The organism is Streptomyces sp. NPDC026301 (assembly GCF_055567935.1).
In genome coordinates, this window is sequence record NZ_JBVHPN010000010.1 from 287,363 (window position 1) to 343,124 (window position 55,762).

The window sequence follows — 55,762 nt, forward strand, 5'->3', positions numbered from 1 at the left end:
TGCTCGGCCCGCTGATCAACCTCAACCGGGCGAAGCGGCTGCCGCGCATCAAGCGCTAGGGGGTCGACTCTCGCTCCGTGAGCGCGACTTGACGACTCCTTCTTGTGTCCGCCGCGGCTGCCGCGCAGAATGTGACGGACCATCAGTGTGGTGGCCGGAGTGAGCACGGGGGCTTGCCATGGCGACAGTGGACGTATCCAGGATCGATCGCCGCGTGCGGCGCGAGGTGGAGCGGAGGGGCCTCTTCCTCGTCCCGCTCGCTCCGGAACCCGGCATGCCGGACCACTTCCTCTTCGTCTGTACCGACCCGGACCCGAACGACTGCGGCTTCACCAGGGTGGGGCAGGTGTCCACGACGGGCGGCAACCACGTCGTGTACGCGATGGACGGCCGGCAACGCCGGCCGGCGGTGTCGCTCTCCCAGATCCGCGGCTACTTCCCCACCTGGGAGGACGGGATCATGACCGTCCTCGACGCGTTCGACCGGTGGCAGTGAAGCGCCTGCCGGCGGTCAGTCCAGCCGGGTGAGGTCGGGCCGGAGCCGGTGCCAGGTCGGGTGGCGCAGCCGGCCCGCCGCCGTCCAGCCGGAGTAGCCGACCTCGGCGACCAGCCGCGGCTCCAGCCAGCGCGCGCCCGGCACCTCGACCGGCCCGGCGAACGGCGAGGTGTCGCGCGCGAGGACCTCGAAGTACCGGGCCAGCTCCCGCCGTTCGCGGTCCGAGAGGCCGGAGCCGACCGAGCCCGCGTACCGCAGCCGCCCGCCCGCCTCCTCGATCCCCGCGAGTACCGAACCGGGCAGCCCGGCGATTCCACCGCGCCCCTCCCACCAGCCGCCGATGACGACATCGAGGGTGCGCACGTGTTTGGTCTTGCGCCAGTCGGCGGACCGGACGCCCGGGGTGTAGACGGAGCCGAGCCGCTTGGCGATCACGCCTTCCAGGCCGTTGCGCAGCGTCGTCTCCCACACCTCGGCCCCCTTCCCCACGACGTGCCCCGGGGTCGACCATTCCGGTGCCGCCAGCTCCAGGCCCGCCAGCGCCTCCCTGCGCTCCTCGTACGGGGCCTCCAGCAGCGGCCGCCCGTCCAGGTACAGCACGTCGAAGAGGACCAGGTGGACGGGGTGGTCGGTCAGCAGCCGGGCGGTGCGGCGCGCGTCCGCGACGTTCATACGGCGCTGGAGCCGCCCGAAGTCGGGGCGCCCCTCCGCGTCCAGCACGACGACCTCGCCGTCCAGGACGGCGGACCGGCCGCGCAGCGCGTCGCCGAGGGCCGTGAGCTCGGGGTAGGTCCGGGTGGCGTCGTTGCCCGCGCGGGTGACGAGCCGCACGGACCCGTCGCCCGGTACGTTCGCGAGGCAGCGCACCCCGTCCCACTTCACCTCGTACGCCCAGGCCGGGTCCGGGCCGTCGGCGGGCAGCGGGCCGGGCGTGGCGAGCATGGGCCGCAGGGCGGCCATCGGAGGTATGGCCATACCTCCGATGATCAGCGGTCGGGCCGGCCGGCGCGACCGCTGCTGACGCGAATGCCGGGCCCACCGCCGTGGGAGATCGCGCCGGTGGCCGGGCTCAGCTGCGCTGTGGCTGAGCGCGCAGTTCCCCGCGCCCCTTACGGGGCGCTGCGCGAACCCCCACGGCGATCAGCCGGCCGCCACCCGCAACGCCTCCGCGAGGAGCCCCGCGCCCTCCTCGGCCTCCGCGACGGTCAGCGAGAGCGGGGGCGCGATGCGCAGGGCCGCGCCGTTCAGGCCGCCCTTGCCGATGAGGAGCCCGCGCTCCCGGGCGGCCTCGGTGACGGCCGCGGCGGCCCGCGGCGACGGCTCGTCCGTGCCCGGCTCGACCAGCTCGATGCCGATCATCAGGCCCCGCCCGCGCACCTCGCGCACGATGTCCAGGCCCGCGGCCACCGCCCGCAGCCGCTCGATGAGCAGGCCGCCGACGCGCCGGGCGTTGCCCTGGAGGTCGTGTTCGAGGAGGTAGGTGAGGTTGGCCAGGCCGGCGGCCATGGTGACCGGGCTGCCGCCGAAGGTGGAGATGGAGTTGGCGGAGAGGCAGTTCATCACCTCGGCGCGGGCGACCACGCCGCCGATGGACATGCCGTTGCCGATGCCCTTGGCGAAGGTCAGCATGTCGGGCGGGCCGCTCGCGGCGTGCGCCTGCCAGCCCCAGAAGTGCTCACCCGTACGGCCCCAGCCGGTCTGCACCTCGTCGCTGATCCACAGGATGCCGCGCTCGGCCAGTACCTCTCGGAACGCCGCGTACAGGCCGTCGGGCGGGGCCGTGAAGCCGCCGACACCCTGGATGGGCTCGGCGATCAGCGCGGCCACGCCGCCCGCGGTCTGCTGGAGCATGTCCTTCAGGTCCGCGACGCACGCCTCGATGTACTGGGCGTCCGTGAGGTGCGCGTACGGGCCGCGGCTGCGCACCCCGCCGTGCACCCACAGCGTCTGCAGCGGCGAGAGGCTGGTCGGCGACCAGCTCTGGTTACCGGTGATGCCGACGGCCGAGAAGGACCGGCCGTGGTAGCTGTTGCGCATCGCCAGGATCTGGTTCGAGCGGCGGTACGTGGTCGCCAGCAGCAGGGCCGCGTCGTTGGCCTCCGTACCGGAGGTGGTGAAGAAGACCCGCGCGTCGGGGATGCCGGAGAGCGCCACGATCCGCTCCGCCAGGTCCACCATCGGGCGGGAGAGGTAGAGGGTCGAGGTGTGGATGATGCGTCCGGCCTGCTCGGCGACCGCCTTGGTGACCTCGGGCAGCGCGTGCGCGGTCATCGTGGTGAGGATGCCGCCGAAGAAGTCGAGGTAGCGGTTGCCCTCGGAGTCCCAGACGTGCCGGCCCTCGCCGTGCGTCAGCTCGATGGGGCGGTCGTAGAGCAGGCTCAGCCACTCGGGCAGTACGGAGCGGTGCCGGGCGTGCAGGTGGGCGGCGTCGTCGACGTAGTGGGTCACGGCTGCACCAGCCCCTCGTACGCGTCGGGGCGGCGGTCGCGGTAGAACGCCCACTGCTGCCGGACCTCGTCGATCAGCCCGAAGTCCAGGTCGCGGACGACCAGTTCCTCCTTGCTGTCGCTGGCCACGTCGCCGACGAACTGCCCGCGCGGATCGACGAAGTAGCTGGTGCCGTAGAAGTCGTTGTCGCCGTACTCCTCGACGCCCACGCGGTTGATCGCGGCGACGAAGTACTCGTTGGCGACCGCGGCGGCCGGCTGCTCCAGCTGCCAGAGGTGGGAGGACAGGCCGCGGGAGGTGGCGGAGGGGTTGAAGACGACCTGGGCGCCGTTCAGGCCGAGCTGGCGCCAGCCCTCGGGGAAGTGCCGGTCGTAACAGATGTAGACGCCGACCTTGCCGACCGCGGTGTCGAACACCGGCCAGCCTTTGTTGCCCGGTTTGAAGTAGTACTTCTCCCAGAAGCCCTTGAGCTGCGGGATGTGGTGCTTGCGGTACGTGCCGAGGACCGTGCCGTCGGCGTCGATGACGACCGCGGAGTTGTAGTAGAAGCCGGACTGCTCGACCTCGAAGACCGGGACGACGATCACCATGCCGGTCTCGCGGGCCAGGTCCTGCATCCGGCGGACGGTCGGGCCGTCGGGCACCGGCTCGGCCCAGCGGTAGTGCTCCGGCTCCTGGACCTGGCAGAAGTACGGGGCGTTGAAGACCTCCTGGAAGCCGATCACCTTCGCGCCCTGGGCGGCCGCCGCACGGGCGTGCTCCTCATGCTTGGCGATCATCGACTCGGTGTCGCCCGTCCAGGTCGCCTGCACCAGTGCGGCACGTACAACATCGGCCATGAGCTGCTCCTTTGCCAGGGCGTCAGACAACCGGTTCGCGAGTGCTCTACGCGTGTGGAGGTGACCGTAGGCCGCGTTCCGCACGCTGGCAAGACCATCTCTGCCGCGCCGCGCGGCGGATTCCGTGCCCTGCGGGAACTGCTGTACGAGCCGCTGTGAGCCGTGGTGCGGACGGGTCAGCCGGCGCCGGTGAGGCGGTCGGGCACGCCGGCCGTCCGCAGCGCGTGGACGAGGTCGCGGCAGCGGTGCTCCGACACTTCGGCCGCGGCCTCCAGCAGCATCGGCAGCAGGACCTCCGGGAGGCTCGTGGCCCCCGCGAGGCCGGCCGCCTCCGCCGCGGTTCTCGCCCGGACCATCGCGGCCAGCAGCTCCCGCGCCTCGGCCGTACGGCCCGCCTCCCGCAACGCCAGTGCGGCGACCCCCACCTCCGCGACCGGCCGGGACACGCCCTGCCGCAGCAGGCTCGCGCAGTCCTGGCCGCGACCCGCCGCGGCCAGCGCGCCCGCCGCGGCGGCGAGCGGACCGGGCGGCAGTCCGGCCACCTCCCACAGCAGGATGGGCACATCGGCGTCGAGGCCGTTCCACTCCAGTTCCTCGGCGATGTACGGCAGTTCCTGGGCGGGACGGCGCGCCGCGGCGCACAGGACGGCGTGCGCCTCACCGCCGCGCCCGGCGGCCCGCAGCTCCGCGAGATGGGTCACGGCGGTGGCCACGGCCTGCCGCGCATGGGGCGGGAGGGATGCCGAAGGCACCTGAGCGGTACCAGACCCGCGCGCCTCCCCGGCCCGCTCCTTGGCGGATTTCCGCCCCCGGCCACCGTCCCCGGCGTCGGCGGACTCCGCCACGGCCGCCTTCTCCGCCGGGTCCGCCGCCGGCTCGTGCGGCGCGAGGTGACCCACCACGAGCGGCGGCCCCTCCGCCCACTCATTGCCCTCGATGCGGGCCCGGAGCTCCTGCACGCGGGCCCGCGCACGGGCCAGGCCGTCGGCGGCCCAGGCGAGTCCGCAGGTCAGCGCGTCCGTCTCGGTACCGGGCGCCGCGTGCTCGAGGCCGGTGCGCAGGTCACGCTCGCGGCGGGTCGCGTCGCGGAGTTCGCCGAGCGTCGCGTCGAGGCGGTCGCGGAGCTCCGCCGGGCCGCGCAGCGCGTCGTACGCGGCGACCGCCGCGGCGTGCAGCTGCCGGGCACACGCCCCCGCCTCCCCCGCCGCCTGCGCGCCGCGCCGCCCGGCCAGGTCGTCGAGCAGCGACTGGACCACGTCCCAGGGCGGCACCTCGCGCCCCTCCAGAAAGGCCCGCAGCCCCGCCGGGTCGCGCTGCAGGAAGACGCCGTACCAGCCCTCGGTCGCGTCCAGCGCCTCCGTCAGCGTGCGCAGGAAGTACGCGAACTCCCCTAAAGCATCTCGCAGTTGCGTCTCTGCCATGCCGTTCTCTCCCCCCAGGGTCACCGTGCGCTGCCGCACCGGTCCCTCGGTTGCACATCAGCCATGCGCCGCCCCGTCTGTCACGGAACGACTACAGGGAGTTTTCCACCACTGCCGGGGCGAGGGTTCCGCGATCGCGGAACAACGGCGCGATCGGCATGAACGGCAGGCAAACTTGCAAGTTTGCCTGCCGAGTTTTTAGGCTGGCGACATGCCGACGAAAGGGACAGCTCCCGAGCAGCTCGTCACGGACCTCAGCGCGGCCGTCGGACTGCTGATGCGCCGGCTGCGCGCCGAGTCGCCGAACGGGGGCCTCACGCCCACCCAGCGCGCGGTCTGCGCCCGGCTGGACCGCGACGGGCCCGCCACCACCGCGGCGCTGGCCCGGGCCGAGCTGGTGCGCCCGCAGTCGATGCGGGTGACGCTGGCCGCCCTGGAGGAGCGCGGCGTCGTCGCCCGCAGCCCGCACCCCACCGACGGCCGGCAGGCCGTCCTCGCGCTCACCGACGAGGGCCGGCGCGTACTGGCCGACGTCCGGCGGGCCAAGCAGAACTGGCTCACCGCGGCCATCGCCGAGCACACCACCCCCGAGGAACAGCGCGTACTGGCCGAGGCCGCCGCGCTGCTGAAACGACTGACGGAGAACTGAACGATGACCGCCACCACGCTCGACCCCGAAGACCGCGCTGGTCCTGATCGACCTGCAGAAGGGCATCGCCGCGCTGCCCACAGCACACCCCGCCGCCGAGGTCATCGACCGGGGCGCACGGCTGGCCGCCGCGTTCCGCGACCGCGGCCTGCCCGTCGTGCTGGTGAACGTCACCGGCGGCGCGCCCGGCCGCACGGAGGGCCCCGCCCGCGCCGGCAACCCGCCGGCCGACTGGGCCGAGCTGGTACCCGAGCTGGACCGGCAGCCGTCGGACCTGCTCGTCACGAAGCAGACCTGGGGCGCCTTCCACGGCACGGCGCTGGACATGGAGCTGCGCCGCCTCGGCGTCACGCAGATCGTGCTCGCCGGCATCGCGACCAGCATCGGCGTGGAGTCCACGGCGCGCAGCGCGTACGAGCACGGCTACCACGTGACGGTCGCGACCGACGCCGTGACGGACATGGACGCGGACGCGCACCGCAACAGCGTGGAGAAGATCTTCCCGCGGCTGGGCGAGACCGACACCACCGACGCGATCCTCAAGCTGCTGGGCTGAGCACCCGGGGCCTGGCGCCCCGGCCCTCAGTCACAGGCCCTCAGCCATAGGCCCTCAGCCATAGGCCCTCAGTCACAGGCCCTCAGGAGCGGCCACTTCTCGTGCCACCGCAGGTCGTCCTCCAGCTGGGAGGCGAGCGAGACGAGCCGGGGCTCGCCGCCCTCGGGGCCCAGCAGCTGGGCGCCGAGCGGCAGTCCGCCCGAGCTGAAGCCCGCGGGCACGCTGACGCCCGGCCAGCCGAGCACGTTCCACGGCCAGGCGTACGGGCAGGCCGCGATCATCGCCCGGTCGGTGCGCCAGCCGTTCATCGCGGCGAGCGTGCCGATCCGGGGCGGCGGCGTGGCCGTGGTCGGGGTCAGCACGACGTCGTACCGGCCGAACACCGCGCCCACCCGCTGCTGCTGCCGCGCCTCGGCGGCCCGCGCGAGCCGCAGCGCGCGCCCGCTCAGCAGCCGGCCCAGCCGCGCCGCTTCCCGGGTCCTGCGGTCCAGCAGGGAGCGGTCCGGCACCCGCTGGGTCCACTCCCGTACGCCCGTGGTCGCGCGCGGCACGAAGGACAGGCCGATGAGCCCGTAGTCCGGCTCGGCCTCCTCGACGAGGTGGCCGAGGCGGGCGAGGGTGCGGGCGATGTCCGCGACGGCGGCGCGCACTTCGGGATGGAGCGGGCGCGGCGTACCGGTCCAGGCGGCCTTCCAGGAGAGCGCGATGCGCAGCCGTCCCGGGTCCCGGCCGACCGCGGCGCCGACCGCGACCGGCGGCGGGCGGTGCAGGTCGTGCCGGTGGCTGCCGCTGGAGACGTCCAGCAGCAGCGCCGCGTCCTCGACCGTGCGGGCCAGCGGGCCTATGCCGGTGATGCCCTGGAACGCCTCCGGCTCCGGCCAGGTGGAGATCCGGCCGCGCTGCGGCTTGATGCCGACCAGGTGGGTCCAGGCCGCGGGGATGCGGACCGAGCCCGCGCCGTCCGTGCCGAGCGCGGCCGGCACCAGCCCGGCGGCGACCGCGGCGGCCGAGCCGCCGGATGAGCCGCCGGGGGTGTGCGCCGGGCTCCACGGGTTGCGGGTGTCGCCGAAGGCCGGGCCCTCGGTGAACGGCCACTGGCCCAGCTCGCAGGCGTTGGTCTTGCCGACGACGATCGCGCCGGCCGCGCGCAGCCGCCGTACCACCTCGGAGTCGGCGGCCTTGGGCGGGAACGTGCCCGCGCAGCCGAACGCGGTGGGCTCGCCCGCCACATCGGTGTCGTCCTTGACCGCGACCGGCACGCCGAGCAGCGGCAGCCGCTCCCCCGCCGCGAGCCTGCGGTCGGCCGCCTCGGCCTCGGCGAGCGCCGCCTCGGCCCGCACCAGCCGGAAGGCGTTGACGGTGCCCCTGGTCGCTTCGATGCGCTCCAGCGACCGCCCGACCAGTTCGGCCGATGTGGTGTCGCCGTCGCGCAATGCTCTGGCCTGTTCGGCCAGTCCCTCGAACCTGTCCCCCACTGCCTCACGCCGCCTCTCGCACTGACGTTCCGTTCCGACGGAGATGCGCAGCGTAACCACGTGTGCGAGTCGGCTTCAACCGTCTCCGGCCGTGACGAGGCGCCGGAGACGGTTGTTCCGTATACGGTCAGCGGTTGTTCGTGTGGCCTTCGGGGTGGACGACCATGGCCGAGCCGCCGCCGCGGCGGACCTTCTCGGCAGCCGCGAGCCAGCGCCCGTCGGACAGCCGCTGGACGCCGGTGGCCGCGCCGATCTCGGGGTTTTCCTTGAACGAGTGGCCGAGCGCCTCCAGTTCCGCCCGCAGCTTGCTGTCGTACAGCCCCGGTTCGAGCTCCGTCTGCGCGGCGTTGCGCTGGCTGGCGCGCGGCGCGGCGATGGCGTCGACGAGCGGCAGGCCGCGGTCGAGGTGGCCGAGAAGCGTCTGCAGAACTGTCGTGATGATGGTGGCTCCGCCGGGCGAGCCGACGGCCAGGACCGGCTTGCCGTGGTCGAGGACGACGGTCGGCGAGATGGAGGAGCGGGGGCGCTTGGCGGGGCCGGGGAGGTTCGGGTCGGGGACGCCGGGCGCCGCCGGGGCGAAGGAGAAGTCGGTCAGCTCGTTGTTGAGGAGGAAGCCGCGGCCGGGCACGGTGATGCCGCTGCCGCCGGTCTGCTCGATGGTGAGCGTGTAGGCGACGACGTTGCCCCACTTGTCGGCGGCGGTGAGGTGGGTGGTGTTCTCGCCCTCGTAGGTCGTGGGCGCGGCCTTGTCACCGTCCTCGCAGGGCTTCGGGTGGCGCGGATCGCCGGGCGCGAGCGGGCTCTTGAGCACCGCGTCGCCCTTGATCAGGCAGGCCCGCGAGTCGGCGAACTTCTGCGAGGTGAGTTCCTTGGTGGGCACCTGCTGCGCGGCCGGGTCGCCGACCCAGCGGCCGCGGTCGGCGAACGCGATCCGGCTCGCCTCGATGTAGCGGTGCAGATACTGCTTCTCGCTCAGCTTGGATACGTCGTAGTTCTCCAGGATGTTGAGCGCTTCGGCCACGCTCGTGCCGCCGGAGGAGGACGGCGCCATGCCGTACACGTCCAGGCCGCGGTACTTCGTCTTCGTCGGCGCCTGGACCTTCGTCCCGTACGCGTCCAGGTCGGCGGCGGTCAGGTCGCCGGGCCGCACCTTGCGGGTGGCGCCCTCCCGCACGGGCGGCTGCTCGACGGTGCGGACGATGTCCTCGCCCAGCCGTCCGCCGTACAGCGCGTCCACACCCTTCTTCGCCAACTCGTCGTAGGTGCGCGCCAGATCGGGGTTGTGCAGCGTGGAGCCGACGGCCGGGGGCTGCCCGCCGGGCAGGAACAGCTTCGCGGTGGCGGGGAAGTCGCGGAACCGGTCGGCGTTGTCGGCGGTCTGCTTCCGGAAGGTCTCGTCGACGGTGAAGCCGTCGCGGGCGATGCGGGTGGCGGGCGCGAGGACCTGGCCGAGCGAGCGGCTGCCCCACTTGTCCAGCGCGGTGTCCCAGGTGGCGGGCGTGCCGGGGGTGCCGACGCCCAGGCCGCTGGTGACGGCCTCGTTGAACGGGATCGGCTTGCCGTTCTCCAGGAAGAGGTCCTTGTCGGCGGTCAGCGGCGCGGTCTCGCGGCCGTCGATCGTCTGCACGGAGCGCTTCTTGGCGTTGTAGTAGACGAAGTAGCCGCCGCCCCCGATGCCGGAGGAGTACGGCTCGGTGACGCCCAGGGCCGCCGCGGTGGCGACCGCCGCGTCCACGGCGTTGCCGCCCTTCTTCAGCACCTCGATGCCGGCCGCCGAGGCGTCGGGGTCGACGCTGGAGACCGCGCCGCCGGAGCCCACGGCGACCGGGGACTTGGGCGGGGCTTCGGTCGCGGGGGCCGCCGTGGGCCGGGCACTGGCCGGTACGGAGGCCAGCGAGCCGGCCAGTGCGGCCGTCACGGCCAGCACCGACAGGCGTCGGACATGCGTCATCTGTGCCTTCCCTCCATCGGGTTCGAGCCAGGAGCCGGAGCCTACCTGCGGCTCTTCGGGGGCGACAGGGCACCGAAGGGCCGCTGCCACGAGATCTTTACCCATGCGTAACCTACCGACGGGTTACCACCGGTAACGAACTCGCCCTACTCTCCAGTCACTTCGGTACCGGTGCCACCGGTCACTCCCCTCTCCACTCCCCCACCGCGACCTGGAGCAGTAGATGACGCCCTCCCGTACGACACTGCGCGCCGCGATCGGCACCGTCTCCGCGGCCGTCCTCGCCACCACCCTCACGGCCACGGCCCCCGCCGCCCAGGCGGCCCCGGCCGCCGCCACCGCCCCCGCGTCCGTGAAGTTCGTCGACATCGAGGGCGACGGCGGCATCACCCTCAAGGCGAACGTCTTCACGCCCGGCGACGCCGACGGCAGCAAGAAGTACCCGGTGATCGTGCTGCCCACCAGCTGGGGCATGCCGCAGATCGAATACATGGCGCAGGCGAAGAAGCTGGCGGACTCCGGGTACGTCGTCGTCGGGTACAACTCGCGCGGCTTCTGGCAGTCCGGCGGGAACATCGAGACGGCGGGCCCGCAGGACGTCGCCGACGCCCGCAAGGTCGTCGACTGGGCGCTCGCGCACACCCCCGCGGACCCGGCGAAGGTCGGCATGGGCGGGGTCAGTTACGGCGCCGGGATCAGCCTGCTGGCCTCGGCGTTCGATCCGCGCATCAAGGCGGTCGCGGCGCTCAGCGGCTGGGCCGACCTGATCGACTCGATCTACAGCGGGCGCACCCAGCACGCCCAGGCCGCCGGGCTGCTGGCCGGCGCGGGCGAGATCACCGGACGCCCCAGCGCCGAACTCCGGACCATCATGAAGGACTTCCTCGGCTCCAACCTGGCCAAGGAGGACGAGATGATCGCGTGGGGGAAGAAGCGCTCCCCCGCGACCTACCTCGAAAGGATCAACGCCAACGGCGCGGCGATCATGATGGGCAACGCCTGGGGCGACTCGATCTTCCCGCCGAACCAGTACGCCGACTTCTTCGACAAGCTCAAGGGCCCCAAGCGGCTGGAGTTCCGGCCCGGCGACCACGCCACCGCCGAGGCCACCGGCCTGCTCGGGCTGCCCAACGACACCTGGACCGACACCAAGCGCTGGTTCGACCACTACCTCAAGGGCGCCGACAACGGCGTCGACCGGGAGTCCCCTGTCCAGCTCAAGTCCCGCTCCACCGGCGCGTACGAGGGGTACGCGAGCTGGAAGGACGTGCCCTCCGGCCAGCGGCGCATCCCGCTGAACGGCACGCACGGCATCGCCACGAACCGCGACTCCGGCGCGAACGGCGGCACGATCTTCCTCTCCAGCATGCTGGACCAGTTCTTCAAGGTCCCGCCGATGGCGTCGATACCGCTGCTGCCCCGCTCGGCCGCCGCCGTCTGGCAGTCCGCGCCGTACGAGAACCAGCAGCGGGTGCGCGGCACGGCCAAGGTGCACACCACGATGACCAGCACCGCCGAGAGCGGCACCGCGATCGCCTACCTCTACGACGTGGGCCCGCTCGGCACCGGCAAGCTCGTCACGCACGCGCCGTTCACCTTCCACGACAAGCAGCCGGGCAAGCCGTTCGGCGTGGACCTGGACCTGTTCTCCACGGCGTACGACGTGCCGGCCGGGCACCGGCTCGCGGTGGTCGTGGACTCCGTCGACCCGCTCTACATCGAGCACAACCCGGACGGCGCGCAGCTCACCTTCTCCTCGCCGGCCGACGACCCGTCGTGGGTGTCGGTACCGGTACGGGACTGACGCGGCGTCACCAGTACGCATCGCCTGGCACGTCACAGCTGTGGCGTGCCCGGCAGCAGCGTGCCCGGCTCGGCGGCGCCCACTTTCCCCTCGACCTTCGGGTTGCGGCGCTGCCGCCGGCCGATCCAGTGGGCGAACCAGGACAGCAGCATGCACATCCCGATGTAGATCGGCGAGATGACCAGGACGACGGGGATGAACGGCAGGTCGTAGTCGAGGTTGGAGGCGATCAGCCGGCCCGCGTGCAGGAACTCCTCGTAGGTGATGAGGAAGCCGAGCGAGGTGTCCTTCAGCGCGACGACCAGCTGGCTGATGATCGTGGGCAGCATCGCGCGGACCGCCTGCGGGACCAGTACGTGCGTCATGACCTGCGTCTTGCGCATCCCCAGCGCGTACGCCGCCTCGTGCTGGCCGCGCTCGACGGCGTGCACGCCGGTGCGGAAGACCTCGGCGAGCACCGAGCCGTTGTAGAGCGTGAGGCCGACGACCAGCGCGGTCAGCGGCTCGGCCCGCAGCGCCACGTAGATGAAGAAGATCATCACCAGTACGGGCATGGCGCGGAAGAACTCCACCAGCAGGGTGGCCAGCCAGCGGACCGGCCGGTGCCAGGAGAGCCGCCCGGCGGCCAGTACCGCGCCCAGGGCCAGGGAGAGCACCGCCGCGATCGCGAACGCCTTGAGGGTGTTGCCCAGCCCCCTCAGCAGCAGCTCCTGGATGCCCTGGTACTCGAAGGGCGTCCACTTGCGCGCGCTGAACTGCCCGGTGTCGATGAGGAGATACACCGCCCAGGCGAGGACGGCGAGGATGACGAGCGTCGCCACGACACCGTAGAGGCGGTGCCGGCCGCGGGTCCTCGGGCCCGGTACGTCGTAGAGGGCGGTACCGGTCATCGGGCGACTCCCCAGCGCTTCTCCAGCACGTTGAACAGCGCGCTGATGGTCAGGGTCACGATCAGGTAGCCGACGGCGATCCAGAGGAAGGACCAGATGATGCTGTAGCCCAGCTCGTTGAGCGTCTTGTACGTGCCGAGCAGCTCGACGACGCTGAAGGAGCCGGCGATCGCGGAGTTCTTGGCCAGCGCGATCAGCGTGGAGCCGACGGGCGGGATGACCGTACGGAACGCCTGCGGCAGCACCACCGTGCCCAGCGTCTGCCCGAAGGTCATGCCCAGGCTCCGGGCCGCCTCGCCCTGGCCCACGGGCACGGTGTTGATGCCCGAGCGCACCGCCTCGCAGATGAACGCCGAGGTGTAGCAGCCGAGCGCGAGGATCGCGAAGACGTCGAAGGGCAGTACCAGGCCGAAGCGCGGCAGGCCGAGCAGGACCGCGAAGAAGAGCAGGGTGAGCGGGGTGTTGCGGAGCACCGTCACCCACACCGTGCCGAAGGTGCGCAGCGAGCCGACCGGCGCGACCCGGAAGCCGGCCATGATCACGCCGAGCACGAGGGCGAGCAACGAGGCGAAGACGGTGAGCTCGACGGTGCCGAGCAGGCCCTTGCCGTAGAGGGACCAGTTGTGGGTCAGTACGTCCATGGGTGTCGGTGGCTCCCTCAGCTCGCCGTGTAGCGGTCGATCCTGGGCGGCTTCGGTGCGGGCACTCCGGACAGCCCGAGGGTGGCGTCGTAGGCCCGCTTCCAGGTGCCGTTCTTCTCGTCGGCGGCGAGCGCGTCGTCCAGCGCGAAGCGCAGCGCGGGGTCCTTGAGGGGCACGCCGACCCCGTACGGCTCCTTCGAGAACGGCTTGCCGACCAGCTTCATCTCGTCGGGCGCCTTGGCGGCGTAGCCGAGCAGGATCGCGTCGTCGGTGGTGACCGCGTCGACCTGGAAGGTGAGCAGGTTGTCGACGCAGACGGAGTAGGTGTCGTACGCGACGAGCACGGCCTTGGGGTAGTCGGCCTTGATGCGCTGGTACGGGGTGGAGCCCGCGGCGGAGCAGACCCGCTTGCCCGCCAGGTCCTTCGGGCCCTTGATGTCGTGCTCGTCCTTGCGCACCAGCAGGCTCTGGCCCGCCATGTAGTACGGGCCCGCGAAGCCGACCTGTTTCTTGCGCAGGTCGTTGATGGTGTAGGTGCCGACGTAGTAGTCGATCTGGCCGTTCTGCACGGCCGTCTCGCGGTTGGCCGAGGCGATCGTCTTGTAGGTGAGGGTCTTGGGGTCGAAACCGAGCGCGGCGGAGAGCATCTTGGCGATCTCGATGTCGAAGCCGCGGTACGCGCCGGAGGACGGATCGCGTTCGCCCAGGTACGGCTGGTCCTCCTTGACGCCGACGACCAGGTGGCCGCGGCGCTTCGCCTGCTGCCAGGTGGGCGAGTCGGCGAGCCGGAAGCGGGTCTGCACGGGGTACTTCGGGAGCTCGTCGCCGCGCGGGCCCTTGGCGGGCGGGCTGCCGGGCTTGCCGCAGGCGGCGGCGAGGACGGCCAGGACGGCCAGGACGATCAGGAGGGGGGCCGCCGCGGCCCGTCGGATCTGCTTCACTGCCGGCCCCCGCTCAGTGCTTGAGGATCTTGGAGAGGAAGTCCTTGGCGCGGTCGCTCTCCGGGTGGGTGAAGAACTCCTCGGGGGTGCGGTCCTCCACGATCGCCCCGTCCGCCATGAAGACCACGCGGTTGGCGGCGGAGCGGGCGAAGCCCATCTCGTGGGTGACCACGACCATCGTCATGCCGTCCCGGGCGAGCTGCCGCATGACCTCCAGCACCTCGTTGATCATCTCCGGGTCGAGCGCCGAGGTGGGCTCGTCGAAGAGGAGCGCCTTGGGTTCCATGGCCAGCGCGCGGGCGATGGCCACGCGCTGCTGCTGACCGCCGGAGAGCTGCGCGGGGTACTTGTCGGCCTGCGAGGCGAGCCCTACCCGGTCCAGGAGTTCGCGGGCCCGCCGCTCGGCCGCCTCCTTGCCGGTCCTGCGGACCTTCAGCGGCGCGAGCGTGATGTTGGCCAGCACGGTCTTGTGTGCGAAGAGGTTGAAGGACTGGAAGACCATGCCGACGTCGGCGCGCAGCCGGGCCAGCTCGCGGCCCTCCTCGGGGAGCGGGTGGCCGTCCAGGGTGATGGTGCCGGAGTGGATCGGTTCGAGGCGGTTGATCGTGCGGCAGAGGGTCGACTTGCCGGAGCCGGAGGGGCCGATGACGACGACCACCTCGCCGCGGCCGACGGTGAGGTCGATGTCCTGGAGGACGTGGAGCTTCCCGTAGTACTTGTTGACCCGGCGCATCTCGATCAGCGCGTCACCGGCCATATGCAGCCCTGCTCACTCTCGTCCGGCACGTCCGTACAGCGGAGAGTTCGCAAACTACCCCAAATGCCCCCGGTTCGGCGCTCGGGGACACGCGGGACGAGGCACCGCACCCCCTAGGTACACATGAGAAGCCTGCGTACCTAGCCTGTCGGGCATGGGTGAGCACCGGCCTGTTTTCCAGCGCATCGCCGACGACCTGCGGCGGCAGATCGACGAGGGCGTCCTCGCCGTCGGCGCCCGCATCCCCTCCCGCGCCGAGCTGAAGCGGGCGTACGAAGCCAGCGACCAGACCGTGGACCGGGCGGTGCGGATACTGAAGGCGGCGGGTTACGCGGAAGGGCAGTTCGGGCGCGGCGTGTTCGTCGCGGACCGGGCGCCGCTGGGCGTACTGCTGCGCTCCACGGGCGCCGTCGACTCGCCCTTCGCCGCGAGTATCACCCATGCGAATTGTCCTGAGGACACGCCGTTGACGTGGGAGGCGACGTCCACGACCGAGGCGGCGACGGAGCCGGTGGCGCGGAGGCTGGTCATCACGCCCGGCGACAGCGTGGTCTGCTCGCAGTACGAGTACCTCGCAGGGCGCCGGCCCGTGCAGCTCGCGACCAGCTGGGAACCGCTGGCGATCACCGAGGGCACGGACGTGGTCTTCCCGGAGCACGGGCCCTACGCGCGCCGCGGCGTGCGCGGGCGGATGGCGGCGATCGGGATCCGGGTGGTGCGCGCCGAGGAGCGGGTGGGCTCCCGGCCCGCAGCCAGCGCCGAGGCGGAGGCGCTGGGCTGCCCGCCGGGCAGCTGTGTCACGGTCGTGGAGCGCACGCACTTCGACGCGGACGGCCGCGCGGTGGAGACCTCGGACATCGTCGTACGGGCCGACCGCTGGCAGCTGGCGTACGACATCGCGTTCGTGTGAGGCGCGCGTCCGTCCGGGGTGACGACACGGGCGCTCAGCTCTCCGCGACCTCGGCGTAGAGCTGGGAGAGCTCGGGCGCGCCGCTGTCCGCCCACTCCTGACCGGCCGTCACCACATCGATCTCGCGGCCCGAGGACAGCCGGACGACGGGCTCGCCGCCGGGCCAGATCTTCCAGCGGGCCCCGGGGACCGTGCGCACCAGGACCGTACCGAGGTAGAGGCCCACGTCGTTGCCCAGCCAGGGCGCGATCTCCGGGTCCGACCGCCAGGCGGGCAGCAGCTGGTCCAGCGCCTCCAACGAGCCCACCGAATCGTCCAGTTCCACCCCGGCCCCCGCGGCCTGCGCGCGCAGCAGATCACACTCCGCCAGCAGATCGGCGATGCCCTCCGCGTCCTCGTCCCCCGGTGCCGGCGCCGCGGCGGAACGGACCGCTTCCGGATGCTTGCGCCACTTGTCCAGGAAAGACATGTTCATGGGGTGAGGGTCCCACTCCCGCCCGGGCGGCGGCCACAGGCGCGCGGCGTCCCGCGTCATCCGGTCGCCACACCTCCCTTGACGCCCCTCTGCCGTCTCCTTACGTTCATGGCGCTTGTGTCTGATGGACCGGATCACGCTCACCCCGTGGCGCAGCCGCCACCGAAGGAGCCGACTGATGCGCGTACGACGATGGGGCACAACCGTTCCGCTCGCTCTCGCCCTCACGGTCGCGGGGACCGCCGTCCCGGCCGCCGCCGGTCAGCAACGCGCGGCGGAGCCGCAGCCGTTGGCGAGACTCTTCGACAACAAGGCGGTGAGCGACGACACCAGATCCGGCGCTGCGGACTTCGACGGCGCCGGCGGCTCCCTGTCCGCCCAGGACCTCGCCGCGGCCGGCTGGACGCCCGGCCGGTCGCTGGCCCTCGACGCGACCCGGCTGACCTGGCCGCGTACCACGCCCGGCACGCCGGACAACGTACGGGCCGACGGCCAGGCCGTCCGGCTGAGCGGCTCCGGCACCGCGCTGTCCTTCCTGGTCGCCGGGACCGGCGGGGACGCCACCGGCACCGGCACGGTCCAGTACCAGGACGGCTCGCGCAGCACGTACGAGCTGACCGCGCCGGACTGGCGGACCGGCCCGCTCAGCACCAAGGCGGTGGCGCTGCCGCACCTGAACTCCGCGGCCGGGCAGCGCGCGGAAACGGTACGCCTGTACGCGGTGACGGTGCCGGTGCGCCCCGGCCGCCAGGTCCGCTCGGTCGTCCTGCCCAAGGACCCGGGCCCCGACCGCGACCTGCACGTCTTCGCCGCGGCGCTGCGCCGGGCCACGCCCGGCTGGACCGGCAGCTGGGCGGCCAGCAGCGCCGGGTACACCAAGGTCGGGCCGTGGCGGGACCAGACGCTGCGGCTGGTGGTGCACGCCGGGGCGGGCGGCAGGCAGGCCCGCGTCCGGCTGGAGAACACCTTCGCGGCCACCCCCGTCGCCATCGGCGCGGCGAGCGTGGCCGTCCAGGGCAGCGGCGCGCAGGCGGCGGGCAAGCCCGTGCCGCTCACCTTCGGCGGACAGCGCGGCACGCGCATCCCCGCCGGCGCCCAGGCGTTCAGCGACCCCGTGCGCTTCGCCGTGCCCGCCGACACCAATCTGCTGGTCAGCTTCCACCTCGCGGGACCGGTGGGCGCGGCGCCCGTGCACAAGGAGGCGATCCAGCGGTCGTACGTGAGCGCCCCCGGCAGCGGCGACCGGACCGGCGACGCGGGCGGCGCGGCCTACACCGGCACCCTCACGACCTGGCCGTTCCTCTCCGGCGTCGATGTCACCGGCGGCCCGGGCTCGATCGTGGCCCTGGGCGACTCGATCACCGACGGGGTGAAGTCGACCAGCGGCGCCAACCGGCGCTGGCCCGACGTGCTCGCCCGCCGCTTCCAGCAGCAGAGCGCGCTGCCCAAGTACGGCGTGATCAACCACGGCATCTCGGCGAACCGCATCGTCACCGACCGCTACCAGGGCGACGGCATCAGCACCGACACCGGCGGGGTCAGCGCCCAGCACCGGCTGGAGCGCGACGTACTGGCCCAGACCTCGGCCCGTACAGTCGTGGTCTTCGAGGGGATCAACGACGTGCGCGCGGGCACCTCGGCGGCCGAGGTGATCACCGGGCTGCGGGCCATCGCGCGGCGGGCGCACGAGCGGGGCCTGCGGGTGGTGGCCGCGACGGTCGCGCCGTGCGAGGGGTACGCCGACTGCTACCCGGAGGTCGACCAGCGGCGGCAGGCGGTCAACGCCTTCGTCCGTGACAGCGGCGGGGCCGTGGACGCCGTGCTGGACTTCGACGCGGTGATCCGCGACCCGCAGCGGCCGCAGCGGATGCTGCCGGCGTACGACAGCGGCGACCATCTGCACCCCGGCGACGAGGGGCTGAAGGCGCTCGCGGAGTCGGTGGAGCTGCGCAAGCTCGTGCCGTGAGGCGAGGCCGGCCGGGGCGGCGTGCCCCGGCCGGCCAGGCGCGTCATCCGTCCCGTCACACGTCCAGGTCGACGACCACCGGCGCGTGGTCCGAGGCGCCCTTGCCCTTGCGCTGCTCGCGGTCGACGTAGGCGTCGGAGACCGCCTTGGCGAACGGCTCGTTGCCATAGACCAGGTCGATGCGCATTCCGCGGTTCTTCGGGAAGCAGAGCTGGCGGTAGTCCCAGTACGTGAAGGGGTGGTCGTACTTCAGGGGGCGCGGCACGACGTCCGTCAGGCCCGCGCCGCGCAGGTCGGCGAGGGCCGCCCGCTCGGCCGGGGTGACGTGCGTGGCGCCCTCGAAGGCGGCCGTGTCGTAGACGTCGTCGTCCGTCGGCGCGACGTTGTAGTCGCCGAGGACCGCGAACGGGCGGTCGCCTCCCGCGTCGCCCGCGATCGCGGCCTTCAGCGCCTCGAACCACTGGAGCTTGTAGGCGTAGTGCGGGTGCTCGACCTCGCGGCCGTTGGGCACATAGACCGACCAGACGCGGACCGGTCCGCAGGTCGCCGAGACGGCGCGCGGCTCGGCCACGCCGTCGTACGTCGGATCACCGGGCAGGCCCTCGACCACGTCCGCCAGGCCGACCCTGGACAGCACGGCCACGCCGTTCCACCGGCCCGTGGCGTGCACCGCCGCTTCGTACCCCAGCTCGCGCAGCTCGTCGAAGGGGAACTGCTCCTTGGAGCACTTGGCCTCCTGGATGCACAGCACGTCCGTGCCGGTGGTCTCCAGCCAGGCCAGCAGCCGGGGCAGGCGGGCGGTGATCGAATTGACGTTCCAGGTCGCGATGCGCATGAGTGCCAACCTACCGCCCGCCTGTGACAGTCGCCGTCCTCAGCCGAGCGCGGCCGCCTGACCAGGCGCGAGGCGGCCGTGGTCGGTGCCGCCGAGCTGGCCGATCATGCGGTCGTAGATCGGCCGGGCGTGCTCCTGGAGGAGGCTGTCGTGGACGTCGATGGCGTGCCGCGGCTTGACCTCGCGCAGGTAGTCGATGATCTCCGCCACCTTGTTCCAGGGCGCGTGCACGGGCAGCAGGAGGGTGTCGACCGGGCGGCCGGGGACGGTGAGCGCGTCGCCGGGGTGGAAGACCGAGCCGTCGACGAAGTAGCCGACGTTGGTGACCCGCGGGATGTCGGGGTGGATCACGGCGTGCAGCTGCCCGTGCACCTCCACCTCGAAGCCGGCGGCCGTGAAGGTGTCGCCCTCGCCGACGGTGTGCACCCGGCCCGGGAACGCCGCCGAGATCTGCTCGGCGACCGAGGCGAGCGTCCAGATCTCGGCGGCCGGGTTGGCCTCCATGGCCGCCCGCAGCCGGTCCTCGGCGAAGTGGTCGGGGTGCTCGTGGGTGATCAGGATCGCGTCGGCGCCCACGGCCGCGTCCTGCTCGCTGAAGCCACCGGGATCGATGACCAGCGTCCGCCCGTCCTTGGCCAGCCGGACGCAGGCGTGCGTCTTCTTGGTGAGTTCCAGTTCCATGGCCCCATCTTGCCGCGCGGAGCCGTGCGAATCCGCGACCGGGCTCGGGCTCCGGCGCTCAGTCCTCCGGCGTGGTCTCCTCGCGGATGACGCGCTGCGCGATGGTGAAGGCCGCGCCCGCGGCCGGCACGCCGCCGTAGACCGCGGTGTGGATCAGCGTCTCCTTGATCTCCGCGGGGGTGAGGCCGTTGCGGAGCGCGGCGCGGACGTGCACGGCCAGGTCGTCGAGGTGGCCGCTGGTGATCAGCGCGGTGAGCGTGATGACGCTGCGGGTGCGGCGGTCCAGGCCCGAGCGGGTCCACACCTCGCCCCAGACGTTGCGGGTCAAAAAGTCCTGGAAGTCGCCGGTGAACTCGTCGGCGGCGGCCGCCGCGCGGTCCACGTGCGCGTCCCCCAGCACCTCGCGGCGGACCTTCATGCCCGCGTCGTAGGAGTCGGTGCCGACCATCTCGGGCTGCTCGGCGGCCGGCTCGATGGCGACGACCGGCGGCTGGGGCTGCGCCTGCTGCGCCGGCTTCGGGGTGAGGACGGGCTTGGGCGGGGTGGCGCCGAGCGCGGCCTGCCCGGCCGGCTTGTCCTGCCAGGCGGTGGAGAAGTGCCGGATGAGCAGCTCGGTGATGGCGGCGGGCTGCTCGACGGGGGCGAGGTGCGAGGTGCCGGGCACCAGGGCGAGGCCCGCGTCCGGTATCCCGGCGACCAGGGTGCGCGCGTCGGCGGTCGGGGTGATCAGGTCGTCGGAGCCGACGACCACGAGGGTGGGCGCGGAGATCCTGCCGAGCTCGCTCCGGACGTCGAAGGCGGCCAGCGCCTCGCAGGCCGCGATGTAGCAGCCGGGGTCGGTGGTGCGCACCATCTGCACGGCCCACTCGACGATGGCGGGCTGGGCGGCGGCGAAGCCGGGCGTGAACCAGTGCTCGGGCGCGGTGCGGGCGATCGGGTCCAGGCCGTTCGTACGGATCACCACACCGCGCTGCCGCCAGGCGTCGGCGGTGCCGAACCGGGGCGATGCCGAGACCAGCGCGAGCGAGGTGAGGCGCTGGGGGTGGGCGAGCGCGAGCTGGGCGCCGATGGCGCCGCCCATGGCGCAGCCGGCGTAACCGAAGCGGTCGATGCCGAGGCCGTCGAGGGTGGCGATCACCCGATCGGCCAGGTCGGCGACCGAGGCGGCGGGGTAGGCGGGTGATCCGCCGTGGCCCGGGAGGTCGAAGCGGACGACGCGCCACTGACGGGTCAGTTCGGGTATCTGCCGGTCCCACATGTGCCAGGTGGTGCCCAGCGAGGCGCCGAGGACAAGTACGGGTGCGTCGTCGGGGCCGTCGATCCGGTGCTGCAGGGTCTTCTCGCTCACCCGGCCACGCTACCCAATCAAACCGCCCACTCCTGACACCCGGGTCAGTAATCGGGCAACGCTCCGGCCGGAAGAGTCGGTCATGGCAGCAGAATCGGCTCATAACCGGCTGGCCGGGATCGCCCGCAGGTGCTCCGGGCGGCATTCTTCATCAGAGTTTCGCCACCGGAACCCGACCGTCCGCGCCGGGCCCGGAGCCCGACGCGCCCCGTCAGAACCGTGTCGTGGACACGATGTACACCACGGGGTGGCCGTCCTCGGCGAAGTCGACCGTGATCCGCTGCGAGGGCCGCGGCGCCTTCTCCTTGTGGACCAGGCCCGCGTAGCCGTCCCCGACCGTGAAGTCCCACTTGACCCGCGCCGCCTGCTCCGGCGAGATCGTGGCGACGTCCTTGCGCAGGTCATCGCGGGTGCGCCCGTAGTGCGCCAGGAACTGGTCCAGGCCGTCCTGGGACGTGCGGAACGTCACGTAGAGCGAGCTGGTCTTGAAGGAGTTGGTCTCGAAGTACGCGACCGGATACGAGTACGACGGGATCGGCACGTCGTAGATCCGCCGCTGCACCTTGGAGGGCCACTGCCAGGTGAGCCCCGCCATCTTGGCCCGCTCCTCCTTCTCCTGGCCGCTGTCCCGGCTCTGCGCGGCGGAGAGCGCGAGGTAGCCGGCCGGGATGGCGATCAGCAGGAAGACGACGACGGCGGTGAGCCAGCGGCGCCGGCGGCTCGGCGGGGGCGCGTGCACCCCGCCGTCGCCCGCCGCGGGGACGTCGTCGCGCGCGTCCCGGTCGGGGTACTCGGAGCGGTCGTGGCGCTCGGGGTGGTCGGTCACGGGTGCCTGTTCCAGGTCGGTCATCGGCGGCCGGTCCGCTCATAGCGTTCGTACCGCTCGACGCGGCGGCGGTTGGCGCGGCGGAAGCGGCGGGCCACCAGCCGGGCGAGGTCGGCGGCGCCGACCATACCGGCCTCGGGGCCGAGCTGGGCCCGGGCGATGCGGGCCTCGGGGCGGTAGCCGCGGCCTGTGAGGGTGCGCCGGAAGGCGTCCCGGGCCGGGCCGATGAGCAGGTCGTCCGCCGCGCTGACGCCGCCGCCGATGACGAAGCAGGAGGGGTCGAGGGCCGCGGCGAGGTTGGCGATGCCCACGCCCAGCCACTGGCCGATCTCGGCGAACAGCTCGACGCACATCGCGTCGCCCTCGCGGGCCAGCTCGGTGATCAGCGGCCCGGTGATGTCGGGGATGTTGCCCTTGACCCGCTCGATGATGTTGTACGCGACCGGGGAGTCGGCGGCCGCCAGCTCGCGCGCCTCGCGCACCAGGGCGTTGCCGGAGCTGTACTGCTCCCAGCAGCCGCGGTTGCCGCACGGGCAGCGGTGCCCGCCGGGCACCACCTGCATGTGCCCGAACTCGCCGGCGACCCCGTACTTGCCCCGCTTGACCTGCCCGTCCTCCAGGATCGCGCCGCCGATCCCGGTCCCGAGCGTGATCATCACGAGGTGGTCCTCGTTGCGCCCGGCGCCGAAGCGCCACTCGGCCCAGGCGGCCGTATTGGCGTCGTTGTCGACCATGACGGGGACCGCGAGGCGGCCCGCGAGGCGGTCGCGCAGCGGCTCGTTCCGCCAGTTCAGGTGGGGGGCGAAGAGGACGCGGCTGCGGTCGGCGTCGACCCAGCCGGCCGCGCCGATGCCCACGGCGTGCACGTCGTGCCGGTCGGAGAGGTCCAGCACCAGCTCGGTGATGGTGTCCTCGACGACCTGGGGGCTCTTGGACTTGTCCGGCGTCTCGGTGCGGACCTTCTCCAGGATGTTCCCGTCGGCGTCCACGACGCCCGCCATGACCTTCGTCCCGCCGATGTCGATGCCGACGGTGGGCACGCGGGGCGCGCTGAGGTGCGAGCGCCGCTCGCGGGTGCCGACCGTGCGCAGCACGGTGGCCCGCGCCGATCCACGGTGCACCCTGTCCCGGTACGTACTCATGCTCGGCTCGTCTCGTCCCTGTGCGGTCTCGGGAGGCCATGGCCTCGGCTGGCGTCCGGGCGGGCACAGCCCACCCGCCGTGCGATTGTGCATCAAAGCCGCCCCGCGGCGCACCGCAACCCTCTGACCTGTGGCCTTTCTCAAAGTACGGCGAACCCGGGAACCGTCTGCGCCGGCGCGCACCGGGTGGCGGCGCACCCGGCCCGGCCGCTCCGGTGCGGCCGCCAACTGCCCGCTGGACAAAGGGGGTTCGCCCGGGAGCGGGTTTCCCGGCCGGTGCTCGCCGTCCGGGAAACCCGGGTGCGGGGCCCCCGGCGGGCCCGGGCGGCGCCTGACGGGCCGCGAGAAAGCCCTGGTCACAGGCGTTTTTTCGGGACCGTGTGCCCCTGACGGCCGAATCCGACGGGCCCCGCGGCCACCCGTGGGTTGTGATGGGAACCGTTGATGTTCCGCCCTCTGTGAGGAGAACGCTATGCGCATCCGTACCGCCGCAGCCGCGGCCATTCTGGCCACCGCCGCCCTCGTCGGCAGCGCCGGCGCCGCCGCTGCCGACTCGGGCGCCCAGGGCAGCAGCAGCCACTCGCCGGGCGTGATCTCCGGCAACACCATCCAGGTACCGATCCACGTGCCGGTCAACGCCTGCGGTCTCTCCGTCGACGTGGTCGGGCTGCTGAACCCCGCAGACGGGCAGTGCGCCAACAAGTAACGTCGCGCCCCACTCCGGTGCCGGCCTCCTTCGGGGGGCCGGCACCCCTCTGTTCCCGGGCCGCGCCGGCTCGTGTTCCCGGGCAGGACCAGCCGCCGGGGACCGACCGGGGGTCAGGGTGCCGCGATCTCCCGGGGCCTGCCGTCCCACTGCCACGACGTGCGGCGCGGGTGGCCGGGGAGTGCGATGCGGCCCGTGCACCACAGGAGCGCGGACCAGCGGTCGGTGACCGGCGGGGCGTCGGGGAAGATCCGGGCCAGTGTCCGGTCGCACAGCCCGTCGGGCGGCGTCCACGGCAGGCCGAGGCTCTCGGCGATGTCGTGCGTGTGCACCAGCGTCTCGACGACGCCCATGGCCGCGAAGCCCGTGGCGTCGGACACACCGTAGACGTGGAAGGCGCGCTTCTCCGGCGGCGTCGTGCGGACGATGGCCGCCAGCAGCGCGCCGCTCGCCTCCAGTACTTGCAGCAGTCCCGTCGGGCCGGCCTCACGGTCGGCGAAGACGACGTTCGCCGGGCCGCCCGGCCGCTGCCGCGTCCACGCGAAAGGTACGTGCGTGTCCGCCGGCGGACGCGCCGGGCCGAGCTGGGCGGCGTAGGAGAAGAGGTCGTCGGCGAGGTGCTCGGCGGTCTCCCAGCAGTCCCACTCCAGGGCACCGGCCCGCGCGCTCCAGTCCGCCCCTTCCGCGCCGCGCAGGGCGGTGACCGCCAGCCGCACGGCTTCCTCGACATCGGCTGCGGTGACGGGCCCGCCGGGTGTTCTCTGAAGGGAAGACATGGCGCGGAAGGTAGCAATGGCCGTCCGGTCGGAGCACCCGATTTACCGGAAGAGAGTCGGACCATGGTCGCGCAGGCGCAGGAGGAACGGCGGTACGACGTCGTGGTGGTCGGCGGTGGTGCCGCCGGGCTGAGCGGGGCGCTGGCCCTGGTGCGGGCGCGCCGTTCGGTACTGGTGATCGACGACGGCCGGCCGCGCAACGCGACGGCGGACCGTACGCACAACTTCCTGACCCGCGACGGCACGCCGCCCGCGGAGCTGCTCGCGGCCGGCCGCGCCGAGGTGACCGGGTACGGCGGCGAGATCGTGGCGGGCGAGGCGGTGGCGGCCGAGCGGCAGGAGGGCGGCGGCTTCCGCGTCCTCCTGGAAGCGGGCCCGCCGGTCGCGGCCCGCCGGCTGCTCGTGGCGACCGGCCTGGTCGACGAGCTGCCCGAGGTGCCGGGGATGGCGGAGCGGTGGGGGCGGGACGTGCTGCACTGCCCGTACTGCCACGGCTGGGAAGCCCGCGACCGGGCGATCGCGGTGCTGGCCACGGGCCCGCTCGCATGCCGGCAGGCCCTGATGTGGCGGCAGTGGAGCACCGACGTGACGCTGCTGCTGCACGTCTCGCCGGAGCCCGACGCCGAGGAGTACGAGCGGCTGGCCGCCCGGGGCGTCGCCGTGGTGCCGGGGCGGGTGACGGATCTGGAGGTGGCGGACGGCGGGCTGGCAGGCGTGCGGCTGGCGGACGGGCGGCGGGTGCCCTGTCAGGCCCTGGTGGTGGAGCCGCGGTTCACCGCGCGCGCCGGGCTCCTCGCCTCCCTCGGGCTGTCCGCCGAGGAAGAGCGGTCGTCCGGGGAGGTGGTGGGCAGCTCCGTCCGCGCGGCCGACTCGGGGGCGACGGACGTGCCGGGGGTGTGGGTGGCCGGGAACGTCACGGCCCTGTCCGACCAGGTCATCGGCGCCGCGGCGGCCGGGGTGCAGGCCGCCCAGGCGATCAACTCGGACCTGGTCGACGAGGACACCCGGCGGGCGGTCGACACCCGCCGCGGGTCCGGCTGACGCGGGTCCGGCTGACGCGCGTACTTCAAGAACAGGATCAGCCGGTGTCGAGGCCGTCGATCAGCCGGTCGAGGAACCGGGTGAAGGTGGCGTCGGGGGCGAGCGGGCGGCCGGGCGCGGCGAGGGCCGCGGCGAGCTCCGGGTGGTGGCCGTCGGCGGCGACGGCGGCGAGGTAGCGGGCCTCGGCCGCGGCCCGGCCGGGCGCTTCCGCGGCCGCGGACCGCGCGATCTCGTACCCGACGTGCCCGGCGACGAAGCCGGTGAGCTGGCTGAAGACCTCCAGCTTCGCGGCGCCGTCCAGCCGGGTGGGCCGCAGGGCCGCGAGCGCGTGTTCCAGAAAGGCCAGCGCGTGCGGGCCGGGCGTGCGGCGGGTGGTCAGCGCGGCGGGCAGCCAGGGGTGACGGAGCATCAGGGCGCGCTGGAGGTGGCCGATGGCCTTCAGGTCGCTGCGCCAGTCGCCGCTGAGGGGCCCGTCCGTCGGGAGTTCGCCGCTGACGTGGTCGACCATCAGCTCCAGCAGCGTCTCCTTGTCGGGCGCGTAGCCGTAGAGCGACATGACGCCGGCGCCGACCTCGGCGGCGACGCGCCGCATGGTGACCGCGTCCAGCCCCTCGGCGTCCGCGAGGGCGACGGCCGCGGCCGTGATCGCCTCGCGGCTGAAGGCGGGCTTGCGGCCCCGGCCGGTCCGGGCCGTGCCCAGCCAGAGCTGCTGCGGGTCGACGCCCGCGGCGCCGGCTCCCTCACGACGGGTCATGCTCTTCGCCTTCCGTTGCCTCCGGCCATTCTCGTACAGTGATTCCCGTACAGTGTACGGAAATGAAACAGGGGAACGAGGGGGAACGATGACACCGCACACGCACGGCGTCGTGGCGAGACCGGAGTGGACCGCGCCTTCGGGGAAGCCGCCGCTGTCCGCACGGATGATGCGGGCGACCTGGCGCGGCCTCCCGGCCAAGCGGCACGAAATCGGCTGGGAGCCGGGGCTCGTGGTACCGGCGGCGGACGGCAGTCCCTTGCTGACGGACCACTACTTCCCCCGCGCGGCGGGCGACTTCCCCACCCTTCTCGTGCGCTCGCCCTACGGACGGGGCCTGCCCTGGTCACCCATGTACGGGATGCTCTTCGCCGAACAGGGCTTCCACGTGGTCCTGCAGAGCTGCCGCGGCACCGGCGGCTCGGGCGGCCGGTTCGACCCGTGGCGCGACGAGGCCGCCGACGGCCGGGCCACGGTGGCCTGGCTGCGGCGGCAGCCCTGGTTCACCGGCACGCTGGGCACGGTCGGCCCCAGCTATCTGGGGTACGTGCAGTGGGCGCTCGCGCTCGATCCGCCACCGGAGCTGAAGGCGATGGTGGTACAGGCCGGCCTGCACGATCCGCACGCCTTCTTCCACGCGGGCGGCGCGTTCCACCTGGAGAACGCGCTCGCCGTCGGCGCGGGCATGACGTACCAGCACCGGGGGACGGTGCCCCTCGTACGCGCGATGCTGCGCCTGAAGCGCCGGCTGCGCGAGATCACCACGGCGCTGCCGCTGCGCAAGGCGTACGTACCGGCGCTCGGGGACGTGCCCTGGCTGGACGACGCGATGACGCACCCGGACGCCGACGACCCGCACTGGCACGGCACGTCCGCGGCGGCGGCCGCGGAGCGGTCGAGCGTGCCCACCGCGCTGACCACCGGGTGGCACGACGCGCTCGCCGACCAGACCTTCGCGCAGTACCACCGGCTGCGTCGGGCCGGCTGCGCGACCGCCCTGCTCGTCGGCCCCTGGACGCACACCTCCGCGATGCAACAGGGCTGGCCCGAGGTCTTCGCCGAGAGCCTCGGCTGGCTGCGCGCGCACCTGTGCGGGGACTCCGAAGGGCTGCGCCCCACCCCCGTACGCGTGCACGTCGGCGGCGAAGGCGCCTGGCGGGACCTCGACGACTGGCCGCCGGCCCCCGCCACGACCGCCTGGTTCCCCGCCGCGCACGGGACCCTCACCCGGCAGCCCCCGACGGACTCCGCGCCGCTGGCGTCCGTCCGTTACGACCCCGCCGACCCCACCCCTTCCGTGGGCGGGCCGCTGCTCTCCCCCGGCGCAGGTCCCCGCGACAACGGGGCCCTGGAGGCGCGGGAGGACGTCCTGACGTTCACCGGCCCGCCGCTGACCGAGCCCGTCGACGTGCTCGGCCCGGTCTCCGCGCGGCTGCGGATCTCCACGGACACCGGCCACGCGGACGTCTTCGCCCGCCTGTGCGACGTGGACGCGCGCGACCGTTCCACCAACGTCTGCGACGGGCTGGTCCGGCTGCGGGCCGACGGGCAGGCACCGTCGGCGGTCACCGTGGCGATGAGCTCCACCGCCCACCGCTTCGCCGCAGGGCACCGCATCCGCCTCCAGCTCAGCGGTGGCGCGCACCCGCGCTACGCCCGCAACCCGGGTACCGGCGAGTCCCCGGCCGAGGCCACCGCCCTCGTACCGGCACGGATCACCGTGCACGCGGGCTCGGTGGTGATGCTTCCCGCGGGCAACCAGGAGTGACAGCGGCGGCCCCGCGTCAGTCCCGGACCGTCAGTCCCGGACCTTCAGGACGAGCTTGCCGCGGGTGCGGCCCTGTTCGCCGCGGCGGTGCGCCTCGGCGGCGTGTTCCAGCGGGAGTACGTCCTCCACCTCGACCTTGACCACGCCCTTGTCGATAAGCTCGGCGATCTTCGTGAGGGCCGGGCCGTCCGGCTCCACGAGGTAGCCGCTCGCGCGCACCCCCTGGGCGCGGGCCGCCTCCACCAGCTCCGGCGAGACGCCCGAGGGCACGGCGATGAGCGTGCCGCCGGCGCGCAGGGTGCGCAGCGACCGGGTGCTGGTGTCGTCCTTGTCGTCGCCGACCAGGTCGATGACGACGTCGACGTCCCGGATCTCGTCCTCGAACCGTACGGCGGTGTAGTCGACCAGCTCGTCGGCGCCCAGGCCGCGCAGCCAGTCGTGCTTGGCGGCGCTCGCGGTGCCGATGACATGGGCGCCGAGGTGCTTGGCGAACTGCACGGCGAAGTGGCCGACGCCGCCGGCCGCCGCGTGGATCAGCACCCGCTGCCCGGCGGTCACACGGGCCGCGTCGACCAGCGTCTGCCAGGCGGTGAGCGCGGCCAGCGGCACGGCGGCGGCGTGCTCGTGGTTCAGCAGGGCCGGCTTGCGGGCGAACTGCCGGGAGGGGGCCGTGACGTACTCGGCGTAGGCGCCGGCCTCGCGCGGGAACCACGGCATCCCGTACACCTCGTCGCCGACCGCGAGGGTGTGGACGCCGAAGCCCACCTCTTCCACGACGCCGGAGACGTCCCAGCCGACGGTGAACGGCGGATCGCCGAGGACGCCGAGGCCGCCGCTCTGGCGGGTCTTGTAGTCGATCGGGTTCACGCCCGCGGCGTGCACCCGTACCAGCACCTCGGTCGGCAGCGGCCGCGGCCGCGCCACCTCGGACATCCGCAGGACGTCCGGGCCGCCGAGCGCGTCCTGGCTGATCGCGCGCATGGTGGTCTCGCCGCTCCGGTCGCTGGTCATGTGGTGCCTCCTGTGCGTGTGCGGTACTCGGCGCGGGCGCGCCGCGGGGTCACCGGACCCTGGTACCGGCGAAGCTACCGCCGGGGACCGGCGCCCCCGCGGAAGCCGTCCCGCGCGCCGCACCGGTACCCCGCCACCGGTACCCGTACGCCCGGCCTCAGTGCCTGGGGTGGCCGCCGAGGTGCTCCGGGGACGGCGCGCGCTCCAGTTCGTGGCTGAGCTGCTCCAGTTCGCTGCCGCCGGCCATCTGGCGGGTCAGCTCCTCCAGCGCGATCTCCGGCTTGAGGTGGCTGCCGGCCATCGTGCCGCGCTTGAGCAGGACGAAGCGGTCGCCGACGAGGTAGGCGTGGTGCGGGTTGTGGGTGATCAGGACGACGCCGAGGCCCGCGTCCCGGGCGGCGGCGACGTACTTGAGGACCACGCCGGACTGCTTGACGCCGAGCGCCGCCGTGGGCTCGTCCAGTACGAGGACCTTGGCGCCGAAGTAGACGGCGCGGGCGATGGCCACGCACTGCCGCTCGCCGCCGGAGAGGGTGCCGATCGGCTGGTCGACGTCGCGCAGGTCGATGCCCATCCGCAGCAGCTCGGAGCGGGTGGTCTCGCGCATCGCGCGGGCGTCGAGGTGCTTGAAGGGGCCGACGCCCTTCGTCGGCTCGGAGCCGAGGAAGAAGTTGCGCCAGACCGGCATCAGGGGGACGACGGCGAGGTCCTGGTAGACAGTGGCGATGCCGCGGTCCAGCGCCTCGCGCGGGGAGGAGAGCCGGGCCTCCTCGCCCTCGATCGTGAAGGAGCCGGCGTCGTGCTGGTGCAGCCCTGCGATGATCTTGATGAGGGTGGACTTGCCGGCGCCGTTGTCGCCGAGCACGCAGGAGATCTCCCCCGCGTGCACCTCCAGCGAGACCCCTTCGAGGGCCTTGACGTTGCCGTAGTACTTGCTGACGTCGCTCAGCTCGACGAGCGGCGTACGGGCCTCCGTACGGGCGTCGTGGTCGGTCGCAGTACTCATTTGCTCGCCTCCGCGCGCTTGCGGACCCAGGCGTTCAGCAGCGTGGCGAGCAGCAGCATCGCGCCGAGGAAGAACTTGTACCAGTCCGGGTTCCACTGGGCGTACACGATGCCCTTGCTGGTCATGCCGAAGATGAAGGCGCCGACCGCGGCGCCGATCGCCGAGCCGTAGCCGCCGGTCATCAGGCAGCCGCCGACGGCCGCCGCGATGATGTAGAGGAACTCGTTGCCGACGCCGTCGCCGGACTGGATCGCGTCGTAGGAGAACAGCAGGTGCTGCCCCGAGATCCAGGCGGCGAAGGCGACGCCCATGTACAGGCCGATCTTGGTCTTGGTGACCGGGACGCCGACCGCGCGGGCCGCGTCCGCGTTGCCGCCCACCGCGAAGATCCAGTTGCCCACCCGCGTACGCAGCAGGATCCAGGTGGCGAGCGCGATCAGCGCGATCCACCACAGGATCGTGACCTGGATGTCCACGCCGCCGATCGTGAGGTGCGAGGCGAAGAGCACCCGGGCGGACTCGAAGCCCTCCATGTCGGCGATGGACTTCGTGGAGACCGTGCCGCTGATCAGCTTGGTGAAGCCGAGGTTCAGGCCGGTCAGCATGAAGAACGTGCCGAGCGTGATGATGAAGCTGGGCAGCTTCGTACGGGTCAGCAGGAAGCCGTTGAAGACCCCGATGGCGAGGGTGACCAGCAGGGACACCCCGACGCCCACCCAGGCGTTCGCCGTCATCTGGTAGCTGAACATCGAGGAGATCAGCGCGGAGCTGACGACCATGACGCCGGCCGACAGGTCGAACTCGCCGCCGATCATCAGCAGCGCGACCGGCACGGCCATGATGCCGATCGTCGAGGACGCGTACAGCACCGTCGAGAGGCTGTCGGTCTGCAGGAAGGTGTCGGCCGCGAACGAGAAGAACAGGAAGACGGCGATCGCGCCGACCACCGCGCCCAGCTCGGGGCGGCCCATCAGGCGGCGGGCGAGCGAGCGGTGCACGAGCCGCTCGTCCGGGCCGCCGGCCGGCTCGGTGTCGTGCGGTTCCGCCGGTGGTGCCGCGGTGCTGCTCATCGGGTCCCCCGCTTCGTGTATTCGGCCAGCGCGCCGGCGTCCTTCTTGGTGACCACCTGGGGTCCGGTGAGCACGGGTCGGCCGCCGCCGAGGACGTCGGAGTTGTACTTGTACAGCCAGAGCAGGTCGACCGCCTGGTAGCCCTGGAGGTAGGGCTGCTGGTCGACGGCGAAGCCCAGCGAGCCGTCCTGCAGTCCCTGGGCGACCTGCGCGTTGAGGTCGAAGGTGTCGATCTCGGCCTTGCTGTTCGCCTGGTCCCTGGCCTTCACGGCGGTGGGCGCGAAGGGGGCGCCCAGCGTGACCACGGAGTCGATCTTCGGGTCGGCCTGCAGCTGGGACTCGATGGAGGACTGCACGTCGGGCATGTTCGTGCCCTCGACGTACAGCTTCTTCAGCGTGCCCTTGAAGGTCTTCTGCGCGCCATCGCAACGCTGCTCGTGGCCGACGTTGCCCTGCTCGTGCAGGACGCACAGGGCCTTCTTCTTGTGGCGCTTGTTCAGCTCCTCGCCGACCGCCTCACCGGCGATGGACTCGTCCTGGCCGACGTGGGTGAGCGCGCCGTACTTCTCGGAGACCTCGGAGCCGGAGTTCACGGTGATCACCGGGATGCCGGCCTTCTCGGCCTTGGCCAGTACGCCCTTCATGGCGTCGGGCTTGGCGAGCGTGACGATCAGCCCGTCGACCTTCTGGTCGATGTAGGACTGCACGAGCTGGGCCTGCCGGTTGGCCTCCTCGTCGTGCCCGTAGACGAACTTGATGTTGTCCTTGGCGGCGGCCTGCTTGGCGCCGTTCTGCACGATGTCCCAGAAGGTGTCGCCGTCGCCCGAGTGGCTGACCATGGCGAAGGTCCACTTCGGGGTGTTCACGGCCGCCCGGCCACCGGCCACCTGCGCCTGGCGCGCGTCCTCGGCCCGCTTGCCGCCGGTGGCGCTGCAGCCCGCCAGGGCCAGGCCGAGCACCCCTGCCAGCACGGCGCCCAGCGCGCGTGCCCCTGTCCGAACCCTTGCCACGAGGTCGTGCCCTTCTCGTCGGTTCTCACTGTCCGTAGTCATTCCGCGGGCCCGACGGATCGGGCCCAACCGCCAAGTATCCGTTATGCCCGCTGGTCCCGGGGTCAGCGGGTCCCGCGGGCGGTGTACTTCTCCAGCGCGGGTACGTCCTCGCCGGTGACGATGGCCGGGCCGGTGAGCACCGGGCGGCCGCCGCCCAGTACGTTCCCATTGGTCCGGTTCAGCCAGAGCAGATCGACCGCTTCGTACCCCTGGAGGTAGGGCTGCTGGTCGACGACGAAGGTGATGTCCTTCGCCTTCAGGCTCTTCACCACGGCGGCGTTCAGGTCGAAGGTCGCGAGCTGCGCCGCGCTGCCGGCCTGGTCCCGGGCCTTGACCGAGATCGCCGCCATGGGTGCGCCGAGCGTGACGATCGCGTCGATGCCCTTGTCCGCCTGGAGCTTCGCCTCGATGGAGGACTGCGAGGACGGCGCGTTCGTCCCGTCGACGTTGAGATTCTCGACCGTACCTCGGAAGGATTCCTTCACCCCGGCGCAACGGTCCTCCAGCGAGACGTTGCCCTGCTCGTGGATCACGCACAGGGCCTTCTTCCGGTGCCGCTCGTTCAGCTCGTCGCCGACCGCCCGGCCCGCGACGGACTCGTCCTGGCCGATGTGGGTGAGGGCGCCGTACCGCCGGGAGTACTCGCCGCCGGAGTTGATGGTGAGCACCGGAATGCCGGCCCGCTCGGCCGCTCGAACCGCCGACTTCAGGGCCTGCGGCTTGGCGAGCGTCACGATCAGCCCGTCGACCTTCTGGTCGACCATGCTGCGGACCAGCTCGGCCTGGCGCGACCCCTCCTTGTCGCCGGCGTAGAGAAATTTCACATTGTCCTTCTTCGCCGCCTGCTCGGCGCCGGTCTGGACGATGTCCCAGAAGGTGTCGCCCTCGCCGGAGTGGCTGACCATGCCGATGGTCATGCGGGGCGTCCCGGCGGCCTTCCCGGAAGCGCCGGACGCGGCGTCCTCGGACTGCTTCCCTCCGGAGCCGCTGCAGCCGGCGGCGAGCGCGAGCGCGGCGAGCGCGGCCGCCGCGGCGCGTGTCCTCCGGCAGGTCGTACGGGTCGTGCGCACGGTACGCATCGTGAACCGCCTTCGCTCCCCCGCCGCCCGGTTGCGGCTTGAGGAGTTCTAGCGGCGCCCGACACACCACGTCAATGGTTTGTCAGAACATTCTTACCCAACGAGGCAGGGCGCTCAGGACACTCGGGACACTCAGGGGCACTCAGGGCCGTACGAGGAGCTGGAACTCGAAGGCGTAACGCGAGGCGCGGTAGACATGCGAGCCGAATTCGACGGGCCGCCCCGTGTCGTCGAACGTCGTGCGCTGCATCGTGAGCAGCGGGGCGCCCTCCTCCTCGGCCAGCCGCTCGGCCTCCGCCGCGTCGGCCACCCGTGCGCCGACCGCCTGCCGGGCGCTGTGCAGGGTGATCCCGGCATTGCGCATCAGGCGGTACAGGCCGGTGCTCTCCAGCTGTGCGGTCTCCAGCGTGATCAGCCCGAGCGGGAGGTGGTTGCGCAGGTGCGCCATGGGCTCGCCGTGGGTGAGCCGGAGCCGCTCGACGAGCGCGACCTCCGCGCCCTCGGCGACGCCGAGCGCGGCGGCGACCTCGGCGGTGGCCTCGGTGGTGGTGTTGAGCAGCACCTTCGTGGCGGGCTTCTGGCCGGCCGCCTCCAGGTCGTCGTAGAGGCTGCTCAGCTCCAGCGGGCGCTTGACCTGACTGTGCACGACCTGCGTGCCGATGCCGCGGCGGCGGACGAGCAGCCCCTTGTCCACCAGCGACTGGATGGCCTGCCGGACGGTCGGCCGGGACAGCCCCAGCCGCCCCGCGAGCTCGATCTCGTTCCCGAGCAGGCTGCCGGGGGCCAGCTTGCCGGTCTCGATCGCGGCCTCCAGCTGCTGGGACAGCTGGAAGTACAGCGGCACCGGGCTGCTCCGGTCGACGCTGAACTGGACAGGGCTGCCGGCGCCCTCGGTGACTGCTTCGCGTTTCCCCACGCGGCCGAGCGTATCCGCCCACGCCCATGACGGGAAGTCCAGAGGTCACATTGTCCGGACATTATGCCACTGAAGTCATCGCGGGCCCGGCCCGCTCGCCGGCGCCCGGCGCGCGCCCCTCGGTCCGCGCCCGCAGCAGCCGCGACGACCCGCCCCGATCACGAGAAACGGATAGCCACAAGGGGCGCAGGCGGCACAATGGGGGGATGCCGGAGTACGCCGAACTGCAATTGTCCGACCGCACGTTGGTCCGCCTCGCCCTCGCTCCCGTCGGCACGCCGGCGGCCGTCGTGCCCGCCGCCCGGGCGGATCTGCCCGACGGGGCCGGCACCGTCGAGCCGGTGGGCCGTGGTGCCGACCGGGTGGCCGCGCTCGCCGGGGACGGGCTGCGGGCGGTGCTCAGCCCGCTCGGGCCGCTGCTCCAGGAAGTGCACGACTCCGTCGCGCGCACCGAGCGGCCGCCGCAGGAGCTGTCCGTGGAGTTCGGCGTGCAGATCGGGCAGGACCTCAAGCTCGGCATCGCCGGGGGCAGCGCACAGGCCGCCATGAAGATCACCGCCAGCTGGCGGCTGCCGGGCACCGCGCCCCAGGAAGGCTGAGGGTGCGGTGGTTCGGCGCCGGCGCGGAGGGCGCCGGGGAGGACGCGGCGCCGGACGAGCGGGCCGGGCTGGTCACGGTGTACGGGGCGGACGAGGACGGCCCGGGGGGCGGAGAACGGACCGCCGTGCGGGCTCCGTTCGCCGCCGCGCCGTTCGCCGCCGGCCCGGTCGGCGGCAGTGCGCTCGGCGCGTACTCGGCCGGGCTCCGCGCGATGCCGCGGAGCGGCGTCCGCACGGTCGGCGCCGGTGTCTGCCTCACCTCCCGGCATGTCCTCACCTGCGCCCACGTCGTCAATCTCGCCGCCGGCCGGGACCGGCTGGAGCATTCCCACCCCGGCACGGTGGAGCTGACGGTGGGCTTCCCCGGTGCCGCCGGGGACACTCGCGGCACCGCCCGGCTCACCCACTGGATACCGCCGCGGGACGAGCAGTTCCCCGAGCGGCACTGCCCCGTGCCGCCCGGCGCCCGGCGCTGGCGCGGCGACCTCGCCGTACTGGAGCTGACCGCCGACCCGCCGTCCGGCGTCACGCCGCCCCGCTGGACCGCGATGGCCGGTGCCCAGACCGTTCGCGCCCGGTACGGCACCGGCGACCCCGAGCACACCGCGTACGGCCGGATCGCCTCCGTCGAGGGCGGCATCGGCTATGTGCACGGGCGGCCCACCGGCGCGGCCATCCGCGGCGGTTACAGCGGCGGCCCGGTCTGGTCGGTGGCCGACCACCGCGCGGTCGGGCTGGTCGCCGCCATGGTCACGCACGGCACCGGCCCCTACGACCCCGCCATGACCACCCGGCTGAGCTGGTCCTTCTCCTGGCAGGTCATCAAGGAGGAGCTGATCGCCGCGGGCGCCCGCGCCCTGCTCGCGGACTGCGCCGACCCGGTACCGCAGCAGCGCACCCCCGACCGGCTCCGCGAGGACCTGCGCCTCCTGCTGGACCGCGCGCTGCCCGACGAGGCGCACCTCCGCAAGCACGCGGCGCGCTTCGCCGAGCGGTGCCGGCTGCCGCACCCCGAGGACGGCTCGCTGCCGACCCTGGAGGAGTGGACGGAGGTGCTGGTCACCGTTGACCGGGCGGTGCCCGCGCTGGCCGAGGTGCTCGCGCCGTACGACCCGGTGAGCGCCCGCGCGCTGCGCGACCTGGCCCGGCTCACCCCGCGCCTGACGGACCACTGGATGTCCCCGTGGGAGGAGCAGGCGCTGCTCCAGCTGCTCGGCACGCTCCCCGACGACGTCCGCCGGCGGGTCCCGGAGGCCACCCGCAGCGCCTTCCCGTATCCGCTGCCGGACGAGGTGGTGGACGGTACGGGGCTCAGCGACCCGAAGGTCTTCGCCGCGTACGCGCGGCGCTGGGTGAGCGCGCTGGAGAGCCGCGCGGGCGACGGGCGGCAGGTGCCGGCCGGTTCGCCGGGCGTGCCGGCGCTGCTGCGCGCGGTGGAGTTCGTCGCCGCGCTCGGCAGCCCGCTCGCGCAACGCACCGAACTGCGGCTGTGGAACGAGCGGATGGCGGGCCACCTCGGCATCGACGCGGGCACCCTCGCCGACCGGCGGGCCGACGCGGACCAGTGGGCGCAGGCCGCGGTGAGCGCGCCGCCGCGGCTGGTGGTCGAGCTGACCGGCGGCACGGGCCACGGCCGCACCCGCCGGTACGACGTGGGGTTCTGGACGGACGTGGGCGACGGGCGGCTGCAGCCCGCCGCGGGCGCGGGCGCCGACCCGCTGACCCCGGCCGAGATCGTCGGAATCCTGCACAAGCATCTGGACCGGCTGGCCGGCGCCTCGGTCGGGCAGGCGTGGCCGGCGGTCGAACTGATCGTGGAACACGGCGACCTGGAGATCGACCTGGACTCCCTGGACGCCGCGGGCGAGGGCCCGCTGCCGCCCAAGGTCGTCGGCACCCGCTATCCGATGGTGCTGCGCTGCCCCAGCATCCGGCGGCTGGCCGACAGCGACGGCGTGTGGCGGCGCCGGTGGCGGGCGCTGGGCAAGAAGGGCGCGGTGCGGCTGGACGCGGCGCACGACGACCCGGGCCGGGTGGCCGGGCTGCTCGACGAGGACCTGGACGCGTCCGTCGTGGTGGTCGGCACGCCGCACGGCACCCGCGCCAGGACCGCGACGTGGTGCCTGGCCTGCGGAGTACCGGTACTGCTCTGGGACCGCGGGGAGCAGGCGGCGGACGGCGACCGGCTCTTCGCGCTCGACCCGCCCTCGCGGGTGCACCAACTCCCCGATGCCGTACGGGAGTACCGGGCGAAGGCCCGCCGCTCCCCCGACGACCACCGTGCCCGCCCGGTCCTGGTGTGGGACGATCCGGGCCGTCCGCTGCCGCTGACCGCGCATCTGACCGACCCCTCCGAGCGAGCGGAACTGTAGGAAGTCCAGGGAGCCATGAGCACCGAGAAAGCACCCGCCGACCCCCACGAGCCCCCGGACGCCGCCGTCCCCGGTCCCGCCCGGCCCGCCGACGACGGCGGCACCGGCGCCGCGGACGGCTGGCGGCTGTTCCGCGGCGACGGCCGGGCCCGCCGGCCCGCGATGCCCGAGGCGCCGCCGTGGCGCCGCTTCGGCCACGCGCGCAGGGACACGTCCGCCGCGGGCCCTGGCGGCGGCCCGTATCTGATCGGCCCGGAGCAGGCCGACGTGGTGAGCGCCGCGCTGCACCTGCGCCGCCCGCTGCTGGTCACAGGCCATCCCGGTACGGGCAAGTCCTCGCTCGCGCAGGCCGTCGCGCACGAGCTGTCGCTCGGCCGGGTGCTGCACTGGCCGGTCAACAGCCGCGCCACGCTGCAGGACGCGCTGTACCGCTACGACGCGGTGGGCCGGCTGCGCGAGGCGTCGCTCCGCCGCGACCGGGACGAACCGGAGCCGCACATCGGTACGTTCGTCCGGCTCGGCCCGCTCGGCACCGCCCTCGCGCCCCGTGACCGGCCGCGCGTGCTGCTGGTCGACGAGCTGGACAAGGGCGACGTGGACCTGCCCAACGACCTGCTCGCGGTGTTCGAGAGCGGCGAGTTCGAGATCCCGGAGCTGGCCCGGCTGCCCGAGGACCAGGCCGATGTGGACGTGCTCACCGCCGATCCGGGCGCGACCGAGCCGGTGCACCGCGGCCGGGTCCGCTGCCGGGAGTTCCCCGTCGTGGTGATCACCAGCAACGGCGAGCGGGACTTCCCGCCCGCCTTCCTGCGCCGCTGCGTCCGCCTCGACCTGCCCGACCCGGACGAGAACCGGCTGCGCGAGATCATCGCCGCGCACCTCGGCCCGGACATCCTGCCCGAGGTCGACGACCTGCTCACCGCGTTCCTGAACCGCCGCGCGCTCGGCGAGCTGGCCACCGACCAGCTGCTGAACGCCGTCTTCCTGCGCGCGGGCGGCGTGGACATCGACGCCGAGGCGGTACGCAAGGCCGTGCTGCACCGGCTCGGCGGGACGGTGTAACCACGATGCCGGAGCGGGCCCGCCGCATCCTGGGCGACAGCGGAGTGCCGCTGTCGCCGCAGGAGTTGCTGGACGCGCTCTGGCTGGCCACCCGGCTGCCCGCGCCGGACGGCGCGGCCACGGCGCCGGACCCGGAGCCGGGGAACGGTGCGGCGCCGCCGGAGCCGGACGACCCGTCGGTGCCCGACGCGCCGGACGGGCAGCCGGTACTGCCCGCCCGCTCCCCCGGCCGTGAGGCACGCGCCGCGGCGCCCGCCCGCTCGCCCCGCCGCCCGGACGCCGGGCACGGCCTGCACGGCGGCCCGCTCCGCGCGACCTCACCGGACCGGGACGGCGGCCGCCCGGCCGTGTCCGTACGCGCCCCCGAGGGCAGGGCCGGCACCGACGCGCTCGCCCTCTCCCGCGCGCTGCGCCCGCTCCAGCAGCAGCGCCCGAGCCCGGTCCGTACCGAGGTCGACGAGGCGGCGACGGTCGACGCGATGGCCGAGACCGGGCTCCCGGACGTGGCGATCCTGCCGGCCCGCGAGCGCTGGCTGGACCTGGCGCTGGTCATCGACGACGGCACGTCGATGCTGCTGTGGCAGCGGCTCTGCGGCGAGCTGCGTGGCGTACTGGAACGGCTCGGCGCCTTCCGGGACGTGCGGGTGTACGGGCTGCACACCCGCGGCGGCGGGCGGCCCGGCCTGCGCAGCAGCCCGTTCGGTGACGGCCCGGCCAACGGCGACCCGGGGGTGCTGGCCGACCCCTCCGGCGCCACGATGGTGCTGGTCGTCACGGACGGCATCGGCTCGGCCTGGCGCGGCGGCCAGATGGGGGACGTGCTCGCCGGGTGGGGCCGCTGCGGCCCGACCGCGGTGCTCCAGGTGCTGCCGCCGCAGATGTGGAAGGGCTCCGGGGTGCGCGCCGACCGGTGGGAGGTGACCTCGCGCGGCCGGGCATCGGCGAACGCGACCTGGCAGGTCACCGCCTCCGGGCTGCCCCCGGAGCTGGCGTCCTTCCGGGGCGTGCCGATCCCCGTCCTGGCGCCGCGCCCCGCCTCCGTCGCGGAGTGGGCGCGGCTGGTCGCCTCGCCCGGCGGCACGGCCGTACTCCCCCTGCTGCGCACCGCGCCCGCCGCCGGCGACCTCGGCGCGGACATCGCCGCGGCGCCCCCGCCGCCGCCCGGCACCGACGCGGCGACCGCCGCCGTGCTGCGGTTCCGCGACACCGTCTCGCCCGAGGCGTACCGCCTCGCCGCCCATCTCGCGGCGCTCGCGCCGGTGTCCGTACCGGCCATGCGGCTGGTGCAGGAGTCGGTGTCCTGGCCCGCCGAGACCGCGCACCTCGCCGAGGTGTTCTCCGGCGGGCTGCTGCGCGCCGTGCCGCGCCCGGCCGAGCACGACGTGCCCGAGCGGCTGCGGCAGTTCGACTTCCCCGCGGCGACGAAGGCCATACTGTTCGACACCGTCCCCACCGCCGAACTGCTGGAGACCGGGCTGACGGTGGGCCGCCGGATGGACGAACTGGTCGGCCGGTCCCCGGACTTCCCCGCCTGGATCTCCCACCCGGCGGGCCCGGACCGGCTGCCGGACCACGCCAGGGCGTTCGCCTGGGTGAACGACGCGCTGCTGGTACGGCTGGGGATCGGGCGCGCCGACGCCCTGGCGCCGCGCCGGGCGGCGTCGTCGCCCCACATGACGGCGTCCGGCACCCTCACAGCAGCCGCGCGGATGGCGCCTTCCAGGCCGGCCGCGCCGGTCGCGGCCGGCCGGGCGCCGGTGCCCGGCGTCCTCCCCGGCCCCCGCGTCCCCGACGGTGGCTCGCCCGCGCCCTGGCCCGCCGCCGCGGCGCCGGACGGGGCGCGCGGCGAGAAGCTGCTGAAGACGGCGGTGCTGGACGCGCTGCACCGCGACCCGCACGCCCACAGCGAGCTGCCCGCCTACCTCTTCCTCGGGCCACCGGGCGGCGGCAAGACCACGTTGCTGCGGCAGCTGTCGGCGCGCGCCCAGGAGCTGGACGCGCCGCTGGCCTGGCTGGACCTGGACGGTGCGTACACCTCGATCACCGAGGTGGCCTTGGAGGCGGCCGGGCAGTTCCACCGGGACACCGCCCGGCATCCCGCGCTCGCCTTCCCGGCCTTCGCCGGGCTGCTCACCGCATTCGCCCTCGCGCCCGCGCCGCGTGCCATGAGGGAGCTGGCGGAGTCGGCGCGCGGCGTGCTGGGCCGCTTCCCGCTCGGCGACGTCCCCGGTACGGTCCGGGCCGGCCTGCAGAGCAGTCTGGACGCGCTCGGGGACGCACCGCCGCCGCCCGGCGTCGGCGCCGTGCTGCGGCTGGCCGGTGAACCGCGGCTCCGGCTGCGGCACTTGGAACGGGCGCTGGCCGGCGTCGCGCGGCGCAGCGGCGGCAGCGCCCGCGACCTGCTGCGGTATCTGCGGCGGCAGCTGGCGGGCCGCCCGGACGAGGCCGGGATCGTGGACGAAGTACTGCTGCGGGCGCTGCTCTCGGACCTGCGGACGGCCTACGGCGCCGGCTCCCCGCGCCGCCGCACCACGCACTGCCTCCTGCTGCTGGACAACGCCGACTGCCCGGTGGGCGAGGCGTTCCTGCAGGGGCTGGCCCACGCCCGGGCGCTGGACAGCGGCGTCACCCCGGCCTGGGACCCGCTGCTGGCCGTGGCCACCGCCGGGACCGTGCCCCGGCAGGTCGACCCGGAGCAGCTGGCCGGGCCCGACCTGCGCTTCCAGCTGACCAACTGGCGGCTGACGCATCGTCAGGAGACCCGCACGGCCGACGACCTGGTCGTCGCCCAGCTCGGCGGGCTGTCCCTGGCCGAGGTCACCGAACTGGCGGCGGAGACGCTCGACGGCACCCGCGGGCTGCCCCGGCCGCCCGTCGCGCGCCCTGCCGGCTGGCTCGGCCGCCTCGTGCACGACCTGACACGCGGCCACCCCGGCGCGGTCGCGGCGCTCCTCGACGCGCTGCCCCGCTTCCCCGCGGACACCGACTGGGCGTACCGGCTGCGCCGGCTGCTCACCCCGGCCGGGCCGCTGCCCGAGGGCACGGGCTGGGACTTCGCGGGCGATCTGCTGCACACGCTGCTGCGGGACGTGCCCGACGAGGTACGGGAGCTGCTGCCGCGGGCCGCGGCGGCGGTCGACCTGGACCACGCGTTCACGGCCTGGGGGCTGTGGGGCGACACGGACGACCGCGCGCAGGGCGCCCTGACCCACTTCCGTACGCACGGGCTGCTCACCCCGCCCGTGCAGGACGGCCAGACCGATCAGCTGCATCCCCTGCTGCGCCACCTGCTCCTGCGCGAACTGGCCGAGCGGCCGGAGACCGGCGCGTTCACCTGGCGGCACGCGCACGACGCGCTGCGGCTGCGGGCGCGCGACCACGGCGAGGGGGCGGTCGCCGCGTACCACGCGCTGGCGCTGGGCGACCTGCCCGCGGCGGCGGAGTACCTCAGCCGGGTGTTCGAGCGGACGACGGACCGGGCCGCGCGGAGCGAGGCGTTCGACCTGGTCCGGCGCGCCCCGGTGCGCGAGTACGTCCTCTTCTCCGACGACTCACCGGTCCGCCGCTACCACCGCCTCGTCCGGCCGCTCGCGCAGGACGACCCGTCGGCGGCGATGGCGCGGGCGCTGGCCGCCGCCTGGCTCGGCCCCGAGCCGGCCCGCAGCGCGAGCGGCCCGGCACGCCCCGGGGCCCAGCCGGGCCGGCCCTACTTCGACCCGCTGACCGACCCGTACGGCATCCTGGTCCCGGCCCTCGGCGAGGCGCTCACCGCGCTCGACCGCCACTATCCGGGCCAGTGGGGCGCGGCGTGCGCGAAACAGTACGACGCGAACGACTGACGCCGCGTCGGGCCCCGCCGCACCGTGCCGCACCGGGCGTCAATTCATCCACTCGTCCTCGTACTTCTCGTACGTGCCGTCGTGCGTCGCCAGATGCACGAACTGGTCGACGTACTCCTTGAACTGGACGTCCTTGCGCGGCAGCGCGTACGCCTTCTCGGCGAAGGTGAAGGGCTTGTCCGGGTGCACGGAGCACAGCTCGGGGTGGAGCTTGGCCTGGTAGAGCGTCTCGCTGGCGTCGGTCATCATCACGTCGGCCCGGTCCGCGACGATCTCGTCGAAGATCGTGTTGTTGTCGTTGTGCACCTTGATCGTCGCCTTCTTGAGGTGCGACCGCGCGAACTCCTCGTTCGTCCCGCCCGGGTTGACGACAACCCTCGTCTCCGGCTTGTCGATGTCCTCCAGCGTGCGGTACTTGTCCTTGTCCTCGCAGCGCACGATCGGCGTCTTGCCGTCCGTGCGGGTCGGCTCACTGAAGGCGAGCTTGCGGGCGCGCGGCAGGGTGATGGAGACGCCGCCGACGGCTATGTCGCAGCGCCCGTCATTGAGGTCACCGACCAGGCTCGCCCACGTGGTGGGCACGAACTCGGCCTTGGCGTCCAGGCTCTCGGCGAGGTCACGTGCCATGTCGATGTCGATGCCGCTGTACTTCTCGGTCTTCCGGTCCCAGGAAGTGAAGGGTCGGTAGTCGCCGGTGGTGCACACCCGCAGGGTGCCGCGGCGCGGCACGGTGTCCAGGAGGCTGGGCGCCGGCTTGTACGCGGGCCTCTTCTTCGCGGCCGCGGCGGCCGGCGCGGCGGGAGTGCCGGACGCGCCCGGCGTGGCGGACGCGTCCGGCTTGCCGTCCCCGGCGAACGCGGTGGGCGCTGCGGCGGTGGCGGCGAGAAGGCAGGCGAGGGCGGAGAGCGTGACGGCACGCTTCATGGCGACTCCTGTACGCGGCGGGGCTGGAGGCAGTGCCGAGAGGAACGGCAAGATCAGAGCTTAGAGCCTCTGTCCGAACCCCGCCCGGGCGCCCGCCGCCGGGCCGTTCACCGCACGCGCACCGGCAGGGCGAGCGGGCCGCGCATGAGCATGCCGGGGCGCCACCGCAGCGTGGCCGGGTCGGCGTCCAGGGCCAGCTCCGGGCAGCGCTCCAGGAGCGTGCGGACGGCGATGCGGCCCTCCATACGGGCCAGCGGTGCGCCCACGCAGTAGTGGATGCCGTGCCCGAAGGCCAGGTGGCCGCGGGTCTCGCGGGTGATGTCGAAGCGGTCGGGCGCGTCGAACCGGCCGGGCTCCCGGGCGGCCGAGGCCAGCGCCACAACGACGACGTCACCGGCGGGCAGCAGCGTGCCGCCGATCTCCACCGGCTCGGCGGCGAAGCGCCAGGTGCTGGTCTCCACCGGCCCGTCGTACCGCAGCATCTCCTCGACGGCGTTGTCCAGCAGCCCGAAGTCGGCACGCAGCGCGGCGAGCTGATCCGGGTGGCGCAGCAGCGCGAGGATGCCGTTGGCGATCAGGCCAACGGTGGTTTCATGACCGGCGACCAGCAAAAGGAAGGCCATGCCCACCAGTTCCTCGCCGGAGAGCCGGTCGCCGTCCTCGTCGGTGGTCCGTATGAGCACGCTGAAGAGGTCGGGGCCCGGCTCGCGCCGCTTGTCCTGGATGAGCTGCTCCAGGTAGCGCGTGATCTCCGCTTCGATGCCGCCCGTGCCGCCCGGCCCGTCGGTGCTGACGAACGCGTCCGACCAGCGCCGGAATCGCTCCCGGTCCAGGTCCGGCACGCCCAGCAGCTCGCAGATCACCGTCATGGGCAGCGGGTAGGCGAGCGCCTCGATCAGGTCGGCACGGCCGTCCGGTGCCTTCGCGAGCATGTCGTCGATCAGGCCGTCGGTGATGCGCTGCACGGTCGGGCGCAGCGCCTCGACAGCGCCGCCGGTGAAGGCCCTGACGACCAGCTTCCGCAATCGGGTGTGGCGCGGCGGGTCGCTCTGCAGCATGTTGCCGAGGAACCCGATGTGCTCTTCCGGCCGCCACTCGGGGTGGGCCGTCCAGTCCTTCTTGAGCCGGGCGTCGGCGAGCGCGGCCCTGGCCTCCTCGTGGCCGACGACGAGCCAGACCTCGCGGCCGTCGGGCAGCCGCACCCGGTGCACCGGCCCCCGGCCGCGCAGCGCGGCGTAGTGCGGATACGGATCGCTGGTGAAGCCCGGTTCCAGCTCGGTGAGTTCGACGATGTCCTGCATGTGCGCTCCCCCTGGCCGCTGGGCCTCGGTAAATCGGTTGGTCACTTCCGGCACCCGACATTACGGTGACGGCATGGGTTACCACCAGGTCCAGATCTACGGCTGACACGGCCCCGGCGGCGCTCCGTCCGCCGCGCCGCCCGCCTGCCCGCCCCGCGCCGCATCATCAGGCGCCGGGCCGCCCTGTCCTGCCCACCGCAGATCTGAATCGAGTGATCCTCCATGGCTTCCCGCACTTCCCACATCGCGATGATCGGCAATCCCGTCATCAGTCACACCCTGCCCGGTATCGAGATCATCCGGGAGCTGGTGGCCCGCGGCCACCGCGTCACGTACGCCAACGACCCGTTCCTGGGCGACCTGGTCACCTCGACCGGCGCCGAGCTGCGCCCGTACCGCTCCTGCCTCCCCCCGGTGACCGGCAGCGCCTGGCCCGAGGACCCGGTCGGGGGGATGAGCACCTTCCTCGACGACGCCGTCCAGATGCTGCCGCAGCTGCACGAGCTGTACGACGACGACCCCGCCGACCTGTACCTGTACGACATCGGCGGGTACGCGGGCCGCGCGCTGGCCGAGTCCCAGGGGCGGCCCACGCTCCAGATCTCGCCGACGTACGTGGGGTGGAGCGGCACGGGCGAGGACGACATCGACGCGCAGATCCGGGCACTCCCCGGGGCGGACACCTACTTCGCGAAGTTCGCCGACTGGCTGGCCGGCAACGGGGCCACGACGCTGGAACCGGGCGCCTTCTCCGGGCGCCCCGCCCGGGCGGTGGCGACCATCCCGCGGGCCATGCAGCCGCACGCCGACGACGTGGACACCGAGGCGGTGACCTTCGTCGGGCCGTGCCTCGGCGACCGCAGCGACCAGGGCGGCTGGACCCGCCCGGCCGGCGCCGAGCGCGTCCTGCTGGTCTCGCTGGGCTCGGCCTACACCCGGCAGCCGGAGTTCTACCGGCGGTGCCTGGCGGCCTTCGGGGAGCTGCCGGGCTGGCACCTGGTGCTTCAGATCGGGAAGGACACGGACCAGGCGGAGTTGGGCCCCATCCCGCAGAACGTGGAAGTGCGTTCGTGGGTTCCGCAGTTGGCGATCCTGGAGCAGGCCGACGCGTTCGTGACGCACGCGGGGATGGGCGGGTCCAGTGAGGGGCTGTACACGGGCGTGCCGATGATCGCGGTGCCGCAGGCGGCCGATCAGTTCGGCAACGCCGACCAGTTGGTGTCGCTCGGCGTGGCCCGGCGGATCGACACCGCGGACGCGACGCCCGAGGCGCTGCGCGGCGCGCTGCTGGCGCTGACCTCCGACCCGGAGGTGGCGCGCCGCTCGGCCGCCCTGCGCGCCGAGGTACGGGCCGAGGGCGGCACCGCCCGCGGCGCGGACATCGCGGAGTCGCTGCTGCCGTGAGGCGGCGGAAGGGCCGGTGCGCGCGGCACCGGCCCTTCGCCGTACGCCCGTCAGCCCCGCGCCGCCACCATGTCCAGGGCGACGTCCGTGATCATGTCCTCCTGGCCGCCGACCAGGCCCCGGCGGCCCACCTCGACGAGGATGGTGCGGGTGTCCAGGCCGTACCGTTCGGCGGCCGTCTCGGCGTGCCGCAGGAAGCTGGAGTAGACCCCCGCGTACCCCAGGCTCAGGGTCTCCCGGTCCACCCGCACCTCGCGGTCCTGGAGCGGGCGCACGAGGTCGTCGGCCGCGTCCATCAGCGGGAAGAGGTCGCAGCCGTGCTCCCAGCCCATCAGGTCCGCGACGGCGACGAAAGCCTCCAGCGGGCAGTTGCCGGCGCCCGCGCCCTGGCCGGCCAGCGAGGCGTCGACGCGGGTGGCGCCGTGCTCCACGGCGACGACGGTGTTGGCGACGCCGAGCGCGAGGTTGTGGTGGGCGTGGATGCCGAGCCCGGTCTCCGGGTCGAGGACGTCGCGGTAGGCGCGGAAGCGGTCGCGTACGCCGTCCATGGTCAGCCGGCCGCCGGAGTCGGTGACGTACACGCACTGCACGCCGTAGGACTCCATCAGCTGGGCCTGGCGGGCGAGTTCGGCGGGCTCGGCCATGTGGGACATCATCAGGAACCCGGCCACGTCCATGCCGAGTTCGCGGGCCGCCGCGATGTGCTGGGCCGAGATGTCGGCCTCGGTGCAGTGCGTGGCGATGCGTACGGAGCGGATGCCGAGGGCGTGCGCCTGCTTGAGGTCCTGGACGGTGCCGATGCCGGGGAGCAGGAGGGTGGTCGGTACGGCGGTCCGGGCCGCGTCGGTGACGGCCTCGATCCACTCCCAGTCGGTGTGCGCGCCGACGCCGTAGGTGATGCTGGAGCCCGACAGGCCGTCGCCGTGGGCGATTTCGATGGCGCCGACGCCGGCCGCGTCCAGCGCCGCTGCGATGGCGCGGGCCTGCTCGACGGTGTAGCGGTGCCGGATGGCGTGCATGCCGTCCCGGAGGGTGACGTCCTGGACGTACAGGGCGGGGGTGCCGGTCCCGTTCGCGGTCATCGTGCTGCCACCTCGCTGGTGCGGTGTGCGGCGATGCGCTCAGCGGTGCGCAGCGCGGCCGAGGTCATGATGTCGAGGTTCCCGGCGTAGGCCGGGAGGTAGTGCGCCGCGCCCTCCACTTCGAGGAAGACGGAGACCTTCAGGGCGTCGCCGGACGCGGCTGCCGCGGGCAGCAGCGCGTGCAGCGGGTCACCGGCGACGACCTGCTCGAACTGCACTTCCTGCTTGAGCCGGTAGCCGGGCACGTACGCCTGGACCCGCGCGACCATCTCCGCCACGGCCGCGGCGAGGGTGTCGCGGTCGCCGTCCGACACCAGGCAGTGCACGGTGTCCCGCATGATCAGCGGCGGTTCGGCGGGGTTGAGCACGATCACCGCCTTGCCGCGCGCCGCGCCGCCGACCCGCTCGATGGCGGCGGCGGTGGTCCCGGTGAACTCGTCGATGTTCGCGCGGGTGCCCGGCCCGGCGGAGCGCGAGGAGATCGAGGCGACGATCTCGCCGTAGTGGACCGGCGTGACGGCCGAGACCGCGGCGACGACCGGGATGGTGGCCTGGCCGCCGCAGGTGACCATGTTGACGTTGGGCGCGTCCAGATGCGCGTCGAGGTTGACCGGCGGCACGACGTACGGGCCGAGCGCCGCCGGGGTCAGGTCGATCACCGTACGGCCGAGGGCGCGCAGCGCCTCGTCGTGGTGGCGGTGCGCCCCGGCGGAGGTGGCGTCGAAGACGATCGTCACGTCCTCGAACTCGGGGAGCTTCACCAGCCCTTCGACGCCTTCGTGGGTGGTGGCGATCTTCAAGCGGCGGGCCCGGGCGAGGCCGTCGGAATCGGGGTCGATGCCGGCCAGCGCGACGACCTCCAGGCTCTCGGAGAGCCGCAGCACCTTGATCATCAGGTCGGTGCCGATGTTGCCGGAGCCGATGATCGCGACCTTGGTGCGCGCGTCGGGGGTGCGCTCGCTCACCGCTGCTCTCCTTCCGTCCCGGCGTTCGTCGCTGCTGCGAACCGGGTCGTCACCGAGCCCAGCCCCGAGATGTGCGCCTCGAAGACGTCACCCGGCGCCGCGGTCGCCATCGGGCCGAGCGCGCCGGTCAGTACGATGTCGCCGGCCCGCAGCGGGTCGCCCGTCGCGGCGAGCGCGGAGGCCAGCCAGGCGGCGGCGTTGAGCGGGCTGCCCAGGCAGTCGGCGCCGGTGCCCGCGGAGACCTGCGCGCCATTGCGGGTCATGGTCATCCGTACCGCGCGCAGGTCCAGTTGCGTCACGGGCACGGGGGCACTGCCGAGCACGAAGAGGCCGGAGGAGGCGTTGTCGGCGACGGTGTCGACGATCGAGATGTCCCAGCCGGCCACCCGGCTGTCGACGATCTCCAGCGCGGCCAGCGCGAAGTCGGTCGCACGCAGCACGTCGGCGACGGTGCAGTCCCGGTGCGGCAGGTCGGCGCCCAGGACGAGCGCGACCTCCGCCTCCACCTTGGGCTGCAACAGCCGCCCGGCCGCCACCGGCTCGCCCTCGGGCACCGCCATGGCGGCGAGCAGGGCGCCGAAGTCCGGGCGGTCCACACCGAGCTGGGCCTGTACCGCGGGCGAGGTGAGGCCGGTCTTGCGGCCGACGATCCGGCCGCCGGCGGCGAGTTCGCGCTCGATGGTGAGCCGCTGGACGGCGTACGCGGTGTCCAGGTCGCCTTCGGGCAGCAGACCGCGTACGGGGGCGCAGGGCACGCCGGTACGGGCGGCCTCCGCCAGGATGTCGGCGGCCTTGACGACGACGGGCGGCACACCGTCCGCGCGGACGGGCTCGGGTGGGGTCGGCATGGAGCGGTCTCCTGATCGGCGGGAGGGGCGGGCGTGGTGATCAGCTCGGGAGGGGCGGCCGTGGTGATCGGCGGAATGGGAGGGCGTGCGGCTCCGGTATAGACGTGGCGCCGTGGACCGGACAATGTTTGTTCCGTGACACGGAACGACGCAGCATCGAGCATGCTCGACAAGGCCGCCCTGATCGTGGAGTCCTTCCGCCCGACCGGTGGTCCGTACCGGCTCGCGGAACTGGCGCAGCGCACGGGCCTGCCCAAGCCGACCGTCCACCGGCTCGCGGCGGACCTCGTACGGCTGGGCTGGCTGGAGCGCACGGACGACGCCCGCTACCGGCTCGGCGGCAGGCTGTTCGAGCTGGGCTCACTCGTGCCGCGGCGGCGGGACCTGCGCGAGGCGGCGCTGCCGTTCCTCCAAGACCTCTTCGAGGCCACCCGCGAGACCGTGCACCTCGGCGTGCGCGAGGGGCTGGAGGTGGTCTACCTGGAGCGCATCCACGGCCACGACGCGCTCCAACTGCCCTCGCACATCGGCCACAGCCTGCCGCTGAGCTGTACCGGAGTGGGCAAGGCGCTGCTGGCGTTCTGCGGTACGGAGCTGACCGAGGACGTACTGGCGCGGCCGCTGCCGAGCCTGACGCCGCACTCGCTCACCGATCCGGCGCGGCTGCGGATGGCGCTGGAGAAGACGCAGGTGTCCGGGCTGGCCTACGAGGAGCAGGAGGCGGTGCTCGGCGTCAGCTGCATCGCGGCGCCGGTCTTCGCGGGCGGCGACGCCGTGGCCGCGATCTCCGTCGCCGTCCCCCGCGCCCGTTTCCGCCCGGCCCAGCTCGCCCCGGCCGTCCGCACGGCGGCGCTGGGGCTCTCCCGGATGCTGCGCGGGGGGATTTGAGGAGCCGTAGTACCGGCAGGCGCGGCGTAGTACCGGCAGACGCGGCGTAGTACCGGCAGACGCGGCCGTCCCGCTCAGGCGTCGTACAGATCCAGCGAGCCGAGCCCCGGGGTCTTGGACGGCGGAGCGGCGGCGGCGAGCAGCGGGAGGAGGGCCGCGGCGCGCTTGGTGACCGTGTCGCGGTCGCCCGCGGAGAGCTCGGAGCCCATGCCGACCGCGACCGCTCCGGCGGCGATCCACTCCGGGGCGCTCTCGACCGTCACGCCGCCCGTCGGCAGCAGCGGCGCCTGCGGCAGCGCCGCGCGGACGTCCTTGAGCCAGCCGGGTCCGTATCCGGAGGCCGGGAAGAGCTTCAGGGCGTCGGCGCCCAGCTCCAGGGCGCGCACCATTTCGGTGGGCGTGGCGACGCCGGCGAAGACCGGGACGCCGTACCGATGGCCCGTGCCGATCACCTCGGCGTCCAGGTGGGGGGAGACGAGGAAGCGGGCGCCCGCGTCCACGGCCATCCGCGCGGAGGCCGCGTCCAGGACCGTGCCCGCGCCTATGATCGCGTCGTCGCCCAGCTCGCGGGTGAGCGTGGTGACCGCCTCCAGCGCGAACGGCGTCGTCAGAGAGATCTCCAGGCTGGTGATGCCGGCCGACAGCAGCGTGTCGGCCGTGGCGCTGGCCTCGTCGTACGTCTCGCTGCGGACGATGGCGAAAACGCGCTGAGCCAGTGCGGCCCGGGTGATCTCCCAGCGGTACACGACAGCTCGCCGCCCTTTCATGGTCCGCCCCGCACACGGCGTCGCCGCCGTGCCCCCAGGGACTGTTCCGATGCGCCGGTGGTCGGGCTCCGCCGCAGGTCGCCGCCTTGAGGCTGCTTTGCCGCCGATGCCCGCCCGGTCGCTGTTTCCACCGAAACGCTACCGGCAACCGCTGACAATCCCTCAGCGGGGGGTGCGACTTGGCTGCCGGGCGGCGCCCGCGCGGCCCGGCACGCCGGGCAGAACGCGGCGGCGGCCGGGGCACCGCCCCGGCCGCCGCACTGGTCCCGAGCCGCTCAGCAGCCGCGGTCCACCAGGTCGAAGGACGCGTAGTGGTCGGAGGTGTAGTAGTCCTCGTCGGTCTGCTCGCCGGTGACGATGCGGCGGGCGCCGCGGTCCGGGGAGCCCGGGGTCTCGACGGTGTACTCGTGGTAGTAGCCGCTGGACTGCTGCGGCAGGACGCCCTCCCGGTTGGAGAAGACGCCGCCGTCCTGCGGATAGGGGTAGGGGCCGCCCTTTTCGATGAGGTCCAGGGTCTCGTGGGCCTCGCCGGGCAGCTTCGAGTAGCAGATGTCGCCGACGGCGGCCGCGTGCACGGGCGCCGCGTACGCCACCGCGGCGGGGGCGGCCGCGGGCGTGGCGGCGACGGCGGCGGGGCCCGCGAGGAACAGGGCCGAGGCGAGGGCGCCGAGGGCGCCGATCCGGGTGATCCGTGGGGGGATTCTCATGGCGTACAGCATGACGCGCGTAGACATGCCCCTGTCAATCCAAGTGCGGGAAGTTTCCCGGGAGTTCACAGGAGAGGAAGCGGGAGGGGCGCTTCACGGCACCCCCTTTGGCCGTCTTTGCCTCAGAGGCAAAACTTTTGCCCGATGGGCTCGGGCTGGCTATACCAGAGATATGACCGAACCCCTGGAGAACGGGTCCGCCGGCGCGGCCGACGAGCTGCCCGTCGTCGCGCCCCGCCTGCGTGACCTGCGGCGTCGCGCGGGGCTCACGCTGGAGACCGCGGCCCGGCGGGTCGGTCTGTCGCCCGCGCACCTCTCACGCCTGGAGACCGGGCGCCGCCAGCCCTCGCTGCCGATGCTGCTCTCCCTGGCGCGGACGTACACCACCACGGTATCCGACCTGCTCGGCGAGACCGCGCCGGAGCGGCAGCCGGTGTTCCGCGGGAGCGACGCCGAGCCCTCGGAGGCCGGCGGCTGGACGTACTGGCCGATGGGCGGCCCCGGCCGGGCCATGCAGGCGCTGCGGGTGTTCGTGCCACCGCACGACGGCCAGGCCGGGCTGGTGCGGGTGCATCCCGGCGAGGAGTGGCTGTACGTGCTCAAGGGGCGGCTGCGGCTCACGCTCGGCGAGACGGTGCAGCTGCTGGACCCGGGCGACGCGGCGCACTTCGACTCGCTCACCCCGCACCGCATCGCCGCCGCCGACGGCAGCGGCGCCGAGCTCCTCTTCGTCCACACCCTCATGCAGAGCGGCACGGCCGGGCTGTGCCTGGGCGACGGCGGCACCCGCCGCGGCCTGTGACCCGCTTCCAGGAAAGGATCACCACCGTGACCGAGCAGCCCGCCTCCCCGCCGGCGTCCGGCGGAGCCCGTAAGAACGATGTCGAGGACCGGGCTCCGCGCGGACTGTCCGTACGGGTCGCTCTCTATGTCGTCGGCTCGCACGTCCTCCTGGCGTTCCTCAGCTTCATCGTGGTCATGCTGAAGTCCGCCTCCTGAGGGCCGCGCCGCCTACCGGGTCACCACCCCCGCGTAGAAGTCGCGCCGCCGGCCGCGCCCGTCCCTGAGCCGGTACAGCAGGCTCGACGGGTACTCGATGACCCAGTAACTGGCCACCGCGACCGGCACCGCCACCAGCAGCACGACCGCCACCGCCCACCAGAAGCCGTCCGGGCGGCCCGGCAGCAGGCCCCAGTGGTACAGCTGCAGCATGACCGGCTCGTGCCAGATGAAGAGGCTGTAGCTGACCAGGCCGAGGTAGGTGAGCCAGCGGGCCCGCAGCAGGCGGTGCCAGCGGACCCGCCCGCGCGCGTGGACGACGCCGAGCAGCAGCGCCGCCCACGCCAGCGCGGCGAGCGGGTGGTAGAAGGTGAACGTGAGGTTCTCCGGCCGCGAGTCCCAGGACAGGCCGTACACCGCCGCCACGGCCACCAGCGAGAGCGCGACCGCCGCCCCGCCCGGCAGCCGCCCCCGGCCACGGAGGGCGACGACCAGCACCGCCAGGCCCATGCCGGCCGCGAAGCCGCTGAAGCGGGCCTGCGGGCCGAAGTACACCGTCCAGTCGGTGTGCGGCACGCCGTACCCGTAACGGGCGACGGCGACCCACACGACGGGCAGCACGAACAGCAGCAGACAGCCCCCGGCACACACCGCGACGCGCGCGCCGCGGCGGCGCAGCGGGCGGCAGGCACGCACGGCCAGCGGCCCCAGCGCGACCAGCGCGAGGTAGAACACCACTTCCAGCGACAGCGACCAGGCGGGCCCGAGCGTGTAGAAGATCTGCCGCTGGTCGAAGACGTGCGTGAAGGTGAGGTGCTCGACCAAATCCCGCCAGTTGCCGCCCAGTTGGGGGTTGCGGCTCGACCAGACCACCAGTACCGCGATGAAGTACAGCGGCACGATGCGCACCGCCCGCCGGAAGAGGAACAGCCGCCCCGGGCGGGTCGAGCCGCCGTCGATGGCGGCGCGCGCGTAGGAGAGCGTGAGCAGGTACGCGGAGACCACGAAGAAGAAGTCGATGACTTCGAGGGAGAGCAGCGCGCCGAGGTAGGGGCTGTCCACCGGCGGGTGCGAGCCGGCCGCGTCGTACACGTGGTACTGCTGCCAGACGTGGAAGATCACCGTGCTCAGCGCGGCGATGCCGCGGAAGCCCTGGATCTCCTCCGCCTTGCTGCGGACGGCCACCGACTCCTCGCTGCGCGAGCCCGGCACGGTCGTCACCGTCATGGGCGCTCCCCCGCCGCGGCGGCCGGCGCGGTGGCCGGTGCCGTTGCCGCCGCGCGTGGCGTGACCCGCCACCGCCGGTCCCCCAGCGCCTCCTTCATGCACGCCTGCCGCGCGAGCATGTTCTTGAAGTGCGTGTAGAAGAACGTCGACAGCAGCGCGTAACTCCAGAACCAGCCGCGGCGGCGGCGCAGTTCGGGTACTGCCAGCCGCCAGGCGAAGGCCGCCTGCACGATGCCCGCCGAGAGCGTGAAGACCATCGCCAGCAGGCAGACCGGCACGGTCCAGTCCAGCTTGTCGACGCCGCCGGCCTTCCACGCCGAGTACATCAGGATGGGCCACATCTGGAGCGTCAGCCACGGCTGCACCTCGCGCCAGCCCAACAGGACGAGCAGCCCGGCCTTCTGACGGGGCGTGAACTGCGGGGAACGCAGGCTGCGCCACAGGTGTTTGAGGGAGACCTGGAGCCAGCCCTGTGCCCACCGCGAGCGCTGGTTCCACAGCGGCTTGAGCATGGTCGGGGACAGCTCGCGGGAGATGAGGGTGCGGTCGACGGTGAAGCGGGCGCCCTCGCCGAGCGCGCGCATCGTGGAGTCGATGTCCTCGGTGAGCATCGAGCCGTGCATACGGGTGCGGGCGAGCAGGTCCGTGCGCCAGAAGCCGTTGGAGCCGCCGAAGACGCCGAAGCCGTACAGCCGGGTGCGGCCCGGGTGACTGACCGCGTAGATCGCCTCGAACTCCACGGCGACGAGCCTGGCGACCCAGGAACTGTCGCCGTTGCGGACCACGCAGTGCCCCTGGACCACGTCGTAGCCGTGCGAGAGCCAGTGCCAGGCGTGCTGGAAGGCGTCCGGCGCCGGGTGGTGGTCCGCGTCGAAGATCCCGACGATCTCGCCGCGCACCCGGGTCACCGCCGCGTTGACGTTCTGCGCCTTGGAGGTGGAGCCCGCGACGGGCATCAGGACCAGCCGCGGGTCGCGCGCCGCCATCTCGCGCAGGGTGTCCTCGATGGGCAGCGGGTGCGGCGTGTTGTACGCGAGCACGACCTCGAAGTCGTTCGGGTACTCCAGCCGGAGGAAGGACTCCACGGTGTCGACGATGGTCGCCGCTTCATTGGGGAGGTACGCGGCGATGATCGCGCTGGCGGGCGGGTACGGCTGCGCGGGCCGCTCCGGGCGGCGCGACGCGTCCAGCGAGAACAGGCACTCGATGACGATCAGCGCGGCCGAGATGACCAGTCCGGCCACGACGACCCAGTACATCACCGAGCCCACGTCCCAGCCCCAGCCGTACGCCTGCTGGTAGACCACGAACGGCAGGCCCACCCCGAGGGGCAGCACGACCAGCGAGGACAGGGCGGTCAGACGTGCGCGCAGGGCGGCGCCGAAGGGGTTGCGGCGGCGGTGCGAGGCGCGCATCCACGGCGCGTACGCCACCGGGCGCAGGTCGCGGTGGCTGGTGGACTGGGCGACCGCCGCGAGCGCCTTCTCGACGGCCTGCGCGGGTCCGGTGCAGTCGGCGAGCGGGACGAGGCCGATGGCCGGGGTGAGCCGGACGTTCTCGTCGGCGACGACGAAGCGGGTGGAGGCGACGGCGTGCGCGAACTTCTCCAGGCCGCGCCGGGCGGTCTCCTCGTCGATGCCGGGCAGCAGCATCAGCAGGTGCCCGTCGTCGTCCCAGCCGAAGCGGTCGCAGGTGCTGCCGAGCCGTTCGGCGACGCCGGCCAGCCGCTCGGCGACCTCGCGCCGGACGCGCGGGCCCAACCGGTGCTCCAGCGCGCCCATTTCGGCGACGGCGACCATGGCCATGACACCTTGAACACCGGAGCGGCGCCCGTTCCCCGGCCGCTGGAACTCCCGCTCCAGCTCGTCCAGGAAGTGCCGGTGGGAGTAGAGCCCGGTACGCGGGTCCAGCAGCAGCTGCTCGACCGGTACGGGGACGCGGTGCAGCTTCGCCTCGATACGGGCGGCGAGTTCGACCGGGTCGGAGGCGTCGGGGACGCAGTCGTCGGCGCCGTGCCGCAGCAGGTCGGCGACCTCGGCGGGCCCTGGCCCGGAGGTGACCATGACAAGCGGCAGCGCGCGTCCGGCGGGCGCCGCCCGGACCTCGCGGATCACCTCCCGCCCGCCCCGGCCGTCGTTCAGGGCGACCACGGCGTCCGGCGTGGCCTGCCGGACCTGCGTGCCCACCAGACCGGGCGTGACCTGCCGTACGTCGTGGCCGGTGGCGCGCAGGGTGTGCGTGAGCCGGTCGAGCCGGGGGCCCGGCATACCGACGGCGAGCACCCGCCCGGCACCGGCGCCGTCTTCGATTGTCTGTGAACTAGTCGCATTTGAACGGGAGTTGAGTGGCAACTCTGCTTGATTCTCTGGGTGCGATATCAGCACCGTGGGGGTTCCTTCCTTGCGTGAGGGCGCGCGAAGAACCGGGCCGGGCCGCGACATGGGCGGCCCCGTACCCGGGCAGGGGTGATCTCTCAGCCGGAGTGGCCGGTTCTTCGGCGGGACGCACGCGGGCCGGCGCAGCAGGCACCGGCGCGGGAAGGGTGTTC

50 protein-coding genes and 1 pseudogene (1 of these 51 only partly in view) are annotated in these 55,762 nt (G+C 73.4%); 18 read left to right on the top strand and 33 right to left on the bottom strand.

The window, feature by feature from the left end; translation table 11 throughout:
• Both ligD (ACZ4MH_RS19970) and ACZ4MH_RS19975 read left to right on the top strand, forming a co-directional pair.
• Positions 1-59, top strand: partial view of a non-homologous end-joining DNA ligase gene (gene ligD, locus ACZ4MH_RS19970; RefSeq protein WP_351596067.1) — the end only. It extends 835 nt beyond the left edge of the window; the window shows 59 of its 894 coding nt (coding positions 836-894); its start codon lies off the left edge, out of view; its stop codon occupies positions 57-59.
• Between the two features lie 155 nt (positions 60-214).
• Positions 215-496, top strand: coding sequence for a hypothetical protein (locus ACZ4MH_RS19975; protein WP_467754601.1), 282 nt, complete (start codon positions 215-217; stop codon positions 494-496).
• Positions 497-511: 15 nt separating this feature from the next.
• Here ACZ4MH_RS19975 and ligD (ACZ4MH_RS19980) read toward each other — a convergent pair whose 3' ends face one another.
• The 4 genes from ligD (ACZ4MH_RS19980) to ACZ4MH_RS19995 form a co-directional block, all read right to left on the bottom strand.
• Positions 512-1,471 (bottom strand): non-homologous end-joining DNA ligase, encoded by a 960-nt coding sequence (gene ligD, locus ACZ4MH_RS19980; RefSeq protein WP_351596073.1) that lies wholly within the window; start codon positions 1,469-1,471, stop codon positions 512-514.
• A 165-nt stretch (positions 1,472-1,636) separates the two neighbouring features.
• On the bottom strand, positions 1,637-2,944 hold the full coding sequence (locus ACZ4MH_RS19985; protein WP_351596076.1) for an aspartate aminotransferase family protein: 1,308 nt from the start codon (positions 2,942-2,944) through the stop codon (positions 1,637-1,639).
• Complete coding sequence (locus ACZ4MH_RS19990) at positions 2,941-3,783, bottom strand: nitrilase-related carbon-nitrogen hydrolase (RefSeq protein ID WP_351596079.1); 843 nt, start codon at positions 3,781-3,783, stop codon at positions 2,941-2,943. Before ACZ4MH_RS19990 ends, ACZ4MH_RS19985 begins: the two co-directional genes overlap by 4 nt.
• A 176-nt stretch (positions 3,784-3,959) precedes the next feature.
• Positions 3,960-5,204 carry a hypothetical protein gene (locus tag ACZ4MH_RS19995; RefSeq protein ID WP_467754602.1) on the bottom strand — a complete coding sequence of 415 codons (1,245 nt, stop codon included), beginning with the start codon at positions 5,202-5,204 and terminating at the stop codon, positions 3,960-3,962.
• 211 nt (positions 5,205-5,415) lie between these two features.
• Here ACZ4MH_RS19995 and ACZ4MH_RS20000 point away from each other — a divergent pair, with 211 nt between their 5' ends.
• Positions 5,416-5,853 (top strand): MarR family winged helix-turn-helix transcriptional regulator, encoded by a 438-nt coding sequence (locus tag ACZ4MH_RS20000; protein WP_351597152.1) that lies wholly within the window; start codon positions 5,416-5,418, stop codon positions 5,851-5,853.
• A gap of 3 nt (positions 5,854-5,856) precedes the next feature.
• A pseudogene (locus ACZ4MH_RS20005) lies at positions 5,857-6,409 on the top strand (isochorismatase family protein).
• A 68-nt stretch (positions 6,410-6,477) separates the two neighbouring features.
• Here ACZ4MH_RS20005 and ACZ4MH_RS20010 read toward each other — a convergent pair.
• Positions 6,478-7,929: an amidase gene (locus ACZ4MH_RS20010; protein WP_351597223.1), complete on the bottom strand. Its 1,452-nt coding sequence runs from the start codon at positions 7,927-7,929 to the stop codon at positions 6,478-6,480.
• 82 nt (positions 7,930-8,011) lie between these two features.
• Complete coding sequence (gene ggt, locus ACZ4MH_RS20015; RefSeq protein ID WP_351597155.1) at positions 8,012-9,835, bottom strand: gamma-glutamyltransferase; 1,824 nt, start codon at positions 9,833-9,835, stop codon at positions 8,012-8,014.
• 223 nt (positions 9,836-10,058) lie between these two features.
• Between ggt and ACZ4MH_RS20020 the strand changes: the two genes are divergently transcribed.
• A complete protein-coding gene (locus ACZ4MH_RS20020; RefSeq protein ID WP_351597158.1) occupies positions 10,059-11,639 on the top strand; it encodes a CocE/NonD family hydrolase in 1,581 nt (526 codons plus the stop codon).
• A gap of 32 nt (positions 11,640-11,671) precedes the next feature.
• On the opposite strand, the gene ACZ4MH_RS20025 is transcribed toward ACZ4MH_RS20020, so the two are convergent.
• From ACZ4MH_RS20025 to ACZ4MH_RS20040, 4 genes are read right to left on the bottom strand one after another with little or no spacing between them, the layout of a single operon-like run.
• Positions 11,672-12,529, bottom strand: a complete 858-nt coding sequence (locus ACZ4MH_RS20025) for an amino acid ABC transporter permease (RefSeq protein WP_351597161.1) — start codon at positions 12,527-12,529, stop codon at positions 11,672-11,674.
• Positions 12,526-13,170: an amino acid ABC transporter permease gene (locus tag ACZ4MH_RS20030; protein WP_351597164.1), complete on the bottom strand. Its 645-nt coding sequence runs from the start codon at positions 13,168-13,170 to the stop codon at positions 12,526-12,528. The genes ACZ4MH_RS20025 and ACZ4MH_RS20030 overlap by 4 nt, the downstream gene beginning before the upstream one ends.
• Positions 13,171-13,187: 17 nt before the next feature.
• On the bottom strand, positions 13,188-14,111 hold the full coding sequence (locus tag ACZ4MH_RS20035) for a glutamate ABC transporter substrate-binding protein (protein ID WP_351597167.1): 924 nt from the start codon (positions 14,109-14,111) through the stop codon (positions 13,188-13,190).
• A gap of 13 nt (positions 14,112-14,124) precedes the next feature.
• The gene (locus tag ACZ4MH_RS20040) at positions 14,125-14,868 is read right to left on the bottom strand and encodes an amino acid ABC transporter ATP-binding protein (RefSeq protein ID WP_351597170.1); all 744 of its coding nucleotides are present in this window, start codon (positions 14,866-14,868) and stop codon (positions 14,125-14,127) included.
• Between the two features lie 154 nt (positions 14,869-15,022).
• Between ACZ4MH_RS20040 and ACZ4MH_RS20045 the strand changes: the two genes are divergently transcribed.
• Positions 15,023-15,778, top strand: a complete 756-nt coding sequence (locus ACZ4MH_RS20045) for a GntR family transcriptional regulator (protein ID WP_351597172.1) — start codon at positions 15,023-15,025, stop codon at positions 15,776-15,778.
• 34 nt (positions 15,779-15,812) lie between these two features.
• On the opposite strand, the gene ACZ4MH_RS20050 is transcribed toward ACZ4MH_RS20045, so the two are convergent.
• Complete coding sequence (locus ACZ4MH_RS20050; protein WP_351597174.1) at positions 15,813-16,253, bottom strand: DUF6278 family protein; 441 nt, start codon at positions 16,251-16,253, stop codon at positions 15,813-15,815.
• Between the two features lie 178 nt (positions 16,254-16,431).
• On the opposite strand from ACZ4MH_RS20050, the gene ACZ4MH_RS20055 reads away from it, so the two are divergent.
• A complete protein-coding gene (locus tag ACZ4MH_RS20055; protein ID WP_351597177.1) occupies positions 16,432-18,219 on the top strand; it encodes an SGNH/GDSL hydrolase family protein in 1,788 nt (595 codons plus the stop codon).
• A gap of 55 nt (positions 18,220-18,274) precedes the next feature.
• On the opposite strand, the gene ACZ4MH_RS20060 is transcribed toward ACZ4MH_RS20055, so the two are convergent.
• The 5 genes from ACZ4MH_RS20060 to ACZ4MH_RS20080 form a co-directional block, all read right to left on the bottom strand.
• Positions 18,275-19,054 (bottom strand): exodeoxyribonuclease III, encoded by a 780-nt coding sequence (locus ACZ4MH_RS20060; protein WP_351597180.1) that lies wholly within the window; start codon positions 19,052-19,054, stop codon positions 18,275-18,277.
• Positions 19,055-19,093: 39 nt separating this feature from the next.
• Positions 19,094-19,729 (bottom strand): MBL fold metallo-hydrolase, encoded by a 636-nt coding sequence (locus ACZ4MH_RS20065; RefSeq protein ID WP_351597226.1) that lies wholly within the window; start codon positions 19,727-19,729, stop codon positions 19,094-19,096.
• Between the two features lie 64 nt (positions 19,730-19,793).
• Positions 19,794-21,083 (bottom strand): bifunctional 3-oxoadipate enol-lactonase/4-carboxymuconolactone decarboxylase PcaDC, encoded by a 1,290-nt coding sequence (gene pcaDC, locus ACZ4MH_RS20070; protein WP_351597183.1) that lies wholly within the window; start codon positions 21,081-21,083, stop codon positions 19,794-19,796.
• A gap of 211 nt (positions 21,084-21,294) precedes the next feature.
• The gene (locus tag ACZ4MH_RS20075; protein ID WP_351597186.1) at positions 21,295-21,933 is read right to left on the bottom strand and encodes a hypothetical protein; all 639 of its coding nucleotides are present in this window, start codon (positions 21,931-21,933) and stop codon (positions 21,295-21,297) included.
• Positions 21,930-23,051, bottom strand: a complete 1,122-nt coding sequence (locus ACZ4MH_RS20080; RefSeq protein WP_351597189.1) for an ROK family glucokinase — start codon at positions 23,049-23,051, stop codon at positions 21,930-21,932. Before ACZ4MH_RS20080 ends, ACZ4MH_RS20075 begins: the two co-directional genes overlap by 4 nt.
• Before the next feature lie 472 nt (positions 23,052-23,523).
• Here ACZ4MH_RS20080 and ACZ4MH_RS20085 point away from each other — a divergent pair, with 472 nt between their 5' ends.
• On the top strand, positions 23,524-23,757 hold the full coding sequence (locus ACZ4MH_RS20085) for a chaplin (RefSeq protein ID WP_351597192.1): 234 nt from the start codon (positions 23,524-23,526) through the stop codon (positions 23,755-23,757).
• Between the two features lie 113 nt (positions 23,758-23,870).
• Here ACZ4MH_RS20085 and ACZ4MH_RS20090 read toward each other — a convergent pair whose 3' ends face one another.
• On the bottom strand, positions 23,871-24,533 hold the full coding sequence (locus ACZ4MH_RS20090; protein WP_351597195.1) for a maleylpyruvate isomerase N-terminal domain-containing protein: 663 nt from the start codon (positions 24,531-24,533) through the stop codon (positions 23,871-23,873).
• A 63-nt stretch (positions 24,534-24,596) separates the two neighbouring features.
• On the opposite strand from ACZ4MH_RS20090, the gene ACZ4MH_RS20095 reads away from it, so the two are divergent.
• Positions 24,597-25,574 carry an NAD(P)/FAD-dependent oxidoreductase gene (locus ACZ4MH_RS20095; protein ID WP_351597198.1) on the top strand — a complete coding sequence of 326 codons (978 nt, stop codon included), beginning with the start codon at positions 24,597-24,599 and terminating at the stop codon, positions 25,572-25,574.
• Positions 25,575-25,611: 37 nt separating this feature from the next.
• On the opposite strand, the gene ACZ4MH_RS20100 is transcribed toward ACZ4MH_RS20095, so the two are convergent.
• A complete protein-coding gene (locus ACZ4MH_RS20100) occupies positions 25,612-26,328 on the bottom strand; it encodes a TetR/AcrR family transcriptional regulator (RefSeq protein ID WP_351597201.1) in 717 nt (238 codons plus the stop codon).
• 88 nt (positions 26,329-26,416) lie between these two features.
• Between ACZ4MH_RS20100 and ACZ4MH_RS20105 the strand changes: the two genes are divergently transcribed.
• Positions 26,417-28,096 carry a CocE/NonD family hydrolase gene (locus tag ACZ4MH_RS20105; RefSeq protein WP_467754603.1) on the top strand — a complete coding sequence of 560 codons (1,680 nt, stop codon included), beginning with the start codon at positions 26,417-26,419 and terminating at the stop codon, positions 28,094-28,096.
• A 30-nt stretch (positions 28,097-28,126) separates the two neighbouring features.
• On the opposite strand, the gene ACZ4MH_RS20110 is transcribed toward ACZ4MH_RS20105, so the two are convergent.
• From ACZ4MH_RS20110 to ACZ4MH_RS20135, 6 genes are all read right to left on the bottom strand, one after another.
• Complete coding sequence (locus ACZ4MH_RS20110; RefSeq protein ID WP_351597204.1) at positions 28,127-29,107, bottom strand: NADP-dependent oxidoreductase; 981 nt, start codon at positions 29,105-29,107, stop codon at positions 28,127-28,129.
• 157 nt (positions 29,108-29,264) lie between these two features.
• The gene (locus ACZ4MH_RS20115; protein WP_351597207.1) at positions 29,265-30,113 is read right to left on the bottom strand and encodes an ATP-binding cassette domain-containing protein; all 849 of its coding nucleotides are present in this window, start codon (positions 30,111-30,113) and stop codon (positions 29,265-29,267) included.
• Complete coding sequence (locus tag ACZ4MH_RS20120; protein WP_351597210.1) at positions 30,110-31,183, bottom strand: ABC transporter permease; 1,074 nt, start codon at positions 31,181-31,183, stop codon at positions 30,110-30,112. Before ACZ4MH_RS20120 ends, ACZ4MH_RS20115 begins: the two co-directional genes overlap by 4 nt.
• Positions 31,180-32,193, bottom strand: coding sequence for a sugar ABC transporter substrate-binding protein (locus ACZ4MH_RS20125; protein WP_351597213.1), 1,014 nt, complete (start codon positions 32,191-32,193; stop codon positions 31,180-31,182). The genes ACZ4MH_RS20120 and ACZ4MH_RS20125 overlap by 4 nt, the downstream gene beginning before the upstream one ends.
• Before the next feature lie 104 nt (positions 32,194-32,297).
• The gene (locus ACZ4MH_RS20130; RefSeq protein WP_351597215.1) at positions 32,298-33,314 is read right to left on the bottom strand and encodes a sugar ABC transporter substrate-binding protein; all 1,017 of its coding nucleotides are present in this window, start codon (positions 33,312-33,314) and stop codon (positions 32,298-32,300) included.
• A 142-nt stretch (positions 33,315-33,456) separates the two neighbouring features.
• On the bottom strand, positions 33,457-34,230 hold the full coding sequence (locus tag ACZ4MH_RS20135) for a GntR family transcriptional regulator (RefSeq protein WP_351597218.1): 774 nt from the start codon (positions 34,228-34,230) through the stop codon (positions 33,457-33,459).
• Between the two features lie 206 nt (positions 34,231-34,436).
• On the opposite strand from ACZ4MH_RS20135, the gene ACZ4MH_RS20140 reads away from it, so the two are divergent.
• From ACZ4MH_RS20140 to ACZ4MH_RS20155, 4 genes are all read left to right on the top strand, one after another.
• Entirely contained in the window at positions 34,437-34,829 is a 393-nt protein-coding gene (locus ACZ4MH_RS20140; protein WP_351597220.1) for a CU044_2847 family protein, read from the top strand.
• A 2-nt stretch (positions 34,830-34,831) separates the two neighbouring features.
• The gene (locus ACZ4MH_RS20145; RefSeq protein ID WP_467754604.1) at positions 34,832-37,201 is read left to right on the top strand and encodes a VMAP-C domain-containing protein; all 2,370 of its coding nucleotides are present in this window, start codon (positions 34,832-34,834) and stop codon (positions 37,199-37,201) included.
• A 162-nt stretch (positions 37,202-37,363) separates the two neighbouring features.
• Positions 37,364-38,263: an AAA family ATPase gene (locus ACZ4MH_RS20150; protein ID WP_467754610.1), complete on the top strand. Its 900-nt coding sequence runs from the start codon at positions 37,364-37,366 to the stop codon at positions 38,261-38,263.
• 5 nt (positions 38,264-38,268) lie between these two features.
• Positions 38,269-42,102 (top strand): SAV_2336 N-terminal domain-related protein, encoded by a 3,834-nt coding sequence (locus ACZ4MH_RS20155; RefSeq protein ID WP_467754605.1) that lies wholly within the window; start codon positions 38,269-38,271, stop codon positions 42,100-42,102.
• A gap of 39 nt (positions 42,103-42,141) precedes the next feature.
• Here ACZ4MH_RS20155 and ACZ4MH_RS20160 read toward each other — a convergent pair whose 3' ends face one another.
• Positions 42,142-43,026 (bottom strand): transporter substrate-binding domain-containing protein, encoded by an 885-nt coding sequence (locus ACZ4MH_RS20160; RefSeq protein WP_351599216.1) that lies wholly within the window; start codon positions 43,024-43,026, stop codon positions 42,142-42,144.
• Positions 43,027-43,133: 107 nt separating this feature from the next.
• Positions 43,134-44,327, bottom strand: a complete 1,194-nt coding sequence (locus ACZ4MH_RS20165) for a cytochrome P450 family protein (RefSeq protein WP_351599217.1) — start codon at positions 44,325-44,327, stop codon at positions 43,134-43,136.
• Between the two features lie 222 nt (positions 44,328-44,549).
• On the opposite strand from ACZ4MH_RS20165, the gene ACZ4MH_RS20170 reads away from it, so the two are divergent.
• Positions 44,550-45,731, top strand: coding sequence for a macrolide family glycosyltransferase (locus ACZ4MH_RS20170; protein ID WP_351599218.1), 1,182 nt, complete (start codon positions 44,550-44,552; stop codon positions 45,729-45,731).
• Between the two features lie 50 nt (positions 45,732-45,781).
• Here the strand turns inward: ACZ4MH_RS20170 and dmpG are convergent, their stop codons facing one another.
• The 3 genes from dmpG to ACZ4MH_RS20185 are packed head-to-tail and all read right to left on the bottom strand — an operon-like array spanning position 45,782 to position 48,626.
• Positions 45,782-46,813, bottom strand: a complete 1,032-nt coding sequence (gene dmpG / locus ACZ4MH_RS20175) for a 4-hydroxy-2-oxovalerate aldolase (protein ID WP_351599219.1) — start codon at positions 46,811-46,813, stop codon at positions 45,782-45,784.
• Complete coding sequence (locus tag ACZ4MH_RS20180) at positions 46,810-47,778, bottom strand: acetaldehyde dehydrogenase (acetylating) (protein WP_351599220.1); 969 nt, start codon at positions 47,776-47,778, stop codon at positions 46,810-46,812. Before ACZ4MH_RS20180 ends, dmpG begins: the two co-directional genes overlap by 4 nt.
• Positions 47,775-48,626 carry a 2-keto-4-pentenoate hydratase gene (locus ACZ4MH_RS20185; RefSeq protein WP_351599221.1) on the bottom strand — a complete coding sequence of 284 codons (852 nt, stop codon included), beginning with the start codon at positions 48,624-48,626 and terminating at the stop codon, positions 47,775-47,777. The genes ACZ4MH_RS20180 and ACZ4MH_RS20185 overlap by 4 nt, the downstream gene beginning before the upstream one ends.
• Positions 48,627-48,788: 162 nt before the next feature.
• Here ACZ4MH_RS20185 and ACZ4MH_RS20190 point away from each other — a divergent pair, with 162 nt between their 5' ends.
• Complete coding sequence (locus tag ACZ4MH_RS20190) at positions 48,789-49,514, top strand: IclR family transcriptional regulator (RefSeq protein WP_351599233.1); 726 nt, start codon at positions 48,789-48,791, stop codon at positions 49,512-49,514.
• Positions 49,515-49,588: 74 nt separating this feature from the next.
• Here ACZ4MH_RS20190 and ACZ4MH_RS20195 read toward each other — a convergent pair whose 3' ends face one another.
• Positions 49,589-50,260 (bottom strand): bifunctional 4-hydroxy-2-oxoglutarate aldolase/2-dehydro-3-deoxy-phosphogluconate aldolase, encoded by a 672-nt coding sequence (locus ACZ4MH_RS20195; protein ID WP_351599234.1) that lies wholly within the window; start codon positions 50,258-50,260, stop codon positions 49,589-49,591.
• A 296-nt stretch (positions 50,261-50,556) separates the two neighbouring features.
• Positions 50,557-50,988 (bottom strand): ribonuclease, encoded by a 432-nt coding sequence (locus ACZ4MH_RS20200; protein WP_351599222.1) that lies wholly within the window; start codon positions 50,986-50,988, stop codon positions 50,557-50,559.
• 172 nt (positions 50,989-51,160) lie between these two features.
• Here ACZ4MH_RS20200 and ACZ4MH_RS20205 point away from each other — a divergent pair, with 172 nt between their 5' ends.
• Both ACZ4MH_RS20205 and ACZ4MH_RS20210 read left to right on the top strand, forming a co-directional pair.
• A complete protein-coding gene (locus ACZ4MH_RS20205; protein WP_351599223.1) occupies positions 51,161-51,790 on the top strand; it encodes a helix-turn-helix domain-containing protein in 630 nt (209 codons plus the stop codon).
• 26 nt (positions 51,791-51,816) lie between these two features.
• A complete protein-coding gene (locus ACZ4MH_RS20210; protein WP_351599224.1) occupies positions 51,817-51,987 on the top strand; it encodes a DUF6126 family protein in 171 nt (56 codons plus the stop codon).
• A 12-nt stretch (positions 51,988-51,999) separates the two neighbouring features.
• Here the strand turns inward: ACZ4MH_RS20210 and ACZ4MH_RS20215 are convergent, their stop codons facing one another.
• Positions 52,000-53,214 carry an acyltransferase family protein gene (locus tag ACZ4MH_RS20215; RefSeq protein WP_351599225.1) on the bottom strand — a complete coding sequence of 405 codons (1,215 nt, stop codon included), beginning with the start codon at positions 53,212-53,214 and terminating at the stop codon, positions 52,000-52,002.
• Positions 53,211-55,496, bottom strand: coding sequence for a glycosyltransferase (locus ACZ4MH_RS20220; RefSeq protein ID WP_351599226.1), 2,286 nt, complete (start codon positions 55,494-55,496; stop codon positions 53,211-53,213). The genes ACZ4MH_RS20215 and ACZ4MH_RS20220 overlap by 4 nt, the downstream gene beginning before the upstream one ends.
• Positions 55,497-55,762: the final 266 nt, after the last annotated feature.

Coding starts and splice junctions, on each gene's coding strand:
- ACZ4MH_RS20025 (WP_351597161.1), bottom strand. CDS start 12,529: ATGACCGGTACCGCCCTCTACGACGTACCGGGCCCGAGGACCCGCGGC.
- ACZ4MH_RS20110 (WP_351597204.1), bottom strand. CDS start 29,107: ATGACCAGCGACCGGAGCGGCGAGACCACCATGCGCGCGATCAGCCAG.
- ACZ4MH_RS20160 (WP_351599216.1), bottom strand. CDS start 43,026: ATGAAGCGTGCCGTCACGCTCTCCGCCCTCGCCTGCCTTCTCGCCGCC.
- ACZ4MH_RS20095 (WP_351597198.1), top strand. CDS start 24,597: ATGGTCGCGCAGGCGCAGGAGGAACGGCGGTACGACGTCGTGGTGGTC.
- ACZ4MH_RS20185 (WP_351599221.1), bottom strand. CDS start 48,626: ATGCCGACCCCACCCGAGCCCGTCCGCGCGGACGGTGTGCCGCCCGTC.
- ACZ4MH_RS20060 (WP_351597180.1), bottom strand. CDS start 19,054: ATGCGCATCGCGACCTGGAACGTCAATTCGATCACCGCCCGCCTGCCC.
- ACZ4MH_RS20030 (WP_351597164.1), bottom strand. CDS start 13,170: ATGGACGTACTGACCCACAACTGGTCCCTCTACGGCAAGGGCCTGCTC.
- ACZ4MH_RS20045 (WP_351597172.1), top strand. CDS start 15,023: ATGGGTGAGCACCGGCCTGTTTTCCAGCGCATCGCCGACGACCTGCGG.
- ACZ4MH_RS20050 (WP_351597174.1), bottom strand. CDS start 16,253: ATGAACATGTCTTTCCTGGACAAGTGGCGCAAGCATCCGGAAGCGGTC.
- ACZ4MH_RS20205 (WP_351599223.1), top strand. CDS start 51,161: ATGACCGAACCCCTGGAGAACGGGTCCGCCGGCGCGGCCGACGAGCTG.
- ACZ4MH_RS20020 (WP_351597158.1), top strand. CDS start 10,059: ATGACGCCCTCCCGTACGACACTGCGCGCCGCGATCGGCACCGTCTCC.
- dmpG (WP_351599219.1), bottom strand. CDS start 46,813: ATGACCGCGAACGGGACCGGCACCCCCGCCCTGTACGTCCAGGACGTC.
- ligD (WP_351596073.1), bottom strand. CDS start 1,471: ATGGCCATACCTCCGATGGCCGCCCTGCGGCCCATGCTCGCCACGCCC.
- ACZ4MH_RS20075 (WP_351597186.1), bottom strand. CDS start 21,933: ATGACCGACCTGGAACAGGCACCCGTGACCGACCACCCCGAGCGCCAC.
- ACZ4MH_RS20215 (WP_351599225.1), bottom strand. CDS start 53,214: ATGACGGTGACGACCGTGCCGGGCTCGCGCAGCGAGGAGTCGGTGGCC.
- ACZ4MH_RS20130 (WP_351597215.1), bottom strand. CDS start 33,314: ATGCGTACCGTGCGCACGACCCGTACGACCTGCCGGAGGACACGCGCC.
- ACZ4MH_RS20190 (WP_351599233.1), top strand. CDS start 48,789: ATGCTCGACAAGGCCGCCCTGATCGTGGAGTCCTTCCGCCCGACCGGT.
- ACZ4MH_RS19990 (WP_351596079.1), bottom strand. CDS start 3,783: ATGGCCGATGTTGTACGTGCCGCACTGGTGCAGGCGACCTGGACGGGC.
- ACZ4MH_RS20000 (WP_351597152.1), top strand. CDS start 5,416: ATGCCGACGAAAGGGACAGCTCCCGAGCAGCTCGTCACGGACCTCAGC.
- ACZ4MH_RS19995 (WP_467754602.1), bottom strand. CDS start 5,204: ATGGCAGAGACGCAACTGCGAGATGCTTTAGGGGAGTTCGCGTACTTC.
- ACZ4MH_RS20170 (WP_351599218.1), top strand. CDS start 44,550: ATGGCTTCCCGCACTTCCCACATCGCGATGATCGGCAATCCCGTCATC.
- ACZ4MH_RS20140 (WP_351597220.1), top strand. CDS start 34,437: ATGCCGGAGTACGCCGAACTGCAATTGTCCGACCGCACGTTGGTCCGC.
- ACZ4MH_RS20150 (WP_467754610.1), top strand. CDS start 37,364: ATGCCCGAGGCGCCGCCGTGGCGCCGCTTCGGCCACGCGCGCAGGGAC.
- ACZ4MH_RS20100 (WP_351597201.1), bottom strand. CDS start 26,328: ATGACCCGTCGTGAGGGAGCCGGCGCCGCGGGCGTCGACCCGCAGCAG.
- ACZ4MH_RS20040 (WP_351597170.1), bottom strand. CDS start 14,868: ATGGCCGGTGACGCGCTGATCGAGATGCGCCGGGTCAACAAGTACTAC.
- ACZ4MH_RS20120 (WP_351597210.1), bottom strand. CDS start 31,183: ATGAGCAGCACCGCGGCACCACCGGCGGAACCGCACGACACCGAGCCG.
- ACZ4MH_RS20080 (WP_351597189.1), bottom strand. CDS start 23,051: ATGAGTACGTACCGGGACAGGGTGCACCGTGGATCGGCGCGGGCCACC.
- ggt (WP_351597155.1), bottom strand. CDS start 9,835: ATGACGCATGTCCGACGCCTGTCGGTGCTGGCCGTGACGGCCGCACTG.
- ACZ4MH_RS20105 (WP_467754603.1), top strand. CDS start 26,417: ATGACACCGCACACGCACGGCGTCGTGGCGAGACCGGAGTGGACCGCG.
- ACZ4MH_RS20090 (WP_351597195.1), bottom strand. CDS start 24,533: ATGTCTTCCCTTCAGAGAACACCCGGCGGGCCCGTCACCGCAGCCGAT.
- ACZ4MH_RS20055 (WP_351597177.1), top strand. CDS start 16,432: ATGCGCGTACGACGATGGGGCACAACCGTTCCGCTCGCTCTCGCCCTC.
- ACZ4MH_RS20155 (WP_467754605.1), top strand. CDS start 38,269: ATGCCGGAGCGGGCCCGCCGCATCCTGGGCGACAGCGGAGTGCCGCTG.
- ACZ4MH_RS20165 (WP_351599217.1), bottom strand. CDS start 44,327: ATGCAGGACATCGTCGAACTCACCGAGCTGGAACCGGGCTTCACCAGC.
- ACZ4MH_RS20200 (WP_351599222.1), bottom strand. CDS start 50,988: ATGAGAATCCCCCCACGGATCACCCGGATCGGCGCCCTCGGCGCCCTC.
- ACZ4MH_RS20115 (WP_351597207.1), bottom strand. CDS start 30,113: ATGAGTACTGCGACCGACCACGACGCCCGTACGGAGGCCCGTACGCCG.
- ACZ4MH_RS20085 (WP_351597192.1), top strand. CDS start 23,524: ATGCGCATCCGTACCGCCGCAGCCGCGGCCATTCTGGCCACCGCCGCC.